Genomic DNA, 57264 nt, shown 5'->3' on the forward strand with positions numbered 1-57264 from the left:
TATATGTTTGGTGGCGATAGCGAAGAGGTCACACCCGTTCCCATTCCGAACACGGCAGTTAAGCTCTTCAGCGCCGATGGTAGTTGGGGGTTTCCCCCTGTGAGAGTAGGACGCCGCCAAGCCATTTCAAAAGATCAGCCATCCGGCTGGTCTTTTTTTTGCATAATGCTAAGAAAAATCATTGGATATAAAGGGATTATCAATTATGGAAACTTTTATAAAGACATACACGTAATGAAATTCTTCATCATACATTGTAAAAAGCATCCCCGGTTCTCTTAAACTATTTAAATTAATGTATGCGAACAATGGTTTTTGGGGAGAATGCAGGTATGGAGGTGGAGATGTTGGGGACAACAACAACCAAAACAACGGCAGGGGAAACATGCGCGGTTTGTGAAGAAATAAAAGGGATGGGTATACATCTATATACGACTTTTATTTGCGAGGAATGCGAAAGGGATATGATCGGGACGGATACGAACGACCCCAAGTACCAATATTACTTAAAGAAATTAAGAAAAATCACTAATCCTGAAATATTATCATGAAAAAATAGTTTGTGGAAAGTTAAAGAGTCAGAGAAAAAAGAAATGGTGTGTTTCTTTAGTCTCTGATTCTTTTTTTGGTACTTTAGAAGAATGCTTGCCAACACGCTTCTAGCTGCAACCAGACTGTTCAGGGATACATAATCGCCTTCCTATTGTCGTAATATGAGATAAAATTGAACTTATTTGATAAAATGAAAAAATACTAAGACGTGAGGGAAGAGAAAAATGAATCAATCTCAGACACCATTGTTCGATGCAATGAGTGCATTTCAAAAAAAAAGCCCAATATCCCTGCATGTCCCAGGACATAAAAATGGATGGGTGTTTAGTAAAAAGGGCCAAGCTTTATATAACTCCCTGCTTGGTATTGATGCCACGGAGTTAAGCGGTTTAGATGACCTGCATGCTCCAGAGGGCGCCATTTTAAAGTCCGAGCAACTACTCGCTGACCTATATGGGGTAAAGCGGAGTTATTTTCTCGTTAATGGGTCAACCGTAGGCAACATTGCCATGATTCTTGCTACCTGCAGGGAAGGCGATAAGGTCCTTGTCCAAAGAAACTGCCATAAATCAATTTTACATGGATTGATGTTAGCGAATGTACAACCGATCTTTTTACAACCGGTTTATTATGAGAAATGGGGCATTGCTGGCGGTGTAAGTTCAAAACTAATTGAAGAAGCCTTGAGTGTACATCCAGATGTAAAAGCGATCATTGTTACCTATCCTAATTATTATGGTCTTGGTGAAGACTTGACGGAAATGGTAAGACTCGCACATCAAAAGGGGATTCCGGTGCTGGTGGACGAGGCACATGGCGCTCATTTTCAGTTAGGAAGCCCGTTTCCAAAGCCGGCCATATTGGCAGGGGCAGATGCAGTTGTCCATTCTGCGCATAAAACACTTCCGGCCATGACAATGGGGTCATTTCTTCATGTGAATTCATCCTTAGTTGATGTCGATCAAGTAGCCTTCTATTTACAAATGCTTCAGTCGAGCAGTCCATCTTACCCGATTATGGGATCGCTCGACTTGGCCAGGGCCTACTTAGCCGCTTTTACATCAGAAGATAAAAGTTCCCTTATTGAAAAGATATTAGATTTCAGAAGCGAATTAGGTGCCCTGAATACAGTAAGGGTGCTGGAGGCGCCACTAGGCATCGCGGCGGACCCGTTGAAAGTGGTCATTCAATCAACAAATGGTTTAAGCGGGTTTGAGTTACAGCAGCTATGTGAAGCCGAAGGCATTTTTACGGAATTGGCTGATCGTGATAATTTATTACTGATTTTACCCTTATTAAAAATGGATGCCGAATTTCCTTTTCATGAAATCGTTCAAACTATAAAAAGTGCCACTGAAGGCAGAATTGGATTCAAGGAAGAGAATCTTGGGGAAAGCTTGCCTGAACGAAGGTCAATGATAGGACTTGAAATGCCATACTCTGTCATGAAGCATAGTAAATCAAAACCTGTCGCATTACACAAAGCAGTGGGTGAGGTATCTGCCGAGATGGTCATTCCTTATCCACCAGGCATCCCTTTGATTATGTCCGGGGAAATGATTACTCCTGAACATATATCCATTTTGAGAAGCCTGCTAGAACTGGGATCAAGGTTTCATGGAGGTTCCTCCCTTTCAAACGGAGAATTGATCGTTTATGAAAGCGGGCAGACTGGTTAAAATGTTATACTACAAACAAAGAACCTTGGAGGTACATCGATGAAACGTGGTATTTTTATAACAATGGAAGGGCCTGAGGGTGCCGGGAAAACAACAATTACCCAAATGCTTGGCAAGGCTCTGCAACAAGAAGGCTACCAAGTACTATTAACGCGTGAGCCAGGTGGAGTACCCATTTCGGAACAAATTAGGGAAGTGATCCTTAATAAAGATAATACAGCCATGGACGCGAGAACAGAGGCTTTATTATACGCAGCAGCAAGGCGTCAGCATTTAGTGGAAGTGGTCATTCCTGAGTTGGAACGAGGGGGAATTGTCCTCTGTGACAGATTTATAGACAGCTCGTTAGCCTATCAGGGCCATGCAAGGGGTTTGGATATAGAAGAAGTTTACAATATCAATAAATTCGCAATTGGAGATATGATGCCAGATGCCACGCTCTTTTTTGATATCGACCCAGAAGAGGGATTAAGACGTATCCAGTCCAATGGGGAAAGGGAAGTGAACCGGCTGGATCTTGAAGCCCTCGACTTCCATAAAAAAGTTTGTGAGGGGTATCAATTCATTATAAATAGATGGAAAGACCGTTTCATCATCGTGGATGCAGGCCGGACAATAGATGAAGTACTTGAAGAAACGAAAGCCAGCTTGTTGGATTTTTTAGCAAAAACGGGAAACTGAATATATAGGTTTCCATATTATTCAACCAATACTATTCCAGGCAAGGACTAGTTGATATAATGGAGTTAGTAAAAATTCAGAGTAACCGGAGGATGATGAGAATGAAAATGATCATTGCTGTCGTTCAAGACAAGGATAGTCATCGCCTGCTGAATCAATTAGTGGAAAATAATTTCGGAACGACCAAGCTAGCCAGCACTGGCGGGTTTTTAAAATCAGGTAATACGACTTTTATGATTGGCACAGAGGATGAACGCGTTGACCAAGCCATTCAGATAATCAAACAGAATTGTCAGTCACGATCCCAATTAGTATCACCGGTTTCACCGATGGGCGGGAATGCCGAGTCCTATGTACCTTACCCAGTGGAGATTCAAGTAGGCGGTGCGACCATTTTTGTTCTGCCGGTTGAAAACTTTTTACAATTTTAACGGTTAGTTACAGGGAGGTTCATTATGAAAATCAACCATGATATCCCTATTAAGCTTGATAAATCGCGTCAGGATGCCAAACAGTTCCAAACTGGGAATGGAAGATTTCAACAAATGGTTCAGACACAGGATCAAAAGATGCAAATCCAAACATTAAACCGTTTGATAGGCGATATTGAAGGTGCGGGTCAGCGTTTAGTAAGGTCACGTACTTTTAGGGAATTGGCAAAATATAAAGCATTGGTGAAACGGTTTGTTAAAGAAGCGGTTGAATATGGACTGGAACTGAAACAATCTACGAGCTGGAACGAATATGGACAAAGCCGGCAGTTGAAAACCGTGGAAACGATAGATGCAAGATTAGTTGAGTTAAGCGAGGAAATTCTTAATAAAGAGAAAAGCTCGCTTGAAATATTGGAAATGATTGGCGAGATTAAAGGTTTGCTGATTAATTTATATACTTAAGTGAGTTGATGGTTTTGGATAAAACATGGCAGGACATGAGTGAAATTCAGCCGCAGGTAATGACGATGCTGCAAAATAGCATAACGAAGAACAGGGTGGCTCATGCGTATTTATTTGAAGGGGAAAAAGGGACAGGTAAGCAAGAGATAAGCATTGCCTTTGCCAAAAGCTTACTATGTGAAGCCCCGACAGCAGGTTATGAGCCATGCGAACTTTGTCGGAATTGCAAACGGATTTCAAGTGGGAATCATCCTGATGTCCATTTGATAGAAAAAGACGGTCTCTCAATAAAGAAAGAACAAATCAAGGGGCTGCAGGAAGAGTTTTCGAAAAAAAGCGTAGAGGCAGATCGAAAGGTTTATATGATTGCCGACGCGGACAAAATGTCGGTGGGGGCAGCCAACAGTCTATTGAAATTTTTAGAAGAACCTTCGGCTGATACTGTAGCAATATTGATGACCGAACAGCTTCAGAGGATTCTACCGACTATATTATCTAGGTGCCAAGTGATTTCATTCAAACCATTATCTCCGGAGAATGTGAGACGGAAGCTGATAGAACAGGAGTTAGAACCACAGCTGGCCTCGGTCATCGCACACATAACACAGAATCTGGAAGCTGGAATCGAGCTTAGCCATGATGAATGGTTTGTACAAGCTCAAAAAATAGTGGTAAAATTATATGAAGTGTTAAAAATCAATTCCTTGAAGGCATTGCTGTACCTTCAGACGGATTGGTCCACACACTTTAAAGAAAGAGAACAGGTTGACAGAGGTCTTGATTTGTTACTTCTTATATATAAGGATTTATTATACATTCAGTTGGACAAAAAGGACTTCGTTGTATTCCAAAATAAACTGAAGGAATTTGAAACTCACGCTCTTCATCTTTCCCCAAGACGCCTTGCTGAACATATGGGTTGCATTTTGGAAGCAAAAAGGAAGCTGATGTCCAACACGAATCCACAGCTGTTGATGGAACAGCTTGTGCTGAATTTGCAGGAGGGATCATGATTTGTATGATGTTGTAGGTGTCCGTTTTAAAAAGGCGGGCAAAATATACTACTTCGATCCGGGTGAATTCACTATTCCTAAGGACGATTTTGTAATAGTGGAGACTGTCCGCGGTGTTGAATTCGGTAGAGTCGTTACAGCCCGTAAACAAGTAGATGAAAACGATGTTGTCCTGCCATTGAAAAAAGTACTTCGGGTCGCTGATGCAAAAGATAAGCTGATTGTAGACGAGAACAAGGCGGCTGCAGAAGAGGCTTACTCTATATGTTGTCAAAAGGTTGTGGAGCATAAACTGGATATGAAGCTGGTTGATGTGTCATATACTTTCGACAGAAATAAAGTCGTGTTTTATTTTACAGCGGATGGTCGCGTGGATTTCCGTGATTTAGTCAAAGATTTAGCTGCCATATTCAGAACTCGCATAGAACTGCGCCAAATTGGGGTTAGGGATGAGGCAAAGATGCTTGGTGGCATCGGACCTTGTGGCAGAATGCTTTGTTGCTCCACATTTCTTGGGGATTTTGAACCGGTTTCCATCAAAATGGCGAAGGATCAGAATTTATCATTAAATCCTACAAAAATCTCAGGTTTATGCGGTCGATTGATGTGCTGTCTGAAATATGAAAATGATGAGTATGAAAGTGCGAAGGAAATGCTTCCTGATTTAGGTGAAATGATTAATACGCCTGGTGGCAAAGGCAAGGTAGTGGGGCTTAATATTCTAGAACGCGTACTTCAGATTGAACTAATCGAGCAAGAAAGAGTATTAGAGTATACTCTAGATGAGATTCTTAAAGAGGGAGCCGTTTCTATTCAAGCCACAGATTATTAAGGTGGTGGGAGAGCGTGGATAAGAAAGATATTTTTGAGTCGGTGACCAATATGGAAACCCAGATAGGCCAATTATATAAGCAGCTTGGAGAATTGAAGCAGAACTTAGCTGAAATCCTTGAGGAAAATCAGTCGATCAAGCTGGAGAACGAGCATTTGCGCCATCGGTTGGGCCTTGTGGAAGTCGAAACTGCTCCTGCTGCAGTAAAGGTCAAACAAAAAGTGAAAAACCGTACTGCAAGTGCGGACAAGGTTATGGATATCGGGGAAGGCTATGATAATTTAGCCCGTATCTATCAAGAAGGCTTTCACATTTGCAATCTGCATTTTGGCAGTTTAAGAAAAGAAGGAGATTGCTTGTTCTGTTTATCTTTTTTAAACAAGAAGTGATAATGGAATAATATAAAAGATGTTCCATCTCTTTTACGTGATAGATAGACCGTTTACAATATATAGTGATTCGGGGTCTGACGCATACTATGAGTCAGGCCCCTTTTTGTACGATATTTATGTCGAAGCATGTACCCTATACATGCTTTTTCCATACATGATTAGGAGGGTAACAGCAATGGTGGAACTTAAAGGAGATGAGCGCCTGGATTATCTATTGGCTGAGAAATTAAGGATCATCCAGAGCCCGTCGGTGTTCTCTTTTTCATTAGATGCCGTTTTATTATCAAGGTTCGTAAATGTCCCGATCCAAAAAGGGAAAATCGTAGATCTTTGCTCAGGGAATGGGGTCATACCTTTGCTGCTGAGTACAAGAACGAAAGGGCAAATTACCGGTGTTGAAATTCAAGAGCGGTTATATGATATGGCCCAGAGGAGCATGGACTATAATGGCGTATCCTCGCAGATCGAGATGATTCATGGGGATATAAAGGAAATACCAAAACAGATAGGGTATAGCAAATATGATGTAGTTACTTGCAATCCACCCTATTTCCCGACGCCATCTATCGAGGAAATTAACAAAAATGAGCATTTTGCAATTGCCCGACATGAATTAATGTGTAATCTAGAGGACGTCATGCGTGTTTCAAGTCAGTTGTTGCGTCAAGGTGGGAAAGCGGCATTCGTTCATAGACCTGGCCGTCTGATGGATATCCTCCATTTCATGAGGATGTACAGAATTGAACCGAAGCGACTGCAATTCGTTTATCCAAAGAGTTCAAAAGAAGCGAATACGATTCTTATTGAAGGGATAAAGGACGGCAACCCTGATTTGAAGATTCTTCCTCCGCTTGTTGTATATAATGATCAAAATGAGTATAATCCGGAAATCAGAAGGATTTTATATGGAGAGGAATAAGCATTATTTTTATGTTTTAAAATGCAGGGACGGAAGCTATTATGCTGGGTATACCAATAATTTGGACCGCAGGATTGATGCTCATAATCAAGGCAGGGGTGCAAAGTATACACGTGGCCGGACCCCGGTTGAACTGATTTATCATGAAATATTCGAAACACAGACATTGGCCATGCAGGCTGAATATAAATTCAAGCAATTAACCAGAAAACAAAAGCAAAAGTGGATGGCAAAGGAGGATACATGATATGTGGCAGCAAAAGAGTTTTGAAAAAGAAGGATTGGAGCCAGCTCTATATCTGGTTCCTACACCGATAGGAAACCTTGAGGATATGAGTTTCCGGGCTTTAAGAATCTTAAAGGAAGCGGATGTCATTGCTGCTGAGGACACGCGAAATACAAAGAAATTATGCAACTACTTTGAAATTTCAACACCTATCGTCAGTTACCATGAACATAATAAGGAATATAGCGGAAAGCAGATGCTTGAGAGGCTTCGGTCTGGAGAGGTCATTGCATTGGTAAGTGATGCGGGCTTGCCGACGATATCCGATCCGGGATATGAACTGGTCAAAGAAGCCATTGCCGAACAGTTTAAAGTCATCCCGTTGCCTGGGGCAAATGCTGCATTAACTGCATTGATCGCATCTGGACTGATTCCGCAGCCCTTTTACTTTTATGGCTTTCTACAGCGGGGAGCAAAAGAAAAAAAGCAGGAGCTGGAAAAATTAAAAAAATTGGAATCGACTTGGATCGTTTATGAATCGCCACATCGATTGAAAGATACATTGAAACATATGCATGAAATTTTAGGTGACCGTCGTATAGTATTATGCCGTGAATTGACCAAGAAATTTGAAGAGTTCATTCGAGGGACTGTGAGTGAAGCATTGACATGGGCGACGGAATCCGAAATTCGCGGAGAGTTCTGTTTAATAATAGAAGGAGGGCAATGGTCGGAGGAGGAACCTGAAGAAGCTTGGTGGATGGTCCTTGACATCGTCGGTCATGTTAATCATTATATGGAAACCAAGCAATTCACTTCAAAGGACGCAATCAAGCAGGTCGCAAAAGATCGAAATATGCAAAAACGGGATGTATATCAAGCGTATCATATTGATATACAAGAATAATAAACATAAAAAAACTTCCGAAGGTCGGAAGTTTTTTTTATATCATTTATTTAGAAGCAGTGAAGTTTTGTTGAATTTCTTGAATAAGTAATTCTGCACCTTCACGGCTAAGGATCAATTTACCATTAGCAAGTGTAAGGTTGTTATCGGAAACTTCACCTGTAACTTGGCAAGTCATGTTTGGTTTGTATTTTTTCAAGATGATGCGCTCATCATCAACATAGATTTCAAGAGCGTCTTTCTCAGCGATACCCAATGTACGACGAAGTTCGATTGGAATAACCACCCGGCCTAACTCATCAACTTTACGAACAATACCTGTAGATTTCATTTTTATAATTTCTCCTCTCAGTTACAATCTAGTACCCTATTTTCTATTTTTTTCGCCATTATTCGACAAATTTTTTTATAAATTTATAATACCAGCCATTCCCAAATTCGTCAATGATTTATTTTCATTTTTTTGTAAGAAATAGCATGGCTCATTTCGTGTAACAAAAAGGCTTTTAAAGAGAAAAAATCGGTTATGCCTTTAAAAGTAAAGAAATAGCTAGACTACAAGGAACCCCTCACTTCACCAGATTTCGACAAAGTGTGCATATAAAACATACTTCATCATTATATGTTTAATATAATTTAGTTTCAAAACAAAAGTTCTGAATTAAGGGTAATTTTCTGAAAAAATTTACGAATATGTGAGTTGTTGCACAAAAAAAGAAATTTAGGTATATTTTGTTGAGGTAAGAGGTAATGCTGTCATAAGGGTAGTCACGTCCAGATCACTTATTTTTAAATATAATTTTTTAATTCTATTAACACGATGATTAGATTAGTGATTATTGTCGCATATAGCGTTAAAATAGAGATAATAACTTAAATATATTCTTATGGCTTGGGTCAATCCTTTAGCCGGTTTTTCAAAAGATGAGGAGGGAACGTAGTGCAAGATAAATTAAAAACATTCTATATCACGACACCCATATATTATCCGAGTGGTAATTTACATATAGGGCACGCGTATACGACAGTTGCAGGGGATGCCATGGCCCGTTATAAAAGGATGCGTGGCTTCGATGTCATGTATTTAACAGGCACTGATGAACATGGTCAAAAAATCCAGCGTAAAGCGGCTGAGGAAGGAATCACTCCACAGCAATATGTAGATAATATCGTATCAGGGATTAAAGAGCTCTGGGAAAAGCTTGATATTTCATATGATGATTTCATCAGGACGACGGAAGATCGCCATAAAGAGGTTGTAGCCAAGATATTCAAAAGGCTATTGGACCAGGGTGATATATATTTGGACCAATATGAAGGGCTATATTGTACACCTTGCGAATCTTTCTTCACGGAACGTCAGGTGGAAGAAAGCAATGGAAACTGTCCTGATTGCGGCAGGCCTGTTGAGAAGGTGAAAGAGGAATCTTACTTCTTTAAGATGAGTAAATATGCGGATCGGTTACTGGAGTTTTATGAGGAAAATCCGGATTTCATTCAACCGGAATCCCGCAAAAATGAAATGATCAATAACTTCATCAAGCCTGGATTGGAAGATCTGGCCGTTTCACGTACTACTTTCGATTGGGGCATCAAGGTGCCGGGAGATCCAAAGCATGTTATTTATGTCTGGATAGATGCTTTGACCAATTATATAACGGCATTAGGGTACGGAACGGATAATGATTCTAAATACTTGAATTATTGGCCTGCCGATGTACATCTGGTCGGAAAGGAAATTGTGCGTTTCCATACGATCTATTGGCCGATCATGTTAATGGCTCTTGATGTGCCGCTTCCAAAGAAAGTCTTTGCCCACGGATGGCTTCTCATGAAAGATGGTAAAATGTCCAAATCAAAAGGAAATGTAGTGGATCCCGTTACATTGATTGATCGTTACGGTTTGGATTCTTTACGCTACTATTTATTGCGTGAAGTTCCATTTGGTTCCGATGGAGTATTTACACCGGAAGGGTTTGTTGAACGGATCAATTTTGACCTGGCAAATGATTTAGGGAATTTATTAAATCGAACAGTTGCAATGGTCAATAAGTATTTTGATGGTGTAATTCCAAATTACGATGGATCCAATGGTGAATTCGAAAAGGCTTTGCTTGAAATGAACCAAGAAACGGTAGGCAAGTATGAGGAAGCAATGGAAAACATGGAATTTTCAGTTGCACTAACATCCATTTGGCAATTAGTGAGCAGAACTAACAAATTCATCGATGAAACCCAGCCATGGACTCTTGCTAAAGATGAATCAAGGAAAGCGGACCTTGCTAGTGTCATGGTTCATTTGGCGGAATCATTACGCAGGACGGCAATCCTTTTGAAACCGTTCTTGACGCAAACACCGGAAAAAATCTTTGCTCAGCTTAGCATCAAAGATGATGTGTTGAAATCCTGGGACAGTTTAGCGGAGTTCGGTCAAATTCCTGCTGAAACAAAAGTTTTGAAGGGAGATCCGATCTTCCCTCGTTTGGATATGGAAGAGGAAGTTTTATATATTAAAGAACAAATGCAGGGCGATGCACCTAAGGCCGAGGAAAAAGTGGAAGTGGAGATTCCCGAGGTTGATGAAATCACTATTGATGACTTTACAAAAGTGGAGCTTCGTGTTGCTCAGGTCATGGAAGTTGAACCAGTAAAGAAGGCGGATAAGCTTCTTAAACTTCAGCTTGATTTGGGCTATGAGAAACGGCAAGTCGTTTCAGGCATTGCACAGCATTATAAACCCGAAGATTTAGTGGGCAAAAAGGTGATATGCGTAACGAATTTGAAACCTGTTAAACTTCGTGGCGAGCTATCGCAAGGAATGATTTTGGCGGGAAGCCAAGATGGTGTACTCTCAGTCGCTACAATAGATTCATCGATTCCAAATGGTTCAAAGGTGAAATAAACCGATGAAAACATAAAGGTGTTTCATATGAAACATTTTTATGTTTTTTTCTTTATGCTTTTGGAAAAAGTACTTTTATACAGGTTTTGTTTTTAGTGCTGGATTATTAGTTGGGCATATAAGGTCCTTTGTAATCTGTTTGTTACCTAAATGTGAAACATAAAACTTTCATTTTTTTATAAAATAGTGCTAGAAAGGAAGAAAAATAATGTTATTTGATACACATGTACATGTTAATGCGGAACAATTCAACGAGGATCTCGAAGAAGTAATAGAAAGAGCTAAGGAAGCAGGAGTCAATAATATGGTTGTCGTTGGTTTTGACCGGCCTACTATTATAAGGGCAATGGAATTGATAGAAGCTTATGATTTCATGTATGCCGCAGTCGGCTGGCATCCTGTCGATGCTATAGATATGACAGAAGAGGACTTACAATGGATCGAGGAATTATCCAACCATCCAAAGGTTGTGGCCATTGGTGAGATGGGCCTGGATTATCATTGGGATAAATCACCGAAAGATGTTCAAATGGAGGTATTCAGGAAGCAAATCCGTCTGGCAAAAAAGGTTGGGCTGCCCATTATCATCCATAATCGGGAAGCGACCGCGGATATCGTGAACATACTCAAGGAAGAAGAGGCATCAAGGGTTGGAGGCATCATGCATTGCTTTAGCGGAAGTGCGGAAACGGCTTTGGAATGCATTAATATGAATTTTTATATTTCATTGGGTGGCCCTGTAACCTTCAAGAATGCAAAAAAACCAAAGGAAGTGGCAGCGGCCGTACCTTTAGACCGTTTACTGATAGAGACCGATTGTCCATATTTGGCTCCCCATCCTTATAGGGGGAAGCGTAATGAACCTTCGTATGTGAAGCTTGTTGCTGAACAAATTGCAGAAATCAAACAACTTACAATCGAGGAAGTTTCCCAGGCGACAACAGAAAATGCCAAAAAATTATTCGGCATTAACTGACATTTTATTTTACAATATCTCCCGGGGTTCGCTAGCTAAAATCGTATTATTTTAAAGTTTCTACAAATCTCGCTCCAACTATAGGCTTATTATGTCGAGAAGTCACCCTTTCCTTTTCAATATGGAATATGCATAATAGGTAGTAATTTCCTGAATGAGAAGTGAATGGGTTGACAGCTTGATAACTAAGTCTATATAATCACCGGGAGGAAGGAGGAGTTTTTCATTCTATTAAAAACTATGAAAAACCTTATTCCCAAACCTTTTGGGAAGAAGAGAATGGCAATTGCCATTTGCAGTGCTATTCTTGTTTCTACAGCATTGGGAATACTAATATATCAAGGTACAAAGGATACAGTAACAATCATGCTAGACGGAAAAAAAGAGGTAGTGCGTACACACGCGGCTACTGTAAATGATATGTTGGAAGATTTAGAGATTACCGTTCAAGCCGCAGACTATGTCCATCCATCAAGAGCCACGAAGGTTGATGATGATTTAGAGGTGGTTTGGAAGCCTGCACAAAAAATCGTCATGGTACAGGATGGTAAGACGGAGGAAGTCTGGTCCACTGCCGAAACGGTAGAAGATCTTTTAAAGGATCAAGATCTTAGTGTGAAGGAACAGGATAAGATCACCCCTTCAAAAAATACGAAGCTGAAAGCGAATATGGAAGTTGCCATAGACAAAGCCTTTTCACTGAAATTAGTGGTAGGTGGAAACGAAAAGCAGGTATGGTCAACTTCGACTACTGTCGCTGACTTTTTAAAGCAACAAGGAGTAAAACTCAATGATTTGGATCGAGTTGAGCCAGAATTAACCGAAAAAGTTGAAGCTGAGAATACGGTAAACGTAGTTCGAATTGAAAAAGTCACCGATGTAGTGGAAGAACCAGTTGACTTTGCTGTCATAACAAAAAAAGATGACTCTTTATCAAAAGGGAAAGAGAAAATTGTCAAAGAAGGAAAAGACGGACTCATTTCCAAGAAATATGAAGTTGTTAAGGAAAATGGCAAAGAGGTCAAAAGAGAATTACTTTCAGAAAGAGTAGTTAATAAAAAGCAGGATAAAGTTGTAACGGTCGGAACTCGAACGACAGTTGCCCAGGCATCACGCGGAGTAACTAACGTTAGTTCTTCAAGTGGAAAAGAAATATACGTATCATCAACAGCTTATACTGCCAGTTGTAAGGGCTGTTCCGGTGTCACGTCTACAGGCGTAGATCTTAAGAGTAATCCGGGTGCAAAGATCATTGCTGTCGATCCAAGCGTGATTCCTTTGGGGTCGAAAGTATATGTAGATGGATACGGCTATGCTGTAGCTGCTGACAAAGGCGGGGCAATAAAGGGAAATAGGATTGATGTCTTCTTTTCCTCGAAAAATGATGCCTATCGTTGGGGTGTAAAGAGAGTAAAGGTTCGTGTATTGGACTAATAAGGTTTCTCTCGCAGGAGATGAATTCGTCTCCTGTTTTTTGCGTTTTATTTTCCACTTGTTGAAAAACCCTATGTAAAACTGTTTTAATAAGATAGACGTCTCACTATTCCATAAGATTTCAATTTATGTGTGTAAACTTTCATAAATGATCTTGACTGGATTCTCTATCCAGAAAAATTTTACGGGGGACCGGTTACGTTTATCCAAGAGCTAATCAAAGCGCTTGCGCTTTTCTGTATGGAGGAAACCATGAAGAAGATTAAAGAGATTATTGTTGTAGAAGGAAAAGACGATACGGTAGCGATAAAAAGGGCTGTTAATGCTGATACAATAGAAACCAATGGTTCCGCGGTGAATGAGTCCTGTATCGAGCAGGTGAGGCTTGCACAAAAGACGCGTGGAGCCATCATTTTCACGGACCCTGATTTTCCTGGTCAAAAAATCAGGAACATCATTTCAGAACAAGTAAAAGGCTGTAAACACGCCTTTTTAACGAAGGAGGAAGCCCTTCCTAAGTCAGGTAGAGGAATTGGTGTGGAACATGCTTCTCCTGAGGCGATTCGTAATGCTTTAAAGGATGCCCAGTTAATGGATGAAGAGGCTTCAGAAGAGATTTCACAGCAGGATTTAATAGATGCAGGTTTAATCGGCGGGGCCGGTGCCAAGGAACGAAGGGAAAAACTTGGATCTATTTTAAAAATCGGGTTTACCAATGGTAAACAGTTATATAAGAGACTAAAAATGTTCCAAATATCAACTGATGCTTTTGAGAAAGCGATGGTACAGATAATTCAGGAGGAAAATAATGAATAAGGATATTGCAACCCCTGTCAGAACGAAAGAAATATTAAAGAAATACGGATTCTCCTTTAAAAAGAGCTTAGGACAAAACTTTTTAATCGATACGAATATCTTGAAACGTATTGTCGAACATGCCAATTTGACAGAGGAAAGCGGCGCCATCGAAATTGGGCCGGGAATCGGGGCATTGACGGAACAACTAGCGAAAAGCAGCAAAAAGGTTGCGGCCTTTGAGATAGATCAGCGTCTACTGCCCATCTTATCGGATACACTGTCTCCCTATAACAATGTAAACATCATTCACGGGGATGTTCTCAAGGCAGATGTCAAGAAGGTAATCGAGGAAGAATTCGCTGGCTTCTCGGACCTGATGGTTGTTGCAAATCTGCCATACTATGTCACGACGCCGATCATTTTAAAGCTATTGTCCGAGGACCTGCCCATTAGAGGCATCGTGTGCATGCTGCAAAAGGAAGTGGCTGATCGAATTGCCGCAAAACCTGGGACAAAGGAATATGGTTCTTTATCCATTGCGATTCAATATTATACCGAAGCCGAAACAGTGATGATCGTACCCAAAACGGTATTCATGCCTCAGCCTAATGTTGATTCAGCCGTAATCCGCCTTACCTTGCGCGATAAGCCAATCGTTGAGGTCCTGGATGAGGATTTCTTCTTCACTGTGACCCGGGCGAGCTTTGCACAGCGCCGGAAAACGATATTAAATAACCTAATCAGTCAGCTGCCGGATGGTAAGTCGAAAAAAGAGCTCATACTTGCCGCTCTCGAAGCCGCAGAAGTTGATCCTTCCAGACGAGGAGAAACACTGAGCATCAAAGAATTTGGCCGCTTAAGTGATGCGTTATTGCCGAATTTCAAATAAAGATAATGTGAAAGATTAAAGTCGGAATGGGGTCACTCCCAGCTTCCGGCTTTTTTTATTTTGATATTGGCATACCATGATGGAACCGTACCAAAAAATGTAATCAATCCCAACCTTTCACCATTCAAGAATGGTTCGCATAACTTAAGAATGAAAATAAACTAGGGCGGGCTGAAAATAAGTCTTCTCATGGGGTGAGGCCATGAATATTCAAATAAACGATATTGTCGGTCGGGTTTCTTATAAATGCGATGTGTTGTTCCGGGTAATCGATATCCGTGATATTGACGGAAGGCGTGAAGCTATTCTTTATGGGGAAGATATCCGACTGATTGCAGATGCACCTTTTCAAGATTTAATGATCATTAATGATAATGAAAGAAATGATCGACAAAAATCGAATGAGGTACTTCAAGAACAATCTTACCGATTATTAACACAAGATCTAGAGCTGCAACAACAAAAAAATGGCTATCAATCGAGTAATGGCTATCGGTATAGCGGTGAATATTTTCAGATACCAGGGAGGGTCCTCCATGTTGATGGGGATGCGTCTTACTTAAGGAAATGCATGGAACTATATCAGAAATTCAGTATTCCGGTCAATGGCATCTATTGCAATGAAAAGGAAATGCCCCAAAGAATCGGGGGGTTGTTGGACCATTATCGGCCGGACATTCTTGTTGTCACCGGTCATGATGCCTATTCAAAATCAAAAGGACCGATGTCCGATATCAATGCCTACCGTCACTCAAAGGATTTTGTACAGACAGTTAGAGAAGCACGAAGGAGGGTTTCCCATTTAGACCAACTGATTATATTTGCCGGGGCTTGTCAATCGCATTTTGAATCATTAATCCAAGCGGGGGCTAATTTTGCAAGTTCTCCCTCCCGTGTTAATATACATGCTCTTGATCCGGTATATATCGTCGGAAAGATAAGCTTTACACCTTTTTCCGATCATATTCATGTTTGGGATGTCCTTCGGAATACATTAACGGGAGAGAAGGGGTTGGGGGGAATTGAGACTAAAGGGGTGTTACGGACCGGGTTGCCTTTCAAGCCATTTCAGGAAGAATGAACGAGCTGCATTTTAAAAGAATGCAGCTTGCTTTTGGTGGGGAAGAATTCGGATATCCTCACAAAAAAACGGTTTTTTTGTTTGGTAATGTCACTAAGTAATGATTTAACTACGAAAATTCGGTTTAATAATTAATGAAATAGTTCGTTTACATAATTTTTCATTTCCCAGGATATAATAAAATTGTTCGCGATTTTGCCGGATTTCAGATAAAAATATATTGACTACATTTTTAAGTGCTGATATAATTTATTATTTTGTTTGCGTATATTTGTGAATTGTGATATACTTAACTTAGTGAGGTGGACCGAAAATGCCAAAAACTCTAGCTGATATTAAAACTGCACTTGATTCAAACCTAGGTAAAAGATTGCTCTTAAAAGCAAACGGTGGAAGAAGAAAGACTGTAGAACGATTTGGAACTTTGGCGGAAACTTATCCGGCTGTTTTTGTAATTGAGCTCGACCAAGATGAAAATGCGTTTGAAAGAGTATCTTACAGCTATGCGGATGTTTTAACGGAAACCGTAGAACTAACATTTTTAAACAAACAACAAGAGATTTAACTTAGACGAGGCAGCGAACAACTATGTTTGCTGCTTTTTGTTTTGTATAAAATATCCTGTGAGCCCCAATAAAGGCTTAAAAAGGATGTAATGAAATAGCTTATGATGCAAACACTAGGCATGTGACGGCATGTGAAAGGGGTTGCTTCGCTTGAGCAGGAAAAAAGGGATTATGTCAAATGGTCTTAAAGAGGAATTGGCTAAAGAACTTGGATTTTACGATGTTGTCCAGAAAGAAGGCTGGGGAGGAATCCGGGCCAGGGACGCAGGTAACATGGTAAAACTTGCTATCGAAAAAGCACAACGTCAATTGGTGAACAAGGAGTAAGATAAACACTTAATTGTATCATGCCGTCATGTTGAAAGTAGCCAGACTTCTTATGCGATGTATAGCTCTATTCATTTTTGCTTACATTGTAGTTAAGGAGTCTGGTTTTTTTATGTATCGGTAATTGCTATTTGGATTTGTAGCAAGTCTTTTGGGATTCAGGAAGTGGCTGCTCTCCCATGTGCCTACATGTGTCTATTCCCCTCTAAAGGCCAATCTTAGCTTCATTACATTGAAATTACGATGAAAAAACCTTTAGAATATAAACAAATATGATAGAATAGGACAAGAACTTTTAAGAACGTTAAAGTAGGTGGACATATTGAAGCTTATGGAAAAAGCCCCGGCTAAGATTAATTTGGCTTTGGATGTGCTTTTCAAACGGCCTGATGGGTATCATGAGGTGGAAATGATCATGACGACAGTCGACCTTGCCGATAGAATTGAACTAAAGGAAATAAAGGGGAATCATATCCAAATTCTATCCCATAATCGATTTGTTCCGGATGATCATCGGAATTTAGCTTATCAAGCCGCATTTATTCTAAAGGAACGTTTTGGAATCAATAAAGGTGTTTCTATAACTATAGAGAAAAATATACCTGTAGCCGCAGGGCTTGCTGGTGGAAGCAGTGATGCCGCAGCTACATTGAGGGGCTTAAATAGACTGTGGAAGCTAGGTCTTTCCATGGATGAACTTGCGGAAATAGGAGCTGAAATTGGCTCCGATGTTTCATTTTGTGTATACGGAGGTACGGCGTTGGCCAGAGGGCGCGGGGAAAAAATCACGCATCTTCCTGCACCGCCAAAATGCTGGGTCATCTTGGCCAAACCGACGATTGGCGTTTCGACAGCGGATATATATAAAAGGCTCCAAACTTCAAAAATGGAGCATCCGGATGTACCTGGAATGATTACGGCTATTATGGAAAACAATTATCACGATGTATGCGAGGGATTGGGCAATGTTCTGGAACAGGTGACATTGCAGTTATACCCAGAGGTTGCGAACATTAAAGATCAAATGAAGACATTTGGAGCAGATTCGGTCTTGATGAGCGGAAGTGGTCCGACCGTTTTTGGTTTGGTGGAACATGATTCGCGCATGCAAAGAATTTATAATGGACTTCGCGGATTTTGTGATCAAGTCTATGCAGTCCGTTTACTGGGTGATCGAAACAATCTTGAATAGAAACGTACATTAGTGGTATAGTTGCTATATAATATTCGGAATTCACAAAGGGGGTGTCTCAATGAAATTTCGTCGCAGCGAGAGGCTAGTCGATATGACCAATTATTTATTAGAACATCCGGGGGAACTTGTTTCGCTGACTTATTTTGCTGAAAGGTATAGTTCGGCAAAATCCTCTATCAGTGAAGATTTGACGATCATCAAAGATACCTTTGAACAACGCGGGATAGGATCTTTAACAACCGTTCCAGGTGCGGCCGGTGGAGTGAAATATATTGTTTCCATCAAGGAAGAAGAAGCCAATGCCTTCATTGACGGATTATGCGATACGATTGCTAGTCCCGAAAGGTTGCTTCCTGGCGGTTATCTATATATGACAGACATATTAGGACATCCGCAAACCGTGAATAAGGTTGGAAGGATAATCGCCTCAATGTATGCCAAGAAAAATGTCTCAGTCATCATGACAATGGCAACCAAAGGGATATCATTAGCATACGCCGTGGCAAATTATTTGAATGTTCCAGTTGTCATTGTAAGAAGGAATAACAAAGTAACGGAAGGTTCTACAGTGAGCATCAATTATGTTTCAGGCTCTTCAAAGAGGATTCAGACTATGGTACTCTCTAAGAGAAGCTTGGTTGAGGGTTCGAATGTATTAATTGTAGACGATTTCATGAAGGCTGGGGGTACCATCAACGGTATGGTCAGTCTATTGGATGAATTCAAGGCAACAGTTGCCGGAATTGCGGTGCTGGTCGAATCCGAACATACGGAGGAGTGTCTTGTCGAGGACTATGTTTCATTAATCAAGTTGACGCAGGTAGTTGAAAGAGACAAGAAAATCAATGTCAGCCGAGGGAATTATTTTACGAAAAAGGAATAGGGGGAATCATATCATGAAAACGATACATACGGATGAAGCACCGGCAGCGATCGGACCATATTCACAAGGCGTGATCGTGGATAAGTTATTTTTCAGTTCAGGACAGATCCCACTTACTGCTTCTGGTGAGATGGTGACAGGGGATGTCAAGGAACAAACGCACCAGGTCTTTAAGAATCTCCAAGCTGTATTGAAAGAAGCTGGGGCTTCATTGGAAACTGTCATTAAGGCTACAGTATTCATTAAAAGTATGGACGATTTCGGTTCGATTAATGAAGTATACGGAGAATATTTTTCTGCTCACAAACCTGCTCGCTCTTGTGTAGAGGTTGCTCGGCTTCCGAAAGACGCACTAGTGGAAATAGAAGTAGTAGCGCTCGTTAAATAAACGGGCGTTTTTTTATTTTTTTAAAGGCAATTCGTAATGGGTAATTTTCCTTTAATATAAGGGTGATTTTTAGTATTTTAAAAAACTAGGCTGAATTTTCTAAAAAAATTACAGATAATAGAAGGAGTTCACGTTTTTTTGTTGAATATGTACTTTAAGTTTTAACAACAACAAAAAGGGATGGTGAGCTTAAATGGAAGTAACTGACGTAAGATTACGCCGTGTGAATACGGACGGTCGTATGAGAGCTATCGCATCAATTACACTGGATAATGAATTTGTGGTTCATGATATTCGTGTGATCGACGGAAACAATGGTTTATTTGTAGCAATGCCAAGTAAACGAACTCCAGATGGAGAATTCCGGGATATCGCTCATCCAATCAATTCCTCGACACGCGGGAAAATTCAAGAAGCTGTCTTGACAGAATATCATCGATTGGGAGAACTTGAAACTGAATTAGAGGAAGCTGGAGCAGGTGCTTCTTAAAATAACATTACTTTTAAACTTTAAAATTATAATTCGTGCATCTAGAGCCTACTTCATAAGTAGTGCTCTTTTTTATTTATTCAAAATCGGATAAGTTTAGAACTTGTCCGCTCATCATGCAGATATTTACCCTAATGAATTTATAAACCTACGTTGTTATCTTCAAAAGTTTAAGTACCCGTCCTTTTTAATTTTTAAACCTTTTTTGTCTACCCAGATATTGAAATTCCTGTAAGTGGAATTAAAGGGATGCCACTTAATCTAGCCATCTGGTTGAAGATGAAATGATTTGGTAACCTGATTTCGGAATGGGAGTTAACAAAGGGTGAAGTATGCCCAAATGGCTTGTACATAGGGTATGGCGCACCATGATAGTGTTTTGGGATAATGGGGTTGGCTGGTGTTATAAAAGGCAGGAGACATTGTTTCTGTATTATGCTGTTAATGAAAATGACATCGACCATGATGTAAAATAATTCTCCAAGGTCCAATAATAACATTTATAACCTTGTCGAAAATCGAACTTTTTTCACCTGATCGGTTGACAATTATATGTACTTTTAATTGTTACCTTGAAAAGAATCACTATTTGAGATAATATTTTTAGTGGATAAAAAGGTGAAAATGGAGGCCTGTTATGAGTAATCGCTATGCAATAATATTGGCCGCTGGGCAAGGTACTAGGATGAAATCTAAGCTTTATAAGGTTTTGCACCCTGTTTGCGGGAAACCAATGGTACAACATGTTATCGATCAAGTCAATCAACTTCAAATAGAAGAAATTGTAACAGTCATCGGCCATGGAGCTGAAAAAGTTCAAGAACAACTTGGTGATTCATGCAAGTATGCCTTACAAGAACAGCAATTAGGTACGGCACATGCTGTAATGCAAGCGGAAAGCGTTTTATCCGTAAAAAGTGGTACGACCCTTGTTATTTGCGGTGATACGCCTCTGATTAAAGCGGAAACGATGAAAGAGCTTATAGCATTGCATGAGCAAAGTCAGGCGAAAGCAACAATCTTAACAGCATATGCAGATAACCCTGCTGGCTATGGAAGGGTCCTTCGCGGTGAAGGCGGACTTGTAGAAAAAATCGTAGAGCATAAGGATGCCTCTGATGAAGAAAGATATGTTAAGGAAATAAATACCGGTACATATTGCTTCGACAATCAAGCATTGTTTAACGCGCTGAAAAAAGTTTCAAATGAAAATGTCCAGGGAGAATATTACTTACCGGATGTTATTGAAATCTTAAAACAGGAAGGCGAAGTGGTGACGGCCTTCCAATCCAGTGATTTCGAGGAAACATTGGGTGTGAATGACCGTGTGGCTTTATCACAGGCTGAGCAGGTTTTAAGGAAACGCATCAATGAAAAGCATATGAGGAATGGTGTAACGATCATCGATCCGCTTACTACGTTCATTGAAGCGGATGTACAAATCGGGCAGGATACAGTCATTAACCCTGGGTCATTCATTAAAGGAAAAAGTATTATCGGGCAGGATTGCTTAATTGGCCCGAATACGGAAATCAGTAATTGTGAAATTGGTGATGGAACGGAAGTCCTCCAATCGGTTGTACATGAAAGCAGTATTGGAAGTTTTGTAAAAATCGGTCCATTCGCACATGTTAGACCTCAATCAGATATTAAGGATTCCGTTAAGATCGGTAATTTTGTCGAAATTAAAAAGACCGTTTTTGGCAAAGGAAGCAAGGTATCGCATTTGAGTTATATTGGTGATGCAGAGGTTGGGGAGAATGTTAATATAGGCTGCGGATCTATTACCGTGAATTACGACGGGAAAAATAAATATTTGACGAAGATTGAAGATAATGTTTTCATAGGCTGCAATTCTAATCTGGTTGCACCTGTAACGGTAGGAGAAGGAGCATATGTAGCTGCTGGGTCAACCATCACGCAAGATGTACCGCAGGATGCCCTATCCGTTGCCCGGGCTCGTCAAGTTAACAAAGAAGATTATGTAAAGAATTTGAAATTTAATAAATAACCGACGGAGGTCATCATGTCAAATCAGTATTTAGATCCTAATTTAAAAGTATTCTCTTTAAATTCAAACTTCGATTTAGCTCAGGAAATTGCTGCTGCAATCGGTGTTGAACTTGGAAAATGTAGCGTAACAAGTTTCAGTGACGGTGAAGTTCAGATTAATATTGAAGAAAGTATTCGTGGCTGTGACGTATACGTAATCCAATCAACAAGCCAACCAGTCAATGAAAATTTAATGGAACTTTTAATTATGATCGATGCTCTTAAACGTGCTTCAGCTAAAACGATCAATATTGTAATGCCATATTACGGTTATGCCCGACAAGATCGTAAAGCGCGTGCGCGTGAACCAATTACAGCTAAACTTGTCGCAAATCTTTTAGAAACGGCTGGTGCCCACCGTGTAATCACATTAGATCTTCACGCACCACAAATTCAAGGTTTCTTCGATATTCTGATTGATCACCTTGTTGCTGTTCCGATTTTAGCTGATTTCTTCAAGGAAAAAGATTTAAGTGATATCGTCATCGTTTCCCCAGATCATGGCGGTGTAACTCGTGCCCGTAAAATGGCCGATCGCCTAAAAGCGCCGATCGCCATTATCGATAAGCGCCGTCCAAGACCGAACGTGGCTGAAGTCATGAACATCATTGGTAATATTGAAGGGAAGACAGCAATACTGATTGATGACATCATCGATACTGCAGGAACTATCACACTAGCGGCCAATGCCCTTGTGGAGAATGGCGCTAAAGCAGTTTATGCTTGTTGTACACACCCAGTCCTTTCAGGTCCTGCCATCGAAAGGATTCAAAATTCAACGATCAAGGAATTGGTCGTGACTAACTCGATTGCCCTATCTGAAGATAAGAAAATCGATAAAATTGTTGGACTTTCTGTAGCACCATTGATTGCAGAGGCAATTATTCGTGTGCATGAGGAACAATCAGTCAGCACATTATTCGATTGATAACATAATAAACAAAAACACGGCGGGCCATCGGGCTCGCCGTGTTTTTGTTTAAAAGTTTCAGAAAATACTTAATTCTTAGTTGACAGATGAGAATAGTAATAATAAAATAGCTATACAAATTCAATTCATATTCATGGAATGAAAAACTGTACTAACGCAGGTACATACTGGTTAACGCCGATCGGACTACCGAAGGCTCCTTTTCACTTACCAATAAAACATTGGGCAGCATTTTGCCCTATTGTCTTATCGGTGAAGGAAAGGAGCCTTTTATTTTTATATAAATAGTTTAAGAAGGGTGTGCAGAATATGAAGAAAAAACGAAAGATATGGCTCCTATCCATTTTTAGCATCTTCATGCTGATAGTGAGTGCATGTGGGCAGGAAAAGAACAGCTCCACAAGTGCTGACGCAAAAGAATCAGAGAAAACCATCCAAATCGGTTATCAAAAATTCGGGACATTAAATATTTTAAAATCAAAAGGGAATCTGGAAACACGTTTAAAAGAAGTGGGATATACCGTCGATTGGACTGAATTCCCTGCAGGACCTCAGCTGCTTGAAGCCTTGAATGTCGGCAGCATTGATTTTGGGCACACAGGGGAGGCGCCGCCGATATTTGCACAAGCAGCCAAGGCACCACTTGTCTACATTGCCAATCAACCGGCAAACCCATCAGGAGAGGCTATAGTCGTACAAAAGGATTCACCCATTAAAAATGTGAAAGAGTTAAAGGGAAAGAAGGTTGGCTTGAATAAAGGTTCAAATGTTCATTACCTATTGGTCAAAGCGTTAGAGGAAGCAGGTCTTACTCTTGATGACATTCAGCCCGTCTACTTGCCACCGGCTGATGCGAGAGCTGCTTTTGAAGGAAACCAAATCGATGCCTGGGTAATATGGGATCCATTTTTATCAGCGGCGGAATTGGAGCTTGAAACGAAAACGATCCGGGATGGAGAAGGACTGGTTGCGAATCGAGAATTCTTCTTGGCAACTGATTCATTTGCCCGGAACGAAGAGGCTTTGAAGATCATCAAAGAAGAACTGATAAAAGTTGATAAATGGATTGAAGAAAACCCAGGGGAAGTCGCTGAGTTTTTATCTCCGGAAATTGGAATGAGTGTGGAGGCATTAGAAAAAACATTAAATAGAAAAGAATACGGACTTGAGGAGATTTCCAGTACGGTTTTGGATGATCAACAAAATATTGCCGATACATTTTACAATCTTAAATTAATTCCAAGCAAAATTAATGTTCTAGATGCATCTGCAGATGTTAAAAAAAATTAAGGGGGAAATAAAATGAAAGTATTTTGGTTTTTGCCATCACATGGGGAAAGTCGCTATTTAGGATCGACAAAGGGAGGGAGAGCGATTACACTTCCTTATTTAAAACAAATTGCACAGGCAGTTGATCATTTGGGATTTGAAGGGGCTTTGCTTCCAACGGGACGATCCTGTGAGGATGCTTGGGTAGTTGGTTCTTCATTGATTTCTGCAACGGAAAGAATGAAATTTTTAGTTGCTATCCGTCCAGGTTTAATGTCGCCAACCTTAGCTGCGCGTATGGCTTCAAGCTTCGACAGGTTGTCGAATGGCCGTCTTTTGATCAATGTTGTAACTGGGGGGGACCCGGTCGAATTGGCAGGTGATGGCGTATTTCTGAATCATGGGGAACGCTATGAGCAAACAAATGAATTTCTTGATATATGGAGAAGGGAAATGTCTGGTGAGAGTGTGGAATATGAAGGGGAGCACTTAAAGGTTGAAGGTGGAAATATTCTGTTGCCACCTGTACAAAAACCGTACCCACCGCTCTATTTCGGAGGTTCATCCGATCCAGCCATCGATATATCGGGAAAGCATATTGATGTCTACTTGACTTGGGGTGAGCCGCCGGTGCAAGTGGCTGAAAAAATTGAAAAGGTACGTAAAAAGGCAGCAGAGTACGGACGTGAAGTCAGATTCGGCATTCGCATGCATGTCATCGTAAGAGAAACGGAAGAAGAAGCTTGGCAGGCAGCGGACGAACTCATTAAATATGTGGATGATGAAATGATTGAAAATTCACAAAAGATTTTTGAACGGTTTGATTCAGTGGGACAGAAGAGGATGTCGCAACTTCATAAAGGAAGCAGGGATTCACTCGAAATCAGTCCAAACTTATGGGCGGGTGTTGGTCTAGTGCGCGGGGGCGCCGGTACAGCACTAGTCGGAAGTGCTGAAAATGTTGCCGCCAGAATGAAGGAATATGAAGAAATCGGAATAGAATCCTTTGTTTTATCCGGGTACCCTCACCTGGAAGAAGCGTATAGAGTTGCTGAATTATTATTCCCTTTGCTCCCTGTTGAACAGCAGCAAGCTCCCGTTTCAAAAGCTACGAGCCCATTCGGGGAAATACTGGCTAATGACCACTACCCTACAAAAGGAAGTGAAATTGATGATGCAGAAAAAGTTAAACAAAAAGTTCAATAGGTTCCACCTCATATCATGGCTTGTGCCCATTCTCCTTTTGGTAACTTGGCAGCTGCTGTCATTGTGGGGGATTTTGTCGGATCGGATATTGCCTGCCCCGACTGAAGTATTTCAAGCAGGTGTTGCTTTATTGGAGACAGGTGAACTTATTGATTATATCGGCATCAGTGCTCAGCGTGCCTTCATCGGCTTTTTAATAGGCGGTGTCATTGGTTTTGTACTGGGTTTATTAAATGGATTATCATCCATTGCAGAAACCTTATTCGATACATCGCTTCAGATGTTACGTAACATTCCGCATTTAGCTTTAATACCGCTGGTTATTCTATGGTTTGGTATAGAAGAAGAAGCGAAAATCTTCCTTGTCGCCCTAGGGGTTCTGTTTCCTATCTATTTAAATACATTTCATGGAGTGAAATCGGTGGATAAGGAATTAATCGAAGCGGCGAGGGTTTATGGGCTAAGTGGTTTTTCTTTATTCTGGAATGTGATCCTCCCTGCAGCCTTTCCCTCCATTTTGGTGGGTATCCGCTTCTCCCTTGGAATCATGTGGGTCACATTAATTGTAGCAGAAACTATATCTGCCAATTCCGGAATAGGATATATGGCTATGAATGCCCGGGAATTCATGAGGATGGATATTGTTGTTCTCAGTATTCTCTTATATGCCTTATTGGGAAAAATATCGGACGTTGCGGCCAAAATAATTGAAAAAAGATGCTTAAAGTGGCATCCATCATACCAATGAGGAGGTCATTTGCATGAAAAGTGGAAATTCGTTGGAGTTGCAGGGTGTAAGAAAGAATTTTGGGGAGTTTGAAGTATTAAAGGGAATGGACCTCACCTTTAAAAAAGGGGAATTCGTAGCCATTGTCGGCAAAAGTGGATGTGGAAAGAGCACATTGCTTCGTCTTGTGGCAGGACTGGAAAAGCCGACGGACGGGCAGATACTGGTGAATGGAAAGCCTTTGAATGGATTAAATAAATCGTCACGTACGATGTTTCAGGATGGAAGGCTGTTTCCTTGGAAAAAAATCCTTGAAAATATTGGTGTAGGCTTAAAAGGGGATTGGAAGCCAAGTGCTATGGAATTACTGGAGCAAGTGGGCCTTGCCGATCGAGCAAATGAGTGGCCGTCCGTTTTATCTGGAGGGCAGAAACAAAGGGTGGCATTAGCGAGGGCATTGGTGAACCAACCTGACATACTCCTCTTGGATGAGCCGTTAGGGGCATTGGATGCTTTGACTAGAATTGGCATGCAAAGGCTGATTGAGGAACTATGGAGGAAAAGGGACTTTACTGCCTTACTTGTTACACATGATGTTGAAGAAGCCGTAATGCTTGCCGATCGTGTCTTATTAATCGAAGAAGGCAAAGTCGTCATGAATAAGGAAATCAATCTGCCGAGACCGCGGAAAAAGGATAGCATTCAATATTCATCACTAGCAGCCCAAATCCTTAACCGGGTGATGCAAGTTGAGGGGGAAATGGAAAAAAAGGCGATTCACGCTTGAATCAGAGAAAAAAATGAAAAAAGTTTTTTGTAGCAAGTTCCTATGTTTACCATATGTTTATCACCTTCTTGCTCCCTTTGGATTTTACCTTTCATGTTTAATGCTTCGCCATTTAGGGAAATGTTAAATATAGAGAAACTTGCAATTCATATTCAGGAAGGCGGAGGATGTATGAGTAATATATTAGCTGCAAAAGAACGTACGGATTCAAAACACTCTAATTTAAGGAATTTGAGAGAAAGCGGCGAAATCCCTGCGATAGTATATGGCAATAAAAATGACAGTACGGCCATTTCAGTCAATAATATTGAGCTTCAAAAGACAATCAAGGAAATAGGCCGTAATGGAATCATTTCTTTGGACTTGGAAGGTAAGAATTATAAAGTCATGCTCTCTGACTATCAAAAGGATCCAATAAAGAACTCCATTTATCATGCAGACTTTTTAATTGTAGATATGTCCGCCCAATTACAGGCACAAGTACGCGTTAACCTTGTAGGTGTTTGTAAAGGCGTGAAAGACGGCGGGGTCCTTCAGCAGTCTCTTCATGAAGTGACGGTTACAGCTAAACCTAATGACATTCCTGACTCCATCGATGTTGACGTTACCGAACTTCAGGTAGGAGATACAATCTACATATCCGATATCCAAACGAATAAACAAGTTACAATCGACAACGATGGTGAAGAAGTCGTTGCATCTGTTCTGGCTCCTCGTCAGGAAGAGGAAATAAGTACAGGTGAACAGCAAGATGGCGGTATCCCTGAAAATGAAGAAGGCAGGGAAACCAAGGCATCACCAGAGTCATGATGCCGGGATTAAACAAGTGAATCGTGATATAATAGGCGTAGCTCTTAACGAGTTACGTCTTTTCAATCTCTGGATCATCCATTTAAGCCGGACCATTTTTTCGTGGTCGACTCCTTTAATAGGGTTTTTACTAATTAGTTCTCCGGTAGCTTGCAGGCAAGGTTGAAATTAGGGTACTATTTTTCTAAGGTCAATGATCTTGGAAAAACTTCGTCCCAGCGTAACTCCCTAAATAACCGTAATGACGGAGTGTGAATCATGAAAATTATTGTAGGGTTAGGGAACCCAGGTAAACAATATGAAAAAACTCGGCATAACGTCGGATTTGAAGTAATAGATGAGTTATCCAAAAGATGGTCGATCCCACTTGATCAAGCAAAGCATAAGGGGATCTATGGTGCAGGAATGGTAAAGGGAGAAAAGGTTTTATTGCTTAAACCCTTAACCTACATGAATTTGTCAGGAGAATCCATTTCGGCTGTCATGCATTTCTTTAAGGTGGATATCGCGGATGTTGTCATTATATATGATGACCTTGATTTGCCTCCAGGGAAGCTTCGCCTTCGTCAAAAAGGAAGTGCAGGCGGTCATAATGGGATAAAATCTTCAATTGCCCATTTGGGTACGCAAGAATTCAATCGAATCAGAATAGGGATTGGCCGCCCGATTGGCCGTATTCCAGTATCTGACTATGTCTTAGGGCGCTTTTCGCCTGAAGAATGGGATCATGTCGGTGCAACGATCGAAAAGAGTGCAGCTTCTTGTGAAGCCTGGTTGGAAAAACCATTTCTACAGGTAATGAACGAATATAACCAATAAGCAGAGAGTAGATATAAGTAAAGAATAATATCTTCCTGTTTCGCTGAATAAAACCCCTCTATTTTTGTACATACTAACACTATTACTAAAATAGGGGGTTACCAAATGGCTCTCCATTATCGATGCCGACATTGCGGAACTAAGCTGGGCTCAATCGAGGCACACTCACTGAGTACGGAGCAGTTAGGTTTTAATCAACTTACCGATGAAGAGCGACAAGAGATGATCGTTTATGATTCTGAAGGGGATATGCATGTAAGGGCGATATGTGAAGACTGTCATGAATCGCTGCAAAGAAACCCTGATTTATATGAAAACGATTATATTATTCATTAGCGGGAGAGGGCTTTGGACAAAATCCAAAGCATTTTTCCGTTTGTCTGGAATCCAGGGCACAAAAAAGTGCCTTTAATAAAAAGGACGCTTGGTTAAATGGCCAAGTTCTAATACAAAGAATTCAAATGTTTTTCGCACGTTAAGAGAGGGGGGAAATAAAATGAATGGATTACAGAACTTGTTCTCCAAACAAGATGATGTTCATTCGTTAATAGCCGGCATCGATGAAGGACTTAAGGAGCAAATCGTCTCTGGTCTGACAGGTTCCTCGAGATCACTATTGCTGGCTTCCGTATATGAAAAGACGAATAGGCCTATTTTATTGGTTACCCATAATTTATTGCAAGCACAAAAATTCCATGAGGACTTATCCAGTTTCATTCCCGAGGAAGAATTATATATATATCCAGCCAATGAATTGATAGCGGCTGATTTGAGTGTAGCCAGCCCGGAATTAAGGGCTCAACGTGTAGAGGCATTGAACTTTTGGGCGGAAGGAAAGAAAGGGATTGTCATTGCGCCAATTCCAGGGGTACGTCGTGTGCTTCCTCCAAAGGATATTTGGAAGAGGCATCAGCTAGCATTTAATTTAGGGGAAGACATCGAGCTTGAATCAACGCTTAATAAATTCATTGCCATGGGTTATAACCGGTCTGAAATGGTTGCTTCTCCAGGTGAATTCAGTATCAGGGGCGGCATAATCGATATTTATCCGATCACCGAACCTAATCCAATACGAATTGAATTATTCGATACCGAAATAGATTCAATAAGGACCTTTTCAAGCGAAGATCAGCGATCCATCGAGAAACTCAAGAAGGTGACGATTGGTCCCGTCAGTGAGGCTTTGCTAGAGACAGAGCATATCGAAAGAATCATAACAAGGCTCGAGAGCGGATTAAGTAAAAGCTTGAAAAAACTTAAAGACGAGAAAACTAAGGAACAGCTGGTTCAAACGATCAGTTATGAACTTGAACAGCTGAAAATGGGAAATATACCTGACAAAATCTTTAAATACTTAAGTTTAGCGTATGAGGATCCAGCTAGTTTAATAGATTATTTACCGGTAAATGGTTTGGTTTTCTTAGATGAAATCAGTAGAATCCAGGAAATCAATGATTCTTTGGAAAAGGAAGAGGCTGGGTGGTACACAGACCTTTTAAGTCAGGGACAAATTATCCATGATATAAAATTGGCTCATCCCATGCAGGAATTAATAGTGAAATCCAGCAGGCCGTTTGTATACCTTTCATTGTTTTTACGGCATGTACCGCATACGAATCCTCAGAATATCCTGAATTTTGCCAGTAAACAAATGCAAAATTTCCATGGACAGATGAATGTGTTCAAAGCTGAACTGGAACGTTGGAAAAAAGGTAAATACACAGTCGTCATACTTGGACAGGATGAAGAACGGGTAAAAAAGCTGCATTCGGTTTTGGCCGATTATGATATAGAGGCCGCAGAACTGTTTAATGCGGACAGCATTCTTCCAGGTAAAGTACAGATTTTACGCGGCAGTCTGAATAGCGGCTTTGAATTACCTATGCAAAAATTCAGTATCATAACGGAAACGGAATTGTTCAATAAGAAGTCAAAGAAATCAATACGGAGACAGAAACTATCGAATGCGGAGCGAATCAAAAGTTATTCCGAACTGAAGATCGGTGACTATGTCGTTCATGTTAACCACGGAATCGGTAAATACTTGGGTATTGAGACCCTTACGATCAACGGGGTCCATAAAGATTACCTGAATATTCGTTATCAAGCGGATGACAAATTGTATGTTCCTGTCGACCAGATTGATCTTGTCCAAAAATATGTCGGTTCTGAAGGAAAGGAACCGAAGCTTTATAAGCTAGGCGGAACGGAATGGAAACGTGTCAAAAGCAAGGTTCAATCATCCGTTGAGAATATTGCCGATGATTTAATCAAGTTATACGCAGAAAGAGAAGCGGCAAAGGGCTATGCCTTTTCACCTGATGGTGATATGCAGAGGGAATTCGAAACATCATTCGCTTATAACGAAACGGAAGATCAATTACGTTCCATCGTCGAAATCAAAAAGGATATGGAACGGGAACGGCCGATGGATCGTTTATTATGCGGTGATGTTGGATATGGGAAGACAGAGGTGGCCATCCGGGCCGCTTTTAAAGCCATAATGGATGGCAAGCAAGTTGCATTTCTTGTTCCGACCACAATCCTCGCCCAGCAGCATTATGAAACATTAAGGGAGCGTTTTCAAGATTATCCGATTTCGATTGGTCATATGAGCCGTTTCCGGACTAAAAAACAGCAAACCGAGACGATTAAAGGATTGAAGGCCGGCACGGTGGATATTGTGGTTGGTACGCATAGGATTTTATCCAAAGATATCGTGTACCGCGATTTGGGATTGCTAATCATTGATGAAGAACAGCGCTTTGGCGTTACACATAAGGAAAAGATCAAACGGTTAAAAACTAATGTGGATGTACTGACTTTGACTGCGACGCCGATTCCAAGAACCCTTCATATGTCCATGTTGGGCGTGAGGGATTTGTCCGTCATCGAAACACCGCCTGAGAACCGGTTCCCGATCCAAACTTATGTCATGGAGTATAATGGCTCGTTGGTAACGGAAGCGATAGAACGGGAATTGGCCAGGGATGGTCAGGTTTACTTCCTTTACAATCGGGTAGAGGATATAGCAAGAAAAGCAGAAGAAATTTCCATGCTTGTGCCCGATGCCCGTGTCACCTATGCTCATGGGCAAATGACTGAGCAAGAACTGGAATCCGTCATGTTCAGCTTTTTAGAAGGCGAATATGATGTTTTGGTGAGTACAACCATTATAGAGACGGGTGTTGATATCCCGAATGTCAATACGCTTATCGTGAATGAAGCGGATAGAATGGGACTTTCACAGCTCTATCAGCTGCGTGGGCGTGTAGGACGATCCAATCGGGTGGCATATGCATTCTTCACTTATAGGAAAGATAAAGTGTTGACTGAAGTGGCAGAAAAACGTCTTCAATCCATTAAGGAATTTACAGAATTGGGTTCAGGGTTCAAAATCGCGATGCGTGATTTATCCATCAGGGGAGCTGGAAACATCTTGGGGGCTCAACAACATGGCTTCATCGATTCAGTCGGTTTTGATCTGTATTCACAAATGCTGAAAGAAGCGGTAGATGCGAAACGTAATGACCAGCCAGCCGAAGAAAAGAACACCCTTGAAATTGATGTTGAAGTGGATGCTTATATCCCTGATGCCTACATAATGGATGGACATCAGAAAATAGAAATGTATAAAAGGTTCAGAGGTATTGCTTCGCTTGAAGAAGTGGAAGAATTACAGGATGAAATGATCGATCGTTTCGGAGAGTATCCAGACGAAGTTTCCTTTTTATTCATGATTGCCGAAATGAAGGTATATGCTGAAAAGGCCGGAATTGAAAGCATTAAACAATTAAAGCAGGAAATCAGCATTATCCTTAGGGAAAAGGTCAGCAGCGATGTGGATGGACAAAAGGTGTTCGAGCTGGGATCGAAGTATGGCCGTATGGTCGGCTTCGGCATGGACGGCAATAGAATGAAGCTGGTCCTGCACATAAAGGGCGTAGAACAAAGCAAATGGCTTAATATCTTATTTGAGATGACCAAGGGTTTACAGTATGTAAAAAAAGAGACTCAAGCCACAAAAAACTAAAATTGAATGATAGTCCTCTTGAAGAAATTTTTTTAGGTACCATGGTAAAAAAATGCAACAAAAAGAAAAATTTTTTCAAAGTGCATAGAACTTACCATTAGAAAAATACTAAGTACAATAGCTGGTGATGATTTTGCTACAAAATGAGGATTTATCAAATCAATTAGATGAAAGTGAGGCAACATTAGATGAAAGCAACTGGTATCGTTCGCCGAATTGATGATTTAGGAAGAGTCGTCATCCCGAAAGAAATTCGCAGGACCCTCCGTATCCGTGAAGGAGATCCACTGGAAATATTTGTGGATAGGGATGGGGAAGTCATCCTTAAGAAATACTCTCCTATTAGTGAATTAGGCGATTTTGCTAGGGAATATGCAGAAGCACTTTATGATAGCCTTGGAAATCCAGTTATGATTTGTGATAGGGATACTTACATTGCAGTGGCAGGCGGCTCCAAAAAAGAATACTTAAATAAAAGCGTTAGTGAACTAGTGGAAAAAATCATGGAAGAAAGAAATCCTGTCCTGGAGTCTCCAAATGGACAAATTTCATTCGTTGATTCCAATGATGAAGAGGTCCAATCTTATACTGCAGCTCCGATCATTGCGAGTGGCGACCCGATTGGTGCCGTCTTGATTTTCTCTAAAGATAGTACCATTGGTGAAGTGGAACAGAAATCGGTTGAAACAGCAGCAAGTTTCCTAGCTAGACAAATGGAACAGTAACCTTGGACATGCCATTATATTTTTAAAGGTGGAAAGGGCAGCAATCGCGCTGTCCTTTTTGCAATTTCTAAAAAAGAAGTGGATATGGAAATTAATTAACAGTATGGCTGGAATTGAAAAATAACCATTAGAATTATGCTATAATAACTACCACATATGAGTGAAAAGGGGAAAAAGAATGGCTGAAAAGCCTAATAAAACATCAAATGAACTTTTTCGAGGTGCGCTGATTTTGAGCGCAGCTGCGATTATCGTAAAAGTATTGAGTGCGGCCTATCGCATTCCTTATCAGAACATTGCGGGTGACATCGGGTTTTATATCTATCAACAGGTCTACCCCTTCTACGGTGTTGCTTTTACATTATCAACACTCGGCTTTCCGGTAGTCATATCCAAACTTATTGCTGAACGGGAGTCTTCCAAAAATAACTTTGCGGTCAATGACATTTTAATGACATCATTCGTCGTCTTAAGCTCGATAGGAGTCATGATGTTTGCTGCACTGTTCCTTGGCGCTGATTGGATAGCAGGATGGATGAAGGATCCGCGTTTAGCCGGTCTGCTGAGAATCGTTGCCTATTCATATCTATTAATGCCGATTTCATCTGTTTTACGAGGTTATTTTCAAGGAATAAACGACATGTTACCGACAGCAAGTTCGCAGGTCGCTGAACAATGCATCCGTGTGTTGACGATACTGGTTCTTTCAACAATATTCGTGAATCAGGGCTACTCTCCTTATGGGGTCGGCAAGGGGGCGGTCCTCGGTTCGATAACCGGCGGCATGACCGGCCTGGTACTGCTTATTGCTTTCGTTATTTTAAGAGAAGAATGGAAGCTTTTTTTACGGATGAGAATCAAACCGGTAAATTTCATCAAAATCTCCAAAGTCCTGGTTTTCCAAGGGTTGGCCTTTTGTATAACTGGCTTGATCCTTATCTTGTTTCAGTTTGTCGATTCCCTGCACCTATATTCCCTACTAAGGGAAACGGGGATGGGGGAAAAGGAAGCCAAGGAATGGAAAGGGGTATATGACCGGGGACAGCCTTTGCTTCAGCTAGGTACAGTCGTGGCTAATTCTTTTGCATTGGCACTGGTACCTGTAATATCCGGATTCGTTCAGAGGAAAAGTGAACATGAATTATTGAATAAAATCAAATTGGCGCTTCGTGTAAGCGCGACGATAGGACTCGCAGCTGCGATCGGGCTGGTGGTGACGATGGAGCCTGTCAATCATATGCTGTTCACGGATGTTAAAGGGACCATTACTTTAGCAATTTTCTCTTTATCGATTTTATTCACATCCGTCATAATGGCAGAAGCGGCAGTGATTCAAAGCTTAGGCTATTCGTTCATACCGGTGATCATTACGCTTGTGGGTGTGGTCAGCAAGTGGGCTTTGAACCTTGTCCTGGTGCCTCATTACAAAATCGCGGGAGCAGCCTCGGCAACAGTGCTTGCATTTATGATCATGTCTGTATTATTTTATGTGGTATTGAGAGTGCATATTAAAAAGACATTAATTGAAAAGAAGCACGTGTTAATAATCTTGAAGAGTACGGTTTACATGGGTACGGCGGTTGTTATATTCAATGGCTTATTCGAATTGATGTCCTCAGGCGAGAGCCGGTTGTTAGCTACGATTCAAGCTTTGACCGGTGTAGGGATCGGTGCAGCCGTTTTTGTGATGACCGCCATTCGTTCAGGCTTATTTGGTGAAGAAGAACTTGCACTTATACCTGCAGGTTCAAAGCTTAAACGATTTATTATAACGAATAGGAGTATACGAAATCATGAATGAGATTACGATAATAGGCCTTGGTGCAGGGGATTTAGATCAGCTTCCACTAGGAATTTATAAAAAATTGCTGCAAACAGAACAATGCTTCATCAGAACTATTGATCATCCGGTTATCTGGGATTTGAAAAAGGAAGGAATCAATTTCACGGCGTTTGACGGGATATATGAAAAGCACGACCAATTTGAAGCGGTATATGAAGAAATTGCCGGAACATTATTACAAGAGGCTTCAAACCGTTCCGTTCTTTACGCAGTTCCGGGGCATCCTATGGTAGCGGAAAAAACGGTTCAGCTTTTGCTCGAAAAGGGTCCGGCTCTTGGAATAGCCATTAAGCTGGAAGGCGGGCAAAGTTTCCTTGATCCCTTGTTTCAGGCTGTTAAAATCGATCCGATTGAAGGGTTCCAGCTATTGGATGGAACAGATCTTTCACCAGATGATTTGCACATTACCCAGCATATGATAATCGGACAGGTGTATGACGCATTCAGTGCGTCCAATGTGAAGCTGACTTTAATGGAAAAGCTACCGGATGACTACGAGGTATATATCGTTACAGCGGCAGGAAGCAGTCAGGAAAAAGTGACAAGATGCGCTCTGTTCGAGCTCGACCGTCAGATGGAGTTAAGTAACTTGACGAGTGTTTATGTCCCGCCTGTTAGGGAAGAAGCTTTACGATACAGGGAGTTTTCTAAGCTGCGGCAGGTCATCGCAGAACTTAGAGGTCCTGACGGATGTCCTTGGGATAAGAAACAAACTCATGAAAGCTTGAAGAAATATCTAATAGAAGAGGCATATGAGCTGATTGATTCCATCGATGAAGAGGACGATGAGGGCATGGTTGGTGAACTTGGGGATGTCCTGCTTCAAGTGATGCTTCATTCACAAATCGGTGAAGATGAGGGCATGTTCACGATAGACGATGTGATTGAAGGCATTACGGCGAAAATGATTCGACGCCACCCTCATGTATTCGGAGATGTTGAAGTGAACGGCGAGGAAGATGTATTAGTGAACTGGCAGAAAATCAAAGAGAATGAAAAAGGGAGCGAAACAAAAGCATCGCAATCCATACTTGATGGGATTGAGAAATCGCTGCCAAACTTACTTCGGGCCGAAGAGTACCAAAAAAGGGCTGCGAAGGTTGGATTCGATTGGGATGAGGTTTCCGAAGCCTGGAAAAAGGTCAGGGAAGAAGTGCAGGAATTGGAAGCTGAAATATTAAGCCCGAAAATGGATGTCGAAAGAATAAAATCAGAGCTGGGCGACCTCTTTTTTGCGCTTGTCAACATTTCACGTTATTATGACATACAAGCGGAAGAAGCCGTCTACAAAGCAAACCAGAAATTCCACCGGCGTTTTACATATATAGAAGAGTGCATTCAAAGGGCAGACAAAAAGTTTGAGGATTATACATTGGAAGAACTGGATTCATATTGGGATGAAGCAAAAGCTAAAGGACTTTAATTAAGGGAGAGATTTTAATGTCGATGAGATTGGATAAATTCCTAAAAGTTTCAAGATTGATCAAGCGCCGCACACTTGCGAAAGAGGTTGCCGATAAAGGGAGAATCACGATTAACGGACAACAGGCCAAAGCAAGTTCAAATGTGAAAGATGGCGATGAATTGACTGTACGATTCGGTCAAAAGCTCGTTACGGTACGTGTTGATAAAATTCAAGAAACGACCAAAAAAGAAGCGGCTGCAGATATGTATACCATCGTAAAGGAAGAAAAGCTAGCGGTGGAGTAAGGACAGGCTTGGTTCTAATTCCGCTCTTACGGACATACACTTGTACAAAATCAGTGGTACTGTGAGGGATGAAAAAATGAGCCAATATAATGATCCGAATGCTGGTTACACAAAGGGAACGACCCAAGAGCACGATGTAACGATGAAAGGCCGCCGTTTGCTTGATATTACCGGTGTCAAACAAGTTGAAAGTTTTGATAATGAGGAGTTTCTGCTCGAAACTGTAATGGGATTCTTATCTATCCGGGGCCAAAACTTGCAAATGAAGAATTTAGACGTTGATAAAGGCATCGTCTCCATTAAGGGAAAGATTTTCGACCTTGTTTATTTAGATGAGCAATCAGGGGAGAAAGCTAAAGGCTTCTTTGGCAAATTGTTCAAATGACCTTAACGATTCAATTTTATACGTTGCTTGCGATGATAGGCATGGGCAGTGGCTTTGGAGCTGCCCTGGATACGTATAACCGGTTCCTGAAACGATCAGAAAGGAAAAGGTGGATTGTATTCATCCATGACTTCCTTTTCTGGATCATTCAGGGTCTCCTTATTTTTTATGTTTTGTTTTTAGTGAATGAGGGAGAGTTTCGCCTTTATTTATTTTTGGCCTTATTATGCGGTTTTTCAGCTTATCAAGCACTTTTCAAAGGCTTCTATCAACGTTTTTTAGAGTTTTTGATAATACTTGTGATAAAGTTGGCGAGATTTATAACGAATTCGGTTCACATGCTGATATTTGTTCCGATAAAATGGGTAATAGTATCTGTAATAGCCATTATCTTCGGGATATGTAAGTTCGTTTTAGCATTATTAAAATGGGCGGGGAAAATACTTCTTTTCATTTTGAATATTTTCTGGAGGCCATTAAAATGGATTTTGATCTATATATGGAATTTATTGCCGGTTTTTGTTACGAAAAACGTCGGGAAGTTTTATAATAAAGGAAAAGGGATTTTATTGAAAATAAAGAATTCTATATTTAGAACGCTAAATAGATGGAGAAATAAAAAGAAATGAGGAGCGATAAAAAATGAGTAGCCTGCGTAAAAGGAAAGTGGCAAAAATAGAAAATCCCTACGTCGCTCAACAAGAGAAAAAAGTACAAACCGTAGAAAAAAAGAAGCGTGGTCTAATGCGTAGATTAACTCTTTACTCAGTTTTCGCCGCTGTCTTTTTGATTTTTGCCGTTTCCACCCTCATAACGCAAAATGTTGCACTGGATGAGAAAGTACAACAGAAGGAAGAATTGAAGGGAAAGTTAGCTGAATTGAAAAAAGACGAGACCCTTCTTAAAGAAGAAATCGTAAAGCTTAATGACGACGACTATATAGCGAAAATAGCCAGACGGGATTATTTCTTATCTGAAAAAGGCGAAATCATATTTACCCTTCCAAAAGGGAAGGAAGATAGTGACTAATATTGACACTGTTTTTTTACTTTCGTTATAATATAGAGTGAAGAGATTTTTTAACATTTCTAAGGAGGAACATTTTTTTTATGTCAATCGAAGTAGGCAGCAAGTTACAAGGTAAAGTAACAGGCATAACTAATTTTGGTGCATTTGTAGAGCTACCTCAAGGTTCAACCGGTCTTGTCCATATCAGTGAAGTGGCTGATAACTATGTCAAGGATATCAATGATCATTTAAAAGTGGGCGATACAGTTGAGGTGAAAGTCATCAATGTTAAAGATGGCAAGATTGGCTTGTCCATAAAAAAAGCGGTAGACCGTCCTGAAGCTGAGCAAAAACCTGCATACACACCACGTCCGCGCCAAGGAAGAGGGAATGACAGCCGTTCCAAAGACTTCCGCTCGAAAGGTAATGGTTTCCAACCGAAGGAAAACTTTGAGCAAAAAATGGCTAAATTCTTAAAAGATAGCGAAGACCGCTTAACGACCCTTAAACGTAGCACCGAAACGAAACGGGGAGGTCGAGGAGGAAGACGCGGATAAAACTGCTGCTGAAAATAATAGTTTAGCAACTTTTCCTGTGAAATTATTCATAGTGTAGATAAAGGCAAGCTTGCCGGCTTGTCTTCTTTTAATTATCAACAACATAAAAAAAGCGCCTCTTTACACTTACTGAGATAGGTGTAAAGAGGCGCTTTTGTATTTGATGACCCGTACGGGATTCGAACCCGTGTTACCGCCGTGAAAGGGCGGTGTCTTAACCGCTTGACCAACGGGCCATTATTTTCATGAAAAAAGATAGCGGCAGAGGGGATCGAACCCCCGACCTCACGGGTATGAACCGTACGCTCTAGCCAGCTGAGCTACGCCGCCATAATGATAAGTGCTACTGAAGCACAAGTTATATCTTACATTCGTGAAGAATAAATGTCAACAAAAAAAATAAAGTTTGTCGGTTTCCATTTCCTGATTATTTATTCGTGTTATTTTCCGCAAAAATAACCTAAAAACTTTGCTTTTCTTCAAAAAAAAAAGAACACCCGTTTCTGTATTGGAAAAAAAGGCACAAAAACCTGTATACAAATGATTGTTCAAGAAGAATTTCGTCGAACGTTTTTCTTATCCGCTTATAAAATTCTGACAAAAAAATAAACAAGCCCTCTATATAATAAAAATCACTAATACGAATGGGGTGTTGAAATGGAAAAAGTAGAAAGACCTATGATGGAACCTCTTGGTGATGTTCAGTTAAAAGAAGCGAAGGCAGGGGCCATCAATTGGATCCAACAACTGCAAATGAAGACGGAAGACATTTTCATAAAAAAAGGTATCTCTTTAGCAATTATTGGTTTTTTATTAGGACGGGCATTAATTCTTTCACAGCTGGCACCATTTGGACTTCCGTTTTTCGCAGCCGTGTTTCTCATGAGACGTGACAGGGCACCACTTGCTTTATTCGGATTGATTGCAGGTGGGCTGACCGTTCACTATTCTAATAGTTTAGTCATCTTTGCATCGGCGTTTCTGCTCCTGTTATTTCATAAGATCAAGAAGCCCGCCGTGGAAGGACAATTCAAGACGATGTCGATGTACGTTTTTGCTTCACTATTCCTGGTCAACCTGGCCGAGCAATATCTGGTATTCCGAACGATTCAGCTGTACGACTTAATGATGATAGGAGTAGAGGCGGGACTCGCAATGATCTTAACCTTAATCTTCATACAGTCCATCCCGCTGCTGACCATTCGGACAAAGTCCCAATCATTAAAGACGGAGGAAATCGTCAGCATCATCATCCTGCTGGCTTCGGTGATGACCGGAACCATAGGCTGGATGATATACGATCTATCACTCGACCATATATTCTCGCGATACTTGGTCCTCCTCTTCGGGCTGGCGGGAGGGGCCGCCATAGGCTCCACTGTAGGTGTAGTTACTGGATTGATATTCAGTCTGGCAAGTATTGCTAGTCTCTATCAAATGAGCCTTCTCGCTTTTTCCGGGCTTCTGGGCGGTCTGTTGAAGGAGGGAAGGAAGATAGGGGTTGCCGCGGGCCTCATGATTGCTACGTTACTGATAGGTTTATATGGTGAGGGCACCGGCAATATTATGGTGACCCTCTATGAATCAATTATAGCTGTGGCCCTATTTATATTGACACCGTCATCCATAATCAACAAAATAGCGAAACATATACCGGGAACAGTCGAGAATTCTGATGAACAGCAGCAGTATGCCCGGAAAGTGAGGGATGTCACCGCTCAAAGGGTGGAGCAATTCTCACATGTATTTGAGGCGCTCTCAAATAGCTTTTCCCAAGTGGATGAAAGGGGGAGATTGGAGGAAGATGAGAAAGAATTCGACTACTTCTTAAGTAATGTAACGGAAAAGACGTGCCAGCTTTGTTTTAAAAAGGAACAGTGCTGGTCCAAGAACTTTAATACAACCTATGACGGCATGCAGGAAATTATGCTTCAATTAAGTGAAAATAATGGTCAGCTTCCCCAAAAGACTTCGAAGGAATGGGGGAAATATTGTAGCCGCGGCCCTCAGGTCATTGGGGCGATATCACAGGAGCTTACTTATTTTGAAGCCAACCAAAAATTAAAAAGGCAGGTGAAGGAAAGCCGGAAGCTAGTTGCGGATCAATTGCGGGGAGTTTCGGCAGTAATGGATGATTTTGCGAAAGAAATTCAAAGGGAAAGGAAGAATCATCATGTACATGAAGAATCCATTTTGGAAGCCATCCAGGATTTTGGACTGCACATAGGGTATGTAGAAATATACAGTCTAGAACAAGGGAATGTTGATATAGAAATGAGTGTCCCATACTGCCAGGGCAGAGGGGAATGTGAAAAATTGATTGCACCTATGCTTTCTGACATTTTAGGGGAAACGATAGTCGTTCATTCAGAAGAGTGTGCAACGTATCCAAACGGGCAATGTGAGGTGATATTTAGGTCAGCAAAAAAATTCACGGTCGAAACGGGTGTTGCTCATGCTGCCAAGGGGGGAGGGCTTGTATCAGGAGATAGTCATACGACCATGGAAATTGGCTGCGGCAAATTCGCAATAGCCATTAGTGATGGAATGGGAAATGGGGAAAGGGCCCATTTTGAAAGTACAGAGACATTGAAGCTGCTTCAAAAATTTTTACAATCGGGAATTGAAGAAAAAATAGCCATTAAATCCGTAAACTCCGTATTATCTCTACGCACTACCGATGAAATATTTTCGACTCTTGATTTGGCAATGATTGATCTTCAGGACGCAAAGGCTAAGTTTTTAAAAATCTGTTCAATACCGAGTTTCATTAAAAGGGGGGATAGGATAATAAAAATTGAATCAAGTAACCTCCCTATGGGAATCATCCAGGATTTCGATGTTGATGTTGTATCAGAAGAGCTCAAGGCAGGGGACATACTAATCATGATGAGCGATGGAGTGTTCGATGGCCCCTCACATGTTGAAAATATCGAGTTCTGGCTTAAACGGAAAATCAAGGAAATGGAAACAGACGATCCGCAGGAAATCTCTGATTTAATATTGGAAGAGGTCATCCGAACAAAAGGGATCATAGATGATGACATGACAGTGGTAACATCGAAAATCAAGCATAACACACCGAAATGGGCATCCATTCCCGTTTCTCCAAAACGCAAAAAGGCCCAGTAGGCCGTTTATATATATAATAAATAAAACCAAAAATGAGGTGGTGAAATGGAAGAAGGTTAAAAGGTAAAGAGACTTTTCAATCACTCCACTCCATGATGTGACTTGATGCGATGTCTTAGCGTATAAATTCCCCCTTTTTAGTCAATTATGGTAACAAATTGATAGGAAGGGAGAGCAAAACATGAAAGCAGGAACATTAAAACAGATTTTGCTTATAACCGACGGATGTTCAAATCATGGTGAGGAGCCGTCTGCCATGGCTGAATTAGCAAGGAAGCAAGGCATAACCATCAATGTCATAGGTGTCATGGAAAATGATGTTATAGATGAAAAGGGTCTTAAGGAGATCGAGAAGATTGCTGGTTCAGGAGGTGGCGTAAGTCAAATAGTCTATTCCCAGCAGTTGTCACAAACCGTCCAAATGGTCACACAAAAGGCAATGACTCAAACTATACAGGGAGTTATCAATCGCGAACTTCAACAAATACTTGGAGATTCAAAAACGATGGAGGATCTTCCGCCGGATAAACGAGGAGAAGTGATGGAGGTGGTCGATGAGCTTGGGGAAACGAGCAAGCTCGAAGTACTGATTCTTGTAGATACCAGTGCAAGCATGAAACATAAACTGCCTACAGTAAAAGATTCCTTATTAGATCTTTCCCTTAGCATGAATGCAAGAATGGGTGACAGCAGTTTTTCCGTATTCGTATTTCCTGGGAAAAGAAATGATGTTGAAAAGTTGCTGGATTGGACCCCGAACCTTGAAGCCCTGACGGCAACTTTTCCTAAGCTTAGTACAGGGGGACTCACTCCGACAGGTCCAGCCATTCGTGAAGCTTTAACATATTTCAATAAAAAACGTTCATTGAGGGGATTGTTATCACATGATGATGAACAATACTTTGAGGAATCAATGTAAACTCCTGCCTGGCAGTTTGGTCACTGGAAAATGGAATAAAAACCAGTACAAAATAATTAAGGAATTGGGGTGTGGAGCGAACGGGATCGTCTATTTGGTTGAAAGCAAAAATCGTCATTATGCTTTAAAGCTCAGTGATAATGGGACGTCCATTATTTCGGAGATGAATATCCTAAAATCCTTTTCAAAGGTCCAGGGGTCTACCCTTGGACCTTCCTTTTTGGAAGCGGATGATTTCATGAAAACAGGAAAGCAGCTCCCTTTTTATGTCATGGAATATATCCACGGACACGATTTTTTGCGTTTCATCGATAAGAAAGGGTCATCATGGATTGGAGTCTTAATGCTTCAGCTTTTAACCAGCTTGTCTGCCTTGCATACCAATGGCTGGGTGTTCGGCGATTTAAAACCTGAGAATTTGATCGTGACTTCACCAGCCTATAAGGTGAGGTGCGTGGATGTAGGCGGAACCACCTTAATTGGGCGATCTGTTAAAGAATTCACCGAGTTCTTTGACAGGGGTTACTGGGGTCTTGGATCAAGAAAGGCAGATCCGCAATATGACTTGTTCGCTGTGGCGATGATTATAATCAATTCGGCCTATCCTGGACGTTTCCACAAGCAAGGGGAGGGGTATAGACAGCTTAACGACTTGATTAAGCAGAAAAAGGAATTGCACCCATATAGAAAGATGTTGGATAAAGCACTTCACGGGCAGTATGATTCTGCCCTCCAAATGCGGGAGGATTTGGTCACGGTGCTAAGTAAGCAAAATCACTCGAAGAAAAAGAGTCCGACCAAGGCAGCTACCAGCCAGTCACAAACAATTCAACCTGCAACGAGACAAGCAAGAAGGTCCCAAAACCATTCAAAAAAGAAAAGTGGCGGTTTTTTTGAAACTTTTTTGTTGGTTGCCATCATATCGATGCTCTATGTTCTTTACATATATGAACAGTTGTTATGATATAGTTATTAGGTGAAATGCCATGGAATAATTGAAACCATTTCATGATTGAATCGTATAAAACTAATGCCTGTTCATAAAGAAGGAAGATTGTATGTTAAAGGAAAAAGTTCTGAGCACCATCTATAGAAACGAATTGATTAAGGAAAACTCGAAGTTGCTAATAGGCGTTTCCGGAGGGCCGGATTCATTGGTGCTTCTCCATATCCTTAAGGAAATTCAATCTCTTTTTCATTACGAGATGATTGTTGCGAGTGTTGACCATATGTTTCGTGGTGAAGAATCCTATGAGGATTATAAATATGTCGAGCATATATGTGAACGGTGGGGCATTACATTTGAGGGAAAAAGGATTGATGTTCCAGCCCGGATGAAACAGACGGGGGAAAGTTCACAAATAACGTCAAGAAAGCTGCGTTTTGCCTTTTATGAAGAAATGATGGATAAGCACCAAGCCTCCACTCTTGTCCTGGGGCATCATGGAGATGATCAAATCGAAACGATGCTCATGCGTTTAACAAGAGGGGCGACAGGGAAGGCAAGGGCAGGTATTCCTATAAAGAGACGTTTCCATACCGGAAATCTGATCAGGCCTTTTCTTGAAATCACGAAAAGCCAAATAATCGAATATGCGGGCCTTCATGATATCGAACCAAGATTTGATCCGAGCAATGAAACCGGTGTCTATGCTAGAAATCGTTTTAGACATGAAGTCCTTCCGTTTTTAAAAAAAGAAAATGGCAAGGTTCATGAGCATTTTCAACGATTCAGTGAAGAGCTTTATGAAGATGAAGAGTTTTTTTTGAACCTGGTTTCAAGCAAAATGTCCGATGTTTGGATCACACAGGATAAAGATCAAGCGGTTATTCAGATTGATAAGGTTCTCGCGATGCCTAAACCTTTACAAAGAAGGGCGATTCAACTAATATTAAACTATCTTTATTTGGAGAGACCTTCATCGCTTTCGGCATTACATATTGACCAACTTTTAGTTTTGTTTTTGAATCCTCAACCATCTGCAGAATTGCATCTTCCGGAGGGCCTTATTGCGGAAAAATCATATCAAACTTGCACGTTTAGGTTTTTCCGGCAAAAAAGCCAAAAATATTCCTATAAATTACAAATTCCCGGTGAGACTATTCTTCCGAATGGATATAAGATTAAAGCGCACTATATAAAAGAAGAAATTCCGGTACTTAGAGGAAATCATTCTTTTATACTTCCCGAATCAGCTGTTCAGCTTCCTCTTACAATCCGAAACAGGAATGAAGGCGAGCGGATGGCCGTCAAGGGATTAGGTGGAACTAAAAAGTTAAAGGATATTTTTATTAATGAAAAGATCCCGATGCTAGAAAGAAATGTGTGGCCGGTCATCATCGATCAAACGGGAACGGTCATTTGGCTGCCTGGTTTAAAGAAATCGAATGTTGAGCCGGATATAATTTCTGATGAAAAATCTTTAATCTACTTAGAATATAAAAAAGCTTAATTCTTCATGGGGGGCAATTAATTACAATGACCATGCAAAACGACATTGAAAAGGTTTTAATAACAGAGGAAGAACTTCAAAAGAAAATCAGGGAATTGGGTGCGCAGATTGAAGCTGATTACCAAGGTAAGTTCCCGTTGGCCATCGGAGTGCTGAAAGGCGCCATGCCATTTATGTCAGATTTACTGAAACGCGTTGATACACATCTTGAAATGGACTTTATGGATGTTTCAAGCTATGGTAACTCCACTGTATCTTCCGGTGAAGTGAAAATCATCAAGGATCTTGATACATCAGTTGAGGGCCGGGATATTTTAATCATCGAAGATATTATCGACAGCGGTTTGACTCTTAGCTATCTTGCGGAACTTTTCCGTTATCGAAAAGCAAAATCAATTAAAATCGTTACCTTATTGGATAAACCAACAGGCAGGAAAGCGGATATCACTCCGGACTATGCCGGGTTCATCGTACCGGATGCATTTGTTGTCGGATATGGTCTTGATTTTGCGGAAAAATATCGTAATCTCCCGTATATTGGCATATTGAAGCCTGAAATTTACTCGAATTAATCGTACCTGTTTGAAAGAGAAGACCAGATAAAAACAGCGGTGTTAAATTATTGTAATTCATTAATTTTGTATGATAGTATTTACTATAGTTTGTTTACCCGTGGGAGGAGGTAAGGGATGAATCGGATCTTCCGTAATACCATATTTTATTTACTGATCTTTTTGGTCATCATTGGGATTGTAAGCATTTTTAATAATAACAATGAACCAAACGTAAAATTGACCCAAGATGAATTCTATAAGCATTTGGAGAGTGGGGACGTTACATCACTTACGATGCAGCCCGAAAGCAGTGTATTTGAAATCACAGGAAAGCTCAAAGGTTATGAGGAAAACAAATTCTTTGTGACGTACGTGCCTTTCAGTGAGTATTCGCAAAGCCGGATCAATGACGCTGTAACCAAGCTGGATAAAGACATCATCACTGTCGAACCTCCAGAAAAGACAAGTGGCTGGGTGACATTTTTCACTTCCATCATTCCATTTGTAATCATTTTTATCCTCTTCTTCTTTTTACTTAACCAAGCTCAAGGCGGCGGCGGTGGCCGTGTCATGAACTTCGGGAAAAGTAAGGCGAAATTGTATAATGATGATAAGAAAAAAGTGCGCTTCAATGATGTTGCCGGAGCGGACGAAGAAAAGCAGGAACTTGTCGAGGTCGTCGAATTCTTGAAAGACCCTCGCAAATATGCCGAGCTTGGTGCCCGTATTCCTAAAGGGGTACTTTTAGTTGGGCCTCCTGGTACAGGTAAAACTTTACTGGCACGAGCAGTGGCTGGTGAAGCCGGAACTCCTTTCTTCTCAATCAGTGGTTCTGATTTTGTTGAGATGTTTGTGGGTGTCGGTGCATCCCGTGTTCGTGATTTGTTTGAAAATGCTAAGAAGAACGCACCATGTATCATCTTTATCGATGAAATTGATGCAGTCGGACGTCAACGTGGCGCAGGTCTTGGTGGCGGTCACGATGAACGTGAACAAACATTGAACCAACTCCTGGTGGAGATGGATGGTTTCGGTGGTAATGAAGGAATCATAATCATTGCTGCGACTAACCGTGCTGATGTATTGGATCCTGCATTATTGCGTCCAGGACGTTTTGACCGTCAAATAACGGTAGGCCGACCTGATGTCAAGGGCCGTGAAGAAGTGCTTAAAGTGCATGCACGCAATAAACCTTTAGCAGAAACGGTCGATTTGAAAGCGATCGCTCAGCGTACCCCAGGATTTTCTGGTGCCGATCTTGAAAACTTACTGAATGAAGCGGCTCTTGTAGCTGCCCGTCAAGATAAGAAGAAGATCGACATGTCCGATTTGGATGAAGCTTCGGATCGTGTTATCGCTGGACCTGCCAAGAAAAACCGTGTAATTTCCAAAAAGGAAAGAAATATCGTAGCGTGGCATGAAGCGGGCCATACCATTATTGGATTGGTTCTGGATGATGCCGAGGTCGTTCATAAAGTTACGATTGTCCCTCGTGGTCAAGCTGGCGGTTATGCAGTTATGCTGCCGAAAGAAGATCGTTTCTTCATGACGGAACCTGAGCTTAAAGATAAAATCGTAGGACTATTGGGTGGCCGTGTAGCCGAAGAAGTTACATTCGGAGAAGTGAGCACCGGTGCGCATAACGACTTCCAGCGTGCAACGGGCATAGCTCGGAGCATGGTTATGGAATATGGTATGAGTAAGCTTGGACCGCTTCAATTCGGTAATTCCCAAGGTCAGGTCTTCCTAGGCCGCGATTTCAACAATGATCAAAACTATTCAGATGCAATAGCATATGAAATCGATCTTGAAATTCAACGTATCATCAAGGAAGCTTACGAAAGATGTAAGAAGATACTTACTGAAAATCGTGAAAAACTTGATTTGGTTGCAAAAACCTTGCTTGAAGTGGAAACACTTGATGCTGAACAAATCAAAAGTTTATTCCATAAGGGTAAATTGCCAGAACGTGATTATACTGCACTGAATGGGAATTTAACCACTGATGAGAATGTCAAGGTGAACATCAATAAGAAGAAGGAAGAAAAAGAGGCCCTATTAGATCCATTGGATAAAAGAGGACCTGAGGACCTTGAAATAACGGAGGAAGGTTTGAATACCCCTCCAATCAAAGAAGGTGCACCTCAAGATCAGCCGCTTTCCTTCCCGAACGAAGATGACAATAAAAAGTCTTAAGTTGACTTAATTCAAAAGGGTATTTCCGCCTCGGAAATACCCTTTTCTTAACTTTTATGATAAGGTTTTTTGGGGTACCTTTCGAAAAGTGCGACTAATAGCGTGGGAAATAACAGTGTGTTATGATGTTGGAGAATAATTTACCGGAGTGATGAAACGATGATTTTTGTATTAGATGTTGGGAATACGAATACTGTATTAGGCGTATACGATGAAGATATTTTAAAATATCATTGGCGAATAGAGACTAACCGTCACAAGACAGAAGACGAGTATGGAATGATCATAAAGTCTTTGCTGCAACATGAGGGTCTTTCGTTTGATCAATTTGATGGAATCATTATTTCTTCGGTAGTTCCGCCAATTATGTTTGCGCTTGAACGCATGTGCAAAAAATACTTTGGAATTAAACCGCTAATAGTTGGACCTGGAATAAAAACTGGATTGAATATTAAATACGAAAATCCCCGTGAGGTGGGAGCTGACCGAATCGTTAATGCGGTTGCAGGCACTCAGGAATATGGAAGCCCTCTCATTATCGTGGATTTTGGCACGGCCACGACTTATTGCTACATAAACGAGGATAAACAATACATGGGCGGAGCCATTGCTCCGGGTATAAATATTTCTACGGAAGCACTTTATTCAAAAGCAGCCAAACTTCCAAGAATAGAAATCAGCCGGCCGGAAGGGATTATTGGGAAAAATACGGTGTCCGCGATGCAGGCTGGCATTTTGTATGGATATGTTGGGCAGGTAGAAGGAATCGTTAATCGAATTAAGGCGCAAAGTAATCTAGAACCAACGGTAATAGCGACAGGTGGGTTGGCTACCTTAATTGCCAATGAGTCCACTGTTATTGACGTTGTGGAGCCATTTTTGACCTTAAAGGGGCTGCAGTTGATTTATAAACGTAATCGTGAGCAAGTGAAGAAGTAATACAAAGCTTGAAAGGAGCAAAATAAATGAAGGATTATCTAATAAAGGCGTTAGGCTATGAAGGACAGGTACGGGCCTATGCTGTTTCAACAACAGACACCGTAGGAGAAGCGCAGCGTCGCCATTATACATGGCCTACTGCTTCTGCTGCCCTTGGACGGGCTATGACGGCAGGCGTTATGATGGGCGGAATGTTAAAAGGTGAAGAAAAGCTGACGATTAAAATCGAGGGCGGTGGACCGATTGGTTCCATCCTGGTCGACAGCAATGCAAAGGGAGAAGTCCGCGGATATGTCACTCACCCGCAAACCCACTTTGATTTGAATGAGCAGGGAAAGCTGGATGTAAGGAGAGCGGTGGGTACCGATGGATTGCTGACTGTTATTAAAGACATTGGTCTTCGTGATTACTTTTCGGGGCAAGTACCGCTTGTATCGGGAGAGTTAGGTGAAGATTTCACTTATTACTTTGTTACTTCCGAACAGGTGCCATCATCTGTGGGGGTTGGGGTTCTCGTGAATCCGGATAATTCAATTCTTGCAGCGGGTGGATTTATCATTCAGTTGATGCCGGGTACATCCGAAGATACGATTTCCAAAATCGAAAATCGACTAAGCACGATAACTCCTGTTTCCAAAATGATTCAAAGTGGCATGACTCCTGAAGAAATCCTAATCGAAATTTTAGGTGAGGGCAATGTGAATATACTAGAAAAAATGGATGTCCAATTCTCCTGTCAATGTTCCAGGGAAAGAATTGCGAATGCATTGATTAGCCTAGGACAAGCTGAGATCCGGGATATCATTGAGACAGACGGACAAGCGGAGGCGCATTGTCATTTTTGTAATCAGACCTACCAATTCTCGAAGGAAGAACTCGAGAAATTAGAGGCAGAAACAAAAAAATAATTTACGGGGGATAAGGGTTTGCCAAAACAAAAGCTTCGGGCGATTATTGCTGGCCTTGCCTTGTTGAACCTATTGACTATCATTATCTTTGTCATAAAACCACTTATCATTTCAAAATCCGTCATTGGGGAAGAAACGGCCGCAAAGGTTGGATCCAAGGATATTTCCCGGGAAGCATGGATTAATGAGCTCGAAAAAAGATATGGGGAAGATGTACTTGAGGAAATGGTCGATAAAGAGGTAGTGAAACAGGCAGCTGAAAAATACAAAGTGAAGACTTCGGATGAAGAGCTTGATCGGGAACTTAAAATGATGAAAACGATGTATGGGACTGCCGGTCAGAACCTTAATAAAAGTAACGATCAACTGAGGCAGGAAATTCAGTCGAGTCTCCTTCTCGAGAAGCTCCTCACCAAGGACGTTTCGGTTTCCGAATCGGCAATGCGGAGTCATTATGATAATAATAAGGATATCTATAGAATTCCTACTGCTTTCCATATTTCCCATATCACCACTTCTACAAAAAAGCAGGCAGACCAAGTCATACGTGAACTGGAGAAAGGTGTCTCCTTTGATGTCTTGGCAATGGAGAAGTCCCTTGATGAATTCACTGCCAATCAAGGAGGCGACATGGGTTATATATCCCAGGATAACGAGCAAGTCTCCAAGGAATACATTGCCGCTGCCGAGAAATTGAAGGTGAAAAAGTGGAGTGATGCAATCCAAACGGAGGATGGCTGGGCCGTTCTCTACCTGCATGAAAGAATAAAGGGCAAGCAGTATGAATATGAAGAAGTTAAAGACAAGATTCACCGCCAAATAGCTCTTGAACAGATTCAGGCACCGGTCTCAGGGAAAATTTTCTGGGACGAATTTGATGTAGAATGGTTTTATGGATTGAAGGAAGAAAAGTAGGTCAATGGTTGTGTGAGAAAATTTAGAATATAGTATTTAATCATTGACAATGAACTATTAAAACTGGTAACTTTAATTTATAAAACCAATAAACATACTCGGTATTGAAATGATAAGGGAGTGGAGAAAATGGCACGTATAGCTAATTCTGTAATCGATTTAATTGGACAAACACCTATTGTTAAGTTAAACAAGCTTCAAAATGAAAACAGTGCAGATATTTATTTGAAACTTGAGTATTTTAACCCAGGCAGCAGTGTAAAAGACCGTATCGCCCTTGCGATGATCGAAGCGGCAGAAAAAAATGGTACCCTTAAGCCAGGTGATACGATCATTGAACCTACAAGCGGAAATACGGGAATAGGTTTGGCAATGGTAGCTGCGGCAAAGGGCTATAAATCAATTCTGGTTATGCCGGAGACGATGAGCTTGGAACGCCGTAACTTGCTTCGCGCATATGGGGCGGAATTAGTTCTTACTCCTGGGCCTGAAGGAATGAAGGGTGCAATCGCAAAGGCGACTGAGCTGTCTAAAGAAAAAGGTTACTTCATTCCACAGCAATTCGAAAACGAAGCCAACCCTGAAGTACATCGGAACACTACAGGCCCTGAAATCGTTGAAGCCTTTGGAGATGAAGGCCTGGATGCATTCGTTGCCGGAATCGGTACTGGCGGAACCATAACAGGTGCCGGTGAAGTCCTGCGTGAAAAATTCCCTGACATTAAAATTTACGCTGTTGAACCTGCGGACTCTCCAGTATTATCGGGTGGTACTCCAGGACCACATAAAATCCAAGGAATCGGAGCAGGCTTCGTTCCTAGCATTTTGAATACAGATCTCTATGACGAAATCATTCAAGTAAATACAGAGGAATCGTTTGATTATGCCCGCCGCGCAGCAAAAGAGGAAGGAATCCTTGGCGGTATCTCTTCTGGAGGCGCAATTGCAGCTGCCATTAAAGTGGCTGACAAACTGGGTAAAGGCAAAAAGGTCCTTGCCATCATACCGAGTAATGGTGAACGCTACTTAAGTACACCATTATATAACTTTGAGTAAGACAGACACTAAATGAGAAGCGAAGTTCCTATGGGGCTTTGCTTTTCTTTTTGTGGCAAAGTATGCAGAAGTATCCCTGATTTTCATGGAGCTTGCACTATACCTATGTAAATGGGTAAACTCGTATATATAGATTTCTTTAGGCGAAGGAGAACGTTGGATGTCATTAGCAGGAGCACCAAAAATAAAATGCGGTTCATTTGAATTGGATTACAGCAAGAAAACCTTAATCATGGGGATTTTGAATGTTACGCCGGACTCCTTTTCGGATGGCGGAAAATATAATCGGATAGATGCTGCTTTGAAGCATGCCGAACGAATGGTCAACGATGGGGCGGATATATTGGATGTAGGCGGTGAGTCAACCCGTCCTAACTATGAGAGGATATCGGATGAAGAGGAAATAGAGAGAGTCGCCCCAATAATTGAGGCGATATCGCGTAATATTGAGGTTCCAATATCGGTCGATACGTATAAATCAAGAGTTGCAGAAGAGGCGGTAAAGGCAGGAGCCCATATATTAAATGATATTTGGGGAGGTAAAGCTGATTCCTTGATGTCAAAGGTTGCAGCGGAATATAAAGTGCCGATTATCTTGATGCATAACAGGGATAATATGGAGTATGGACATTTTGTCCGGGATGTACTTCAAGATTTATTCGAAAGCATCATATTGGTAAAAGATGCGGGAGTCAAGGATGAAAACATCATTCTCGATCCAGGTATTGGATTTGCGAAAGATTTAAAGTTTAATTTGGAAATGATGAGGAATCTTGATAAGCTGGTATCATTAGGTTATCCCGTGCTGCTGGCGACATCGAGAAAGTCCATGATTGGCCATGTTCTGGACCTGCCGCCTAGTGAGAGGATGGAAGGCACTGCCGCTACAATTTGCCATGGAATTCAACAAGGCTGTCAGATGGTTCGTGTACATGACGTGAAGGAAATGGCCCGGGCTGCAAAGATGATGGACGCTCTATTAGGAAAAGGTGAATGAAATGGATAAGATATATGTGAATAAGATGGAGTTTTATGGTTATCATGGAGTTTTTCCGGAAGAAACGAAGCTTGGTCAGCGGTTTAAAGTGGACTTAATCGTTCAGACTGATTTAGCCAAGGCTGGGAAGAGTGACAAGCTTGAAGACTCGATCAACTATGGCGAGTTATATGAAGTGTGTAAAAGTGTTGTTGAGGGAGAACCTTTTAAGTTAGTGGAAGCTGTCGCTGAAAAAATTGCCTCAGAACTACTTAATAAATATTCTTCCATCGAGACTTGCACCGTGAAGGTTTATAAACCAGATCCCCCGATAGCAGGCCACTATGAGTCGGTTGCTATAGAGATTGTAAGGGGACGCTGATTGTGATAAATATTGCTTACCTTTCAATAGGGTCGAACTTAGGGGATCGCCTTGAAACATTCCAAAGAGCTTTCCAATTATTGTCTGAGAATCCGCATATCAAGATGATGGCCTGCTCTTCTTTATATGAAACAGACCCGATAGGATATGAAGACCAGGACTGTTTTTTAAATGCTGTTCTTAAAGTGGAAACCGATTTAGAACCCGAGGAATTACTTAACGCGTGTATGAAAATCGAACAAGATCTAGGAAGAAAAAGGGAGATTAGGTGGGGTCCCCGGACTATAGACCTTGACATTTTGTTATATAATCAAGAAAATATTGAGACAGAGATTCTTTCAGTCCCGCACCCTCGTATGCACGAGAGGGCTTTTGTTATCGTGCCATTAATGGAAGTGGACCCTGATATATCACTTCCGCAAATGGATGCACCTTTGAGCGACCTGCTTGAACAGATTTCGGATAAAGAAGGAGTTCGATTATGGAAGGTGAAAAATGGGGAAGGCGTATTCGCGCTTTTCGAAAGTTAAAGGGTTATACCCAGGAAGGGTTTGCGAGGGAAATAGGTGTTTCCGTTTCCTTGCTGGGAGAAGTTGAACGAGGGAACCGCAACCCTTCAGAAGCATTTTTACTGGAAGTGGCGGAAATTCTTCATGTTTCCATTGAGGAGCTTCAGCCACCTGACGATAAATGAAAGAATGTTATAGGAGGTCAACGTGTTAAAAATAGGCGATATAGAAATGAAGAATCCGGTAGTGCTGGCACCGATGGCGGGAGTCTGCAACTCGGCATTCCGCTTGACCGTCAAGGAATTTGGTGCTGGTCTTGTTTGTGCGGAGATGGTCAGTGATAAAGGAATCGTTTTACAAAATGCTAGAACGATGAATATGCTTTATATAGATGAAAGAGAAAAGCCGTTAAGCTTGCAAATCTTTGGCGGTGAAAAGAAATCTTTGGTCGAAGCTGCACAATTTGTAGATAAAAATACAAATGCTGATATCATTGATATCAATATGGGCTGCCCTGTTCCTAAAATCACTAAATGTGATGCGGGTGCGAAGTGGCTTCTCGATCCAAATAAAATTTATGAGATGGTTTCAGCGGTGGTTGATGCCGTTGAAAAGCCGGTAACGGTTAAAATGCGCATTGGCTGGGATGATGAGCATGTTTTTGCGATTCAGAATGCTCAGGCTGTTGAACGTGCAGGCGGTAAAGCCGTTTCCATGCATGGCAGGACACGAGTTCAAATGTATGAAGGAAAAGCTAACTGGGACATCATCCGTGAAGTGAAGAAGTCGATTAATATTCCCCTTATCGGTAACGGTGATGTGGAAACTCCACAGGATGCGGAAAGAATGCTGAAGGAAACGGGTGTTGATGGAGTCATGATCGGCCGTGCAGCCCTAGGTAACCCGTGGATGATTTACAGGACTGTAAAATATCTAGAAACCGGTCAACTTATGGATGAACCTTCAGTTCGTGAAAAGATGGACGTTTGCGTGCTTCATATGGATCGACTGATTGCGTTGAAAAATGAAAATGTAGCAGTTCGTGAAATGCGTAAGCATGCTTCTTGGTATTTAAAGGGTGTTAAAGGGAATGCTCAGGCTCGCAAAGGAATTAATGTTTGTGAAACAAGGGAAGATGTTGTAAATCTTCTTTATGGACTTGTTGATGATATTGAAGCGAAGCAACAAAATATCCAAATGGTCTGATGTTTGACATTACCTTCCTATTTTCCTATAATACGCTTATCTTAACTGCCAGTAATCCTGGCAGTTTTTATATGTATATAAACAATGTTTTAAGATAAAAAGCTGTTGAATTCCTTTACTTTATGTAAGAATAAATATGTATGCAAAAGAATTTTTGATTAATTATATAAGGCATTTATTAATAAAGATGGAGATGATTTTCGTGAGTCATGAAGAATTGAATGACCAACTGCAGGTAAGGCGCGATAAAATGCAGGCCATGATTGATAATGGACAAGACCCTTTCGGGAGCAGATTCGAACGCACACATAACACTCAGGAGATAATCAGTGCTTATGGTGGATTAGAAAAGGAAGAGCTTGAAGAAAAAGAAATTGAAGTTACGATTGCTGGCCGTGTCATGACGAAGCGCGGAAAAGGGAAAGCGGGATTTGCCCATATCCAGGATATTAGCGGCCAAATCCAAATCTATGTCCGTTTGGATAACATAGGGGAAGATTCTTACCATATTTTCAACCAAACTGATCTTGGTGATCTCGTTGGGGTAACTGGCGTTATCTTCAAAACGAAAGTCGGGGAACTTTCCATTAAAGCTAAAGAGTATGTGTTCCTTGCTAAGGCGCTTCGCCCGTTACCTGATAAATTTCATGGCTTGAAGGACGTTGAAGAGCGCTATCGTAAACGTTATGTCGATTTAATTACAAATGAGGAAAGTAAAAATACGTTGATCATGCGCAGTCGTATTGTACAAGCCATGAGACGGTATTTGGACGATCATGGATACCTTGAAGTGGAGACGCCGCTATTGCACTCTGTTGCTGGTGGAGCTGCTGCACGCCCTTTCCTTACTCACCATAATGCCTTGGATATGCCTTTGAATTTAAGGATCGCCATTGAACTGCACCTAAAACGCTTAATTGTCGGCGGATTGGAGAAAGTTTATGAAATTGGCCGGGTTTTCAGAAATGAAGGAGTGTCCACAAGGCACAATCCTGAATTCACATTGATCGAATTGTACGAAGCTTATGCGGATTACCAAGATATCATGAGCTTAACGGAAAACCTGATTGCCCATATAGCTCAAGAAGTTCTTGGGACGACGACCATCCAGTATGGGGAGTATGAGATAGAGTTGAAACCGGAATGGAAACGACTTCACATGGTTGACGCTGTAAAAGAATATACTGGTGTGGACTTCTGGACTGAAATGAGTAAAGAAGAAGCCCAGCAGCTTGCTAAAGAAAATGGGATTGAAGTTAAGGAATCCATGGAGTTCGGCCATATCGTAAATGAATTCTTTGAACAAAAGGTCGAAGATAAGTTAATTCAACCTACATTCATCTACGGGCATCCAGTGGAAATCTCTCCTTTAGCAAAGAAAAATCCGGAAGATTCCCGTTTCACAGATCGTTTTGAGTTATTCATTGTAGGTAGGGAGCACGCAAATGCCTTCACTGAACTTAATGATCCCATTGATCAACGTCAACGCTTTGAAGCTCAATTGAAAGAACGAGAGCAAGGTAATGATGAAGCTCATGAAATGGATGAAGATTTCTTGGAGGCATTAGAATACGGAATGCCGCCGACAGGCGGACTGGGAATTGGTGTTGACCGTTTGGTTATGCTATTGACCAATTCTCCTTCTATACGTGACGTCCTGTTATTCCCTTTAATGAGACATCGCTAATATAAGCAAAAATGAGTTTTGATTGCAGGGCCGAATTCGGATGGCCGGGATCATGGGCGTAGCTCTTGATCCTGGTAAGTCCAATTCGGTTTTTGTTTTTTAATTATAATTTCATGTCTTTCAATACAGTGGATTCTAGGGTTTATAAGAAAAACAACATTATCTCAAAAAAACTTTATAAAAGGTATTGCGCAGTTAACGTAATGGTGTTATATTTATATCTGTCGTTACGAACGAGTTGCAAACAGATTACAAACTTTAAAAAGTTTTAAAAAAGTTGTTGACTTGCAGTAATGAAAATGTTATTATAAATAAGCTGTTCCGAAAGACATTGCTCTTTGAAAACTGAACAAAACAAAGCGCCAACGTTAAATTTTAAGTGAGCACACACTATCAAAAAAGCAAATGAGCAAGTCGAACATTTCTTCGGAGAGTTTGATCCTGGCTCAGGACGAACGCTGGCGGCGTGCCTAATACATGCAAGTCGAGCGAATCGATGGGAGCTTGCTCCCTGAGATTAGCGGCGGACGGGTGAGTAACACGT

Annotated in this window: 58 protein-coding genes, 2 tRNA genes and 2 rRNA genes; 59 read left to right on the plus strand and 3 right to left on the minus strand. The window is 41.2% G+C overall.

What is annotated here, in order from left to right; translation table 11 throughout:
- The first annotated feature begins 6 nt into the window (after nucleotides 1–6).
- From rrf to rsmI, 12 genes are all read left to right on the plus strand, one after another.
- A 5S ribosomal RNA gene (rrf, locus tag LQ188_RS25250) occupies nucleotides 7–122 on the plus strand.
- A gap of 210 nt (nucleotides 123–332) precedes the next feature.
- Nucleotides 333–551, plus strand: a complete 219-nt coding sequence (locus tag LQ188_RS25255) for a sigma factor G inhibitor Gin (RefSeq protein WP_101225890.1) — start codon at nucleotides 333–335, stop codon at nucleotides 549–551.
- A 225-nt stretch (nucleotides 552–776) separates the two neighbouring features.
- The gene (locus LQ188_RS25260) at nucleotides 777–2231 is read left to right on the plus strand and encodes an aminotransferase class I/II-fold pyridoxal phosphate-dependent enzyme (RefSeq protein WP_230178753.1); all 1455 of its coding nucleotides are present in this window, start codon (nucleotides 777–779) and stop codon (nucleotides 2229–2231) included.
- 39 nt (nucleotides 2232–2270) lie between these two features.
- A complete protein-coding gene (gene tmk / locus LQ188_RS25265; protein ID WP_230178754.1) occupies nucleotides 2271–2912 on the plus strand; it encodes a dTMP kinase in 642 nt (213 codons plus the stop codon).
- A 101-nt stretch (nucleotides 2913–3013) separates the two neighbouring features.
- Nucleotides 3014–3343 (plus strand): cyclic-di-AMP receptor, encoded by a 330-nt coding sequence (locus LQ188_RS25270; RefSeq protein ID WP_034316369.1) that lies wholly within the window; start codon nucleotides 3014–3016, stop codon nucleotides 3341–3343.
- A 24-nt stretch (nucleotides 3344–3367) separates the two neighbouring features.
- The gene (locus tag LQ188_RS25275) at nucleotides 3368–3808 is read left to right on the plus strand and encodes a YaaR family protein (RefSeq protein WP_230178755.1); all 441 of its coding nucleotides are present in this window, start codon (nucleotides 3368–3370) and stop codon (nucleotides 3806–3808) included.
- A 14-nt stretch (nucleotides 3809–3822) separates the two neighbouring features.
- Nucleotides 3823–4821, plus strand: a complete 999-nt coding sequence (gene holB / locus LQ188_RS25280; protein WP_101225933.1) for a DNA polymerase III subunit delta' — start codon at nucleotides 3823–3825, stop codon at nucleotides 4819–4821.
- A 1-nt stretch (nucleotide 4822) separates the two neighbouring features.
- Nucleotides 4823–5653 carry a stage 0 sporulation family protein gene (locus LQ188_RS25285; RefSeq protein ID WP_101225894.1) on the plus strand — a complete coding sequence of 277 codons (831 nt, stop codon included), beginning with the start codon at nucleotides 4823–4825 and terminating at the stop codon, nucleotides 5651–5653.
- 14 nt (nucleotides 5654–5667) lie between these two features.
- Entirely contained in the window at nucleotides 5668–6042 is a 375-nt protein-coding gene (gene yabA / locus LQ188_RS25290; RefSeq protein ID WP_101225895.1) for a DNA replication initiation control protein YabA, read from the plus strand.
- Nucleotides 6043–6220: 178 nt separating this feature from the next.
- Entirely contained in the window at nucleotides 6221–6964 is a 744-nt protein-coding gene (locus LQ188_RS25295) for a tRNA1(Val) (adenine(37)-N6)-methyltransferase (RefSeq protein WP_101225896.1), read from the plus strand.
- Complete coding sequence (locus LQ188_RS25300; protein WP_101225897.1) at nucleotides 6951–7211, plus strand: GIY-YIG nuclease family protein; 261 nt, start codon at nucleotides 6951–6953, stop codon at nucleotides 7209–7211. Before LQ188_RS25295 ends, LQ188_RS25300 begins: the two co-directional genes overlap by 14 nt.
- A gap of 1 nt (nucleotide 7212) precedes the next feature.
- On the plus strand, nucleotides 7213–8097 hold the full coding sequence (gene rsmI, locus LQ188_RS25305) for a 16S rRNA (cytidine(1402)-2'-O)-methyltransferase (protein WP_101225898.1): 885 nt from the start codon (nucleotides 7213–7215) through the stop codon (nucleotides 8095–8097).
- Nucleotides 8098–8143: 46 nt separating this feature from the next.
- On the opposite strand, the gene LQ188_RS25310 is transcribed toward rsmI, so the two are convergent.
- Nucleotides 8144–8434: an AbrB/MazE/SpoVT family DNA-binding domain-containing protein gene (locus LQ188_RS25310; RefSeq protein ID WP_170971504.1), complete on the minus strand. Its 291-nt coding sequence runs from the start codon at nucleotides 8432–8434 to the stop codon at nucleotides 8144–8146.
- Between the two features lie 603 nt (nucleotides 8435–9037).
- Here LQ188_RS25310 and metG point away from each other — a divergent pair.
- The 30 genes from metG to LQ188_RS25460 all read left to right on the plus strand — a co-directional run bounded on the left by metG (nucleotide 9038) and on the right by LQ188_RS25460 (nucleotide 38888).
- The gene (metG, locus tag LQ188_RS25315) at nucleotides 9038–10999 is read left to right on the plus strand and encodes a methionine--tRNA ligase (protein WP_101225899.1); all 1962 of its coding nucleotides are present in this window, start codon (nucleotides 9038–9040) and stop codon (nucleotides 10997–10999) included.
- A gap of 208 nt (nucleotides 11000–11207) precedes the next feature.
- Nucleotides 11208–11975, plus strand: a complete 768-nt coding sequence (locus LQ188_RS25320; RefSeq protein ID WP_101225900.1) for a TatD family hydrolase — start codon at nucleotides 11208–11210, stop codon at nucleotides 11973–11975.
- 279 nt (nucleotides 11976–12254) lie between these two features.
- A complete protein-coding gene (locus tag LQ188_RS25325; RefSeq protein WP_230178756.1) occupies nucleotides 12255–13409 on the plus strand; it encodes a G5 and 3D domain-containing protein in 1155 nt (384 codons plus the stop codon).
- A 252-nt stretch (nucleotides 13410–13661) separates the two neighbouring features.
- Complete coding sequence (gene rnmV, locus LQ188_RS25330; protein WP_101225902.1) at nucleotides 13662–14225, plus strand: ribonuclease M5; 564 nt, start codon at nucleotides 13662–13664, stop codon at nucleotides 14223–14225.
- On the plus strand, nucleotides 14218–15096 hold the full coding sequence (gene rsmA, locus LQ188_RS25335; protein WP_101225903.1) for a 16S rRNA (adenine(1518)-N(6)/adenine(1519)-N(6))-dimethyltransferase RsmA: 879 nt from the start codon (nucleotides 14218–14220) through the stop codon (nucleotides 15094–15096). The genes rnmV and rsmA overlap by 8 nt, the downstream gene beginning before the upstream one ends.
- Before the next feature lie 202 nt (nucleotides 15097–15298).
- Nucleotides 15299–16177 carry a sporulation peptidase YabG gene (yabG, locus tag LQ188_RS25340; protein ID WP_101225904.1) on the plus strand — a complete coding sequence of 293 codons (879 nt, stop codon included), beginning with the start codon at nucleotides 15299–15301 and terminating at the stop codon, nucleotides 16175–16177.
- 313 nt (nucleotides 16178–16490) lie between these two features.
- A complete protein-coding gene (veg, locus tag LQ188_RS25345) occupies nucleotides 16491–16742 on the plus strand; it encodes a biofilm formation stimulator Veg (RefSeq protein WP_061440325.1) in 252 nt (83 codons plus the stop codon).
- 151 nt (nucleotides 16743–16893) lie between these two features.
- Nucleotides 16894–17070, plus strand: coding sequence for a small, acid-soluble spore protein, alpha/beta type (locus LQ188_RS25350; protein ID WP_101225905.1), 177 nt, complete (start codon nucleotides 16894–16896; stop codon nucleotides 17068–17070).
- 322 nt (nucleotides 17071–17392) lie between these two features.
- On the plus strand, nucleotides 17393–18262 hold the full coding sequence (gene ispE / locus LQ188_RS25355) for a 4-(cytidine 5'-diphospho)-2-C-methyl-D-erythritol kinase (protein ID WP_101225906.1): 870 nt from the start codon (nucleotides 17393–17395) through the stop codon (nucleotides 18260–18262).
- 61 nt (nucleotides 18263–18323) lie between these two features.
- Nucleotides 18324–19148, plus strand: a complete 825-nt coding sequence (purR, locus tag LQ188_RS25360; protein WP_101225907.1) for a pur operon repressor — start codon at nucleotides 18324–18326, stop codon at nucleotides 19146–19148.
- Between the two features lie 10 nt (nucleotides 19149–19158).
- Entirely contained in the window at nucleotides 19159–19536 is a 378-nt protein-coding gene (locus LQ188_RS25365) for a RidA family protein (protein ID WP_202190662.1), read from the plus strand.
- Between the two features lie 193 nt (nucleotides 19537–19729).
- On the plus strand, nucleotides 19730–20026 hold the full coding sequence (gene spoVG, locus LQ188_RS25370; protein WP_034316332.1) for a septation regulator SpoVG: 297 nt from the start codon (nucleotides 19730–19732) through the stop codon (nucleotides 20024–20026).
- A 637-nt stretch (nucleotides 20027–20663) separates the two neighbouring features.
- A complete protein-coding gene (glmU, locus tag LQ188_RS25375; RefSeq protein ID WP_101225909.1) occupies nucleotides 20664–22037 on the plus strand; it encodes a bifunctional UDP-N-acetylglucosamine diphosphorylase/glucosamine-1-phosphate N-acetyltransferase GlmU in 1374 nt (457 codons plus the stop codon).
- A gap of 15 nt (nucleotides 22038–22052) precedes the next feature.
- Entirely contained in the window at nucleotides 22053–23006 is a 954-nt protein-coding gene (locus LQ188_RS25380; protein WP_061440331.1) for a ribose-phosphate diphosphokinase, read from the plus strand.
- Nucleotides 23007–23318: 312 nt separating this feature from the next.
- Nucleotides 23319–24299 carry a sulfonate ABC transporter substrate-binding protein gene (locus tag LQ188_RS25385; protein ID WP_230178757.1) on the plus strand — a complete coding sequence of 327 codons (981 nt, stop codon included), beginning with the start codon at nucleotides 23319–23321 and terminating at the stop codon, nucleotides 24297–24299.
- Between the two features lie 12 nt (nucleotides 24300–24311).
- Entirely contained in the window at nucleotides 24312–25484 is a 1173-nt protein-coding gene (ssuD, locus tag LQ188_RS25390; RefSeq protein WP_230178758.1) for an FMNH2-dependent alkanesulfonate monooxygenase, read from the plus strand.
- A complete protein-coding gene (ssuC, locus tag LQ188_RS25395) occupies nucleotides 25450–26232 on the plus strand; it encodes an aliphatic sulfonate ABC transporter permease SsuC (protein WP_230178759.1) in 783 nt (260 codons plus the stop codon). Before ssuD ends, ssuC begins: the two co-directional genes overlap by 35 nt.
- A gap of 13 nt (nucleotides 26233–26245) precedes the next feature.
- Entirely contained in the window at nucleotides 26246–26998 is a 753-nt protein-coding gene (locus LQ188_RS25400; RefSeq protein WP_230178760.1) for an ATP-binding cassette domain-containing protein, read from the plus strand.
- A 171-nt stretch (nucleotides 26999–27169) separates the two neighbouring features.
- A complete protein-coding gene (locus LQ188_RS25405; protein ID WP_101225935.1) occupies nucleotides 27170–27808 on the plus strand; it encodes a 50S ribosomal protein L25/general stress protein Ctc in 639 nt (212 codons plus the stop codon).
- Nucleotides 27809–28066: 258 nt separating this feature from the next.
- Nucleotides 28067–28627 (plus strand): aminoacyl-tRNA hydrolase, encoded by a 561-nt coding sequence (pth, locus tag LQ188_RS25410; protein ID WP_101225913.1) that lies wholly within the window; start codon nucleotides 28067–28069, stop codon nucleotides 28625–28627.
- Between the two features lie 105 nt (nucleotides 28628–28732).
- Nucleotides 28733–28963: an anti-sigma-F factor Fin family protein gene (locus LQ188_RS25415; protein ID WP_034316319.1), complete on the plus strand. Its 231-nt coding sequence runs from the start codon at nucleotides 28733–28735 to the stop codon at nucleotides 28961–28963.
- Nucleotides 28964–29123: 160 nt separating this feature from the next.
- The gene (gene mfd / locus LQ188_RS25420) at nucleotides 29124–32660 is read left to right on the plus strand and encodes a transcription-repair coupling factor (protein ID WP_230178761.1); all 3537 of its coding nucleotides are present in this window, start codon (nucleotides 29124–29126) and stop codon (nucleotides 32658–32660) included.
- 188 nt (nucleotides 32661–32848) lie between these two features.
- Nucleotides 32849–33385, plus strand: a complete 537-nt coding sequence (spoVT, locus tag LQ188_RS25425; protein WP_063235918.1) for a stage V sporulation protein T — start codon at nucleotides 32849–32851, stop codon at nucleotides 33383–33385.
- Between the two features lie 178 nt (nucleotides 33386–33563).
- Nucleotides 33564–35186 (plus strand): polysaccharide biosynthesis protein, encoded by a 1623-nt coding sequence (locus LQ188_RS25430; protein WP_230178762.1) that lies wholly within the window; start codon nucleotides 33564–33566, stop codon nucleotides 35184–35186.
- Nucleotides 35179–36651, plus strand: coding sequence for a nucleoside triphosphate pyrophosphohydrolase (gene mazG / locus LQ188_RS25435; protein WP_230178763.1), 1473 nt, complete (start codon nucleotides 35179–35181; stop codon nucleotides 36649–36651). The genes LQ188_RS25430 and mazG overlap by 8 nt, the downstream gene beginning before the upstream one ends.
- A gap of 23 nt (nucleotides 36652–36674) precedes the next feature.
- Nucleotides 36675–36938, plus strand: a complete 264-nt coding sequence (locus LQ188_RS25440; RefSeq protein ID WP_230178774.1) for an RNA-binding S4 domain-containing protein — start codon at nucleotides 36675–36677, stop codon at nucleotides 36936–36938.
- A gap of 76 nt (nucleotides 36939–37014) precedes the next feature.
- Nucleotides 37015–37323, plus strand: a complete 309-nt coding sequence (gene yabP, locus LQ188_RS25445) for a sporulation protein YabP (protein WP_101225917.1) — start codon at nucleotides 37015–37017, stop codon at nucleotides 37321–37323.
- Complete coding sequence (gene yabQ / locus LQ188_RS25450; protein WP_230178764.1) at nucleotides 37320–37952, plus strand: spore cortex biosynthesis protein YabQ; 633 nt, start codon at nucleotides 37320–37322, stop codon at nucleotides 37950–37952. The genes yabP and yabQ overlap by 4 nt, the downstream gene beginning before the upstream one ends.
- Before the next feature lie 13 nt (nucleotides 37953–37965).
- Nucleotides 37966–38352, plus strand: coding sequence for a septum formation initiator family protein (locus LQ188_RS25455; RefSeq protein WP_101225919.1), 387 nt, complete (start codon nucleotides 37966–37968; stop codon nucleotides 38350–38352).
- An 80-nt stretch (nucleotides 38353–38432) separates the two neighbouring features.
- On the plus strand, nucleotides 38433–38888 hold the full coding sequence (locus tag LQ188_RS25460) for a S1 domain-containing RNA-binding protein (RefSeq protein WP_230178765.1): 456 nt from the start codon (nucleotides 38433–38435) through the stop codon (nucleotides 38886–38888).
- Nucleotides 38889–39052: 164 nt separating this feature from the next.
- Here the strand turns inward: LQ188_RS25460 and LQ188_RS25465 are convergent.
- Together LQ188_RS25465 and LQ188_RS25470 are read right to left on the minus strand one after the other, a co-directional pair.
- Nucleotides 39053–39124, minus strand: a tRNA-Glu gene (locus LQ188_RS25465).
- Between the two features lie 20 nt (nucleotides 39125–39144).
- Nucleotides 39145–39218 (minus strand) — tRNA-Met (locus LQ188_RS25470).
- Between the two features lie 327 nt (nucleotides 39219–39545).
- Here LQ188_RS25470 and spoIIE point away from each other — a divergent pair.
- From spoIIE to LQ188_RS25555, 17 genes are all read left to right on the plus strand, one after another.
- A complete protein-coding gene (spoIIE, locus tag LQ188_RS25475; protein WP_101225921.1) occupies nucleotides 39546–42020 on the plus strand; it encodes a stage II sporulation protein E in 2475 nt (824 codons plus the stop codon).
- A 181-nt stretch (nucleotides 42021–42201) separates the two neighbouring features.
- On the plus strand, nucleotides 42202–42939 hold the full coding sequence (locus tag LQ188_RS25480) for a VWA domain-containing protein (RefSeq protein WP_101225922.1): 738 nt from the start codon (nucleotides 42202–42204) through the stop codon (nucleotides 42937–42939).
- Entirely contained in the window at nucleotides 42905–43903 is a 999-nt protein-coding gene (locus LQ188_RS25485) for a protein kinase family protein (RefSeq protein ID WP_363320625.1), read from the plus strand. The genes LQ188_RS25480 and LQ188_RS25485 overlap by 35 nt, the downstream gene beginning before the upstream one ends.
- Before the next feature lie 94 nt (nucleotides 43904–43997).
- Complete coding sequence (gene tilS, locus LQ188_RS25490; RefSeq protein ID WP_230178766.1) at nucleotides 43998–45392, plus strand: tRNA lysidine(34) synthetase TilS; 1395 nt, start codon at nucleotides 43998–44000, stop codon at nucleotides 45390–45392.
- Nucleotides 45393–45424: 32 nt separating this feature from the next.
- Nucleotides 45425–45964, plus strand: coding sequence for a hypoxanthine phosphoribosyltransferase (gene hpt / locus LQ188_RS25495; protein ID WP_101225937.1), 540 nt, complete (start codon nucleotides 45425–45427; stop codon nucleotides 45962–45964).
- A gap of 117 nt (nucleotides 45965–46081) precedes the next feature.
- Nucleotides 46082–48142, plus strand: coding sequence for an ATP-dependent zinc metalloprotease FtsH (ftsH, locus tag LQ188_RS25500; protein WP_101225924.1), 2061 nt, complete (start codon nucleotides 46082–46084; stop codon nucleotides 48140–48142).
- A 159-nt stretch (nucleotides 48143–48301) separates the two neighbouring features.
- A complete protein-coding gene (locus LQ188_RS25505; protein ID WP_230178768.1) occupies nucleotides 48302–49081 on the plus strand; it encodes a type III pantothenate kinase in 780 nt (259 codons plus the stop codon).
- Between the two features lie 26 nt (nucleotides 49082–49107).
- Complete coding sequence (gene hslO / locus LQ188_RS25510) at nucleotides 49108–49989, plus strand: Hsp33 family molecular chaperone HslO (protein ID WP_101225926.1); 882 nt, start codon at nucleotides 49108–49110, stop codon at nucleotides 49987–49989.
- Between the two features lie 18 nt (nucleotides 49990–50007).
- Nucleotides 50008–50904 (plus strand): peptidyl-prolyl cis-trans isomerase, encoded by an 897-nt coding sequence (locus LQ188_RS25515; RefSeq protein ID WP_230178769.1) that lies wholly within the window; start codon nucleotides 50008–50010, stop codon nucleotides 50902–50904.
- 129 nt (nucleotides 50905–51033) lie between these two features.
- Nucleotides 51034–51960 carry a cysteine synthase A gene (gene cysK, locus LQ188_RS25520; protein WP_095394505.1) on the plus strand — a complete coding sequence of 309 codons (927 nt, stop codon included), beginning with the start codon at nucleotides 51034–51036 and terminating at the stop codon, nucleotides 51958–51960.
- A gap of 160 nt (nucleotides 51961–52120) precedes the next feature.
- Nucleotides 52121–52957, plus strand: coding sequence for a dihydropteroate synthase (folP, locus tag LQ188_RS25525; RefSeq protein ID WP_230178771.1), 837 nt, complete (start codon nucleotides 52121–52123; stop codon nucleotides 52955–52957).
- A gap of 1 nt (nucleotide 52958) precedes the next feature.
- Nucleotides 52959–53318 carry a dihydroneopterin aldolase gene (gene folB / locus LQ188_RS25530; RefSeq protein ID WP_101225929.1) on the plus strand — a complete coding sequence of 120 codons (360 nt, stop codon included), beginning with the start codon at nucleotides 52959–52961 and terminating at the stop codon, nucleotides 53316–53318.
- Nucleotides 53319–53320: 2 nt separating this feature from the next.
- Nucleotides 53321–53848 (plus strand): 2-amino-4-hydroxy-6-hydroxymethyldihydropteridine diphosphokinase, encoded by a 528-nt coding sequence (gene folK / locus LQ188_RS25535; RefSeq protein WP_230178773.1) that lies wholly within the window; start codon nucleotides 53321–53323, stop codon nucleotides 53846–53848.
- The gene (locus LQ188_RS25540) at nucleotides 53800–54012 is read left to right on the plus strand and encodes a helix-turn-helix transcriptional regulator (protein WP_101225931.1); all 213 of its coding nucleotides are present in this window, start codon (nucleotides 53800–53802) and stop codon (nucleotides 54010–54012) included. The genes folK and LQ188_RS25540 overlap by 49 nt, the downstream gene beginning before the upstream one ends.
- 22 nt (nucleotides 54013–54034) lie before the next feature.
- Nucleotides 54035–55033, plus strand: a complete 999-nt coding sequence (gene dusB / locus LQ188_RS25545) for a tRNA dihydrouridine synthase DusB (RefSeq protein ID WP_101225932.1) — start codon at nucleotides 54035–54037, stop codon at nucleotides 55031–55033.
- 187 nt (nucleotides 55034–55220) lie between these two features.
- Entirely contained in the window at nucleotides 55221–56720 is a 1500-nt protein-coding gene (lysS, locus tag LQ188_RS25550) for a lysine--tRNA ligase (protein WP_230178779.1), read from the plus strand.
- Between the two features lie 423 nt (nucleotides 56721–57143).
- Nucleotides 57144–57264: ribosomal RNA gene (locus LQ188_RS25555) — 16S ribosomal RNA — on the plus strand; the annotation flags it as partial.

This window comes from Peribacillus sp. Bi134, assembly GCF_918698065.1.
GTDB lineage: Bacteria > Bacillota > Bacilli > Bacillales > DSM-1321 > Peribacillus.

Excerpts from the sequence above, each read along its gene's own strand:
- yabQ (WP_230178764.1), top strand. The coding sequence starts at position 37,320 with ATGACCTTAACGATTCAATTTTATACGTTGCTTGCGATGATAGGCATG.
- ssuC (WP_230178759.1), top strand. The coding sequence starts at position 25,450 with ATGATGCAGAAAAAGTTAAACAAAAAGTTCAATAGGTTCCACCTCATA.
- folP (WP_230178771.1), top strand. The coding sequence starts at position 52,121 with ATGTCATTAGCAGGAGCACCAAAAATAAAATGCGGTTCATTTGAATTG.
- LQ188_RS25270 (WP_034316369.1), top strand. The coding sequence starts at position 3,014 with ATGAAAATGATCATTGCTGTCGTTCAAGACAAGGATAGTCATCGCCTG.
- LQ188_RS25480 (WP_101225922.1), top strand. The coding sequence starts at position 42,202 with ATGAAAGCAGGAACATTAAAACAGATTTTGCTTATAACCGACGGATGT.
- LQ188_RS25300 (WP_101225897.1), top strand. The coding sequence starts at position 6,951 with ATGGAGAGGAATAAGCATTATTTTTATGTTTTAAAATGCAGGGACGGA.
- LQ188_RS25260 (WP_230178753.1), top strand. The coding sequence starts at position 777 with ATGAATCAATCTCAGACACCATTGTTCGATGCAATGAGTGCATTTCAA.
- cysK (WP_095394505.1), top strand. The coding sequence starts at position 51,034 with ATGGCACGTATAGCTAATTCTGTAATCGATTTAATTGGACAAACACCT.
- LQ188_RS25275 (WP_230178755.1), top strand. The coding sequence starts at position 3,368 with ATGAAAATCAACCATGATATCCCTATTAAGCTTGATAAATCGCGTCAG.
- hpt (WP_101225937.1), top strand. The coding sequence starts at position 45,425 with ATGCAAAACGACATTGAAAAGGTTTTAATAACAGAGGAAGAACTTCAA.
- LQ188_RS25430 (WP_230178762.1), top strand. The coding sequence starts at position 33,564 with ATGGCTGAAAAGCCTAATAAAACATCAAATGAACTTTTTCGAGGTGCG.
- tmk (WP_230178754.1), top strand. The coding sequence starts at position 2,271 with ATGAAACGTGGTATTTTTATAACAATGGAAGGGCCTGAGGGTGCCGGG.
- rsmA (WP_101225903.1), top strand. The coding sequence starts at position 14,218 with ATGAATAAGGATATTGCAACCCCTGTCAGAACGAAAGAAATATTAAAG.
- veg (WP_061440325.1), top strand. The coding sequence starts at position 16,491 with ATGCCAAAAACTCTAGCTGATATTAAAACTGCACTTGATTCAAACCTA.
- LQ188_RS25325 (WP_230178756.1), top strand. The coding sequence starts at position 12,255 with ATGGCAATTGCCATTTGCAGTGCTATTCTTGTTTCTACAGCATTGGGA.
- pth (WP_101225913.1), top strand. The coding sequence starts at position 28,067 with ATGAAAATTATTGTAGGGTTAGGGAACCCAGGTAAACAATATGAAAAA.
- LQ188_RS25505 (WP_230178768.1), top strand. The coding sequence starts at position 48,302 with ATGATTTTTGTATTAGATGTTGGGAATACGAATACTGTATTAGGCGTA.
- tilS (WP_230178766.1), top strand. The coding sequence starts at position 43,998 with ATGTTAAAGGAAAAAGTTCTGAGCACCATCTATAGAAACGAATTGATT.
- purR (WP_101225907.1), top strand. The coding sequence starts at position 18,324 with ATGAAATTTCGTCGCAGCGAGAGGCTAGTCGATATGACCAATTATTTA.
- folB (WP_101225929.1), top strand. The coding sequence starts at position 52,959 with ATGGATAAGATATATGTGAATAAGATGGAGTTTTATGGTTATCATGGA.
- LQ188_RS25405 (WP_101225935.1), top strand. The coding sequence starts at position 27,170 with ATGAGTAATATATTAGCTGCAAAAGAACGTACGGATTCAAAACACTCT.
- ssuD (WP_230178758.1), top strand. The coding sequence starts at position 24,312 with ATGAAAGTATTTTGGTTTTTGCCATCACATGGGGAAAGTCGCTATTTA.
- LQ188_RS25415 (WP_034316319.1), top strand. The coding sequence starts at position 28,733 with ATGGCTCTCCATTATCGATGCCGACATTGCGGAACTAAGCTGGGCTCA.
- mfd (WP_230178761.1), top strand. The coding sequence starts at position 29,124 with ATGAATGGATTACAGAACTTGTTCTCCAAACAAGATGATGTTCATTCG.
- glmU (WP_101225909.1), top strand. The coding sequence starts at position 20,664 with ATGAGTAATCGCTATGCAATAATATTGGCCGCTGGGCAAGGTACTAGG.
- LQ188_RS25440 (WP_230178774.1), top strand. The coding sequence starts at position 36,675 with ATGAGATTGGATAAATTCCTAAAAGTTTCAAGATTGATCAAGCGCCGC.
- rsmI (WP_101225898.1), top strand. The coding sequence starts at position 7,213 with ATGTGGCAGCAAAAGAGTTTTGAAAAAGAAGGATTGGAGCCAGCTCTA.
- LQ188_RS25255 (WP_101225890.1), top strand. The coding sequence starts at position 333 with ATGGAGGTGGAGATGTTGGGGACAACAACAACCAAAACAACGGCAGGG.
- hslO (WP_101225926.1), top strand. The coding sequence starts at position 49,108 with ATGAAGGATTATCTAATAAAGGCGTTAGGCTATGAAGGACAGGTACGG.
- LQ188_RS25540 (WP_101225931.1), top strand. The coding sequence starts at position 53,800 with ATGGAAGGTGAAAAATGGGGAAGGCGTATTCGCGCTTTTCGAAAGTTA.
- ftsH (WP_101225924.1), top strand. The coding sequence starts at position 46,082 with ATGAATCGGATCTTCCGTAATACCATATTTTATTTACTGATCTTTTTG.
- LQ188_RS25460 (WP_230178765.1), top strand. The coding sequence starts at position 38,433 with ATGTCAATCGAAGTAGGCAGCAAGTTACAAGGTAAAGTAACAGGCATA.
- mazG (WP_230178763.1), top strand. The coding sequence starts at position 35,179 with ATGAATGAGATTACGATAATAGGCCTTGGTGCAGGGGATTTAGATCAG.
- LQ188_RS25455 (WP_101225919.1), top strand. The coding sequence starts at position 37,966 with ATGAGTAGCCTGCGTAAAAGGAAAGTGGCAAAAATAGAAAATCCCTAC.
- LQ188_RS25320 (WP_101225900.1), top strand. The coding sequence starts at position 11,208 with ATGTTATTTGATACACATGTACATGTTAATGCGGAACAATTCAACGAG.
- LQ188_RS25485 (WP_363320625.1), top strand. The coding sequence starts at position 42,905 with ATGATGATGAACAATACTTTGAGGAATCAATGTAAACTCCTGCCTGGC.
- LQ188_RS25400 (WP_230178760.1), top strand. The coding sequence starts at position 26,246 with ATGAAAAGTGGAAATTCGTTGGAGTTGCAGGGTGTAAGAAAGAATTTT.
- spoVT (WP_063235918.1), top strand. The coding sequence starts at position 32,849 with ATGAAAGCAACTGGTATCGTTCGCCGAATTGATGATTTAGGAAGAGTC.
- LQ188_RS25295 (WP_101225896.1), top strand. The coding sequence starts at position 6,221 with ATGGTGGAACTTAAAGGAGATGAGCGCCTGGATTATCTATTGGCTGAG.
- LQ188_RS25385 (WP_230178757.1), top strand. The coding sequence starts at position 23,319 with ATGAAGAAAAAACGAAAGATATGGCTCCTATCCATTTTTAGCATCTTC.
- lysS (WP_230178779.1), top strand. The coding sequence starts at position 55,221 with ATGGAGATGATTTTCGTGAGTCATGAAGAATTGAATGACCAACTGCAG.
- spoIIE (WP_101225921.1), top strand. The coding sequence starts at position 39,546 with ATGGAAAAAGTAGAAAGACCTATGATGGAACCTCTTGGTGATGTTCAG.
- rnmV (WP_101225902.1), top strand. The coding sequence starts at position 13,662 with ATGAAGAAGATTAAAGAGATTATTGTTGTAGAAGGAAAAGACGATACG.
- LQ188_RS25380 (WP_061440331.1), top strand. The coding sequence starts at position 22,053 with ATGTCAAATCAGTATTTAGATCCTAATTTAAAAGTATTCTCTTTAAAT.
- yabG (WP_101225904.1), top strand. The coding sequence starts at position 15,299 with ATGAATATTCAAATAAACGATATTGTCGGTCGGGTTTCTTATAAATGC.
- yabP (WP_101225917.1), top strand. The coding sequence starts at position 37,015 with ATGAGCCAATATAATGATCCGAATGCTGGTTACACAAAGGGAACGACC.
- spoVG (WP_034316332.1), top strand. The coding sequence starts at position 19,730 with ATGGAAGTAACTGACGTAAGATTACGCCGTGTGAATACGGACGGTCGT.